This is a genomic window from Streptomyces sp. NPDC049970 (assembly GCF_040660235.1).
In the GTDB taxonomy this organism is placed as follows: Bacteria; Actinomycetota; Actinomycetes; order Streptomycetales; family Streptomycetaceae; genus Streptomyces.
This window is the reverse complement of record NZ_JBFALP010000027.1, coordinates 1-52,462: the sequence shown is the minus strand read 5'-3', so window position 1 is coordinate 52,462 and position 52,462 is coordinate 1. Positions and strand designations below refer to the sequence as shown.

Genomic DNA, 52,462 nt, shown 5'->3' with positions numbered 1-52,462 from the left:
CGCCGATGGTACTGCAGGGGGGACCCTGTGGGAGAGTAGGACGCCGCCGAACAATTATTCCGGGAAAGCCCCGTGCCCTTGTGGCACGGGGCTTTCCTGCGTTCCGGACCCATTTCTCGGAGTCCGCACCCACCCCAGCCCTACCCCCAGAGCTACGTACGAGCCGGACGCGTAGCTGCCGGCCCCTGGAAGGCCCGGAGGCCGCCGACCGGACCCCAGGCTCTCCTGACAGGCGGTGGATGCCTCGTCGGGATGGCTTTCAGCACCCCTCGGTACGGGGTATGCTTTATCTCGTTGCCGCAGGGCAACAGGCCCCAATAGCTCAGTCGGTAGAGCGTCTCCATGGTAAGGAGAAGGTCTGCGGTTCGATTCCGCATTGGGGCTCGGACACAGGAAAGGCCCCCGCCATCGGCGGGGGCCTTTCCTGCATCTGGAGGGGTCGCACCGGCCCCTCCAGAACGAAGCGCCTCAGAAGTTCTGCGGCTCCGGGACGCGCATGGCCAGGATCGCCATGTCGTCCGAGGCCGGCTCCGCGGCGAAGCGTTCGACCGCCCGCAGGATGCGGCCCGCCACCGCTCCGGCCGTCAGGCCCGTACACATGGCGAGGACCTCGGCCAGGCCGTCGTCGCCGAGCATGCGGGTTCCCTCCCGGCGTTCGGTGACACCGTCCGTCACGCACAGGAGCACGTCACCCGGTTCGAGGGTGACCTCCTGCTCGTACAGCTCGAGGTCCTCGATGACGCCCAGCAGCGGCTGCGGTTCCGCGGCGGACTCCACCGAGCCGTCCTGGCGCAGCCGAAGAGGCAGGGGATGGCCGGCGCAGACCACCTTCAGCAGCGCGCTGCCGTCCTCCTGGGGCCACAACTCCCCGTAGAGCAGGGTGAGGAAGCGGCTGCGCGCGCCCTCGTCCAGGATGGCGGCGTTGAGCCGTTCGAGCACGGCCGGACCGCCGAAGCCCTCGCGGGCCAGCAGGCGCAGGGCGTGCCGGGCGAGCCCCGTGACCGCCGCCGCCTCCGGGCCCGTACCGCAGACGTCGCCGATGGCGAAGCCGTAGGCGCCGTCGCGGATGGGGAACACGTCGTAGAAGTCGCCGCCCACCTCGTTGCCCTCGCCGGCCGCGCGGTAGATGACCTCGATCTCGACGTTCGGCACATCGGGCAGGCCGGGCGGCAGGAGGCTGCGCTGGAGGGACTGGCTGATGGCCATGCGCTCCGAGTACAGCCTGGAGTTGTCCAGAGCCAGAGCGGCCCTCCTGGACAGGTCCTCGGCCAGTTCCAGGATCTCCTGACGGAAATGCTCGTCGGAGGGCTTGCCGAGCGTGAGCATTCCGATCACTCGGTTGCGCGCCACCAACGGCAGGACCACGGTCTCGCCTCCCACCGCGGCGGCGGTGGCCAGCACGGTGCGGGTCGCCGCTCCCATGCTCAGCGGGGCGTCCCTGCCCAGGGTGCGCTTGGAGGTCCGCAGAGCGGCCTGGTGGCCGGCCTCCGTGGGAGCCGGCCAGATACGGGCGCCCGGGGCCGGAACCGGGTCCGGCGGGTCGATGGAGGACAACAGCGCTTTCAAGCCGTCGATGAGCTCCTCGTCCTCGTGCAGGACGTACGAGAGGAAGGGCTCCGACGACTGGTCCGCGATCGTGTACACGGCGCACCAGGTGGCCAGGGTGGGGACCGTCATCTGCGCCATCAGCGCGAGCGTCTGGTCCCTGTCCAGGGTGCCGGCCAGGAGGTCGGACGCCTCGACGAGGAACGACAGCGAACCGCGGCGCAGGCGTTCGAGCTCGCCGAGCCGCGCGGACTCGACGGCCAGCGCGATGCGGTCGGCGGCGAACTGCAGCCTCAGGGCCTCCTCGTTGGAGTACCGCCCGGCCGCTTCCGCGGCGACCCCCAGAGAGCCCGTGAGGCGGCCCTCGACCTTGAGCGGCACGGTGACGACCGAGCGCATCCCGGTGTCCCCGAGGAGCGGCACGGCGCCCGGTACGACGGTGAGGTCCTCGTGGACGGCCGGCATGCGCGCGGAGCCGTAGCGTCCGGTGCCCGCCTCGACGGGGACCCGGGCGAAGCGCTGGCGGGCCGAGGGCAGGCCGGTCGTCGCCCGGACCTCCAGCTCCGTCTCGTCGTCGGTGGCGAGCAGCAGGAAGGCGGCGTCGGCGTCCAGCATGTCGCGGGCCCGCTCGACGGTGCGCTGCAGCAGTCCGTCGAGGTCGTCCGGTGCGGGGGAGCCGATGAAGATCTCGAAGGGGTCCGTGCTCCGGTTCTCCGCCGAGGAGTCGGAGACGGGGGCGCGCACCGGGGTCTGGAGCACTGCGCGTTCGTAGTCGCGCACGAGGAGGCAGACGGTGGACGGCTCGCCCTCGGCGTCGCGCACCCTGAGGTGCGAGGCGTACACCGGGATGACACGGCCGTCGGCGCCGCGGAGGCCGTAGCTGCCCTCCCAGCGCGAGAGGCACAGCGCGTCGGCGATGCCGGTGTTCGTGCCCGGGGTGTGCGGCCATGCCACGAAGTCGGTGAACTGCTTGCCGTCGACCTGCTCCGCGGCGTGACCGAAGAGGAAGGTGGCGTCCTCGTTCCACGAGGCGACAGCGCCCGAACCGTCGATCTGCACGACGGCCACCCGGACCCGCTGGTCCGCGACGGGCAGGAGCGCGGTCGGCAGGACCGGGCTCGCCGAGCGGATGCCCACGGGGCGTTCGGGAAGATCGAGCTGGAACCAGACGTGCTTGTGCGTCGGTGTGTACTCGACACCCCAGCGGGAGGCCAGAGCGGCGCAGAGCAGCAGGCCGCGACCACCTTCCCGGTCGGGGCTGCCGAAGTCCGGTCCGGAGCTCTGGAGCGGTACCTCGCGCTCCGGGTAGTGGTCGGAGACCTCCACGCGTACGCCGTCCTCCGTGCGCAGGCAGAGCACGTCGGCGGCCGTCCCCGCGTGGACGACGGCATTGGTCACGAGTTCACTCGTGAGCACGACGGCGTCGTCGACGACGTCCGTGTATCCCCACCCCTGGAGGGTGTCGCGTACGAAGGCGCGGGCCGTCGCGACCGATCGTCCGACCGGATCGAAGGTGGCAGCCGCCCGCGCGGTGATCACAGCACTCCCCATATGGTGTCTCGTCGCTTCCCCGAGTCCTGTGCCCGTTTCTCGCCGCTTCGATTCGCCTGCCAGGCTAGACGCTCGCCCGGCGTCCCGTGTACACGAGGGCGGACTTGGGGGCGCGGGACGCTCGGTGGTTGTGCGCCGGGCCTACAACTATGGCCCTCCCGGTGAGGGAAATGGGATGAGCGTGGGACCTTCCTCATGGTGCGGTTCCGGCCTGGTACGTTTCAACGATTTGACGGCCGCATGGTCACCCGTCGACGGTGTTCGTGGCGGTGAGTCGAAGTGGAACTGGGCAAGCTTCCAAGAATGGCCCGAGCGATACGGTCAACCCCTGCGGGAGGGACACGGTGGAGTCTGGCGTGGCGGCGCGGGGTTCAGGAACGCGCACAAAAGGCGGGCAGCCCGTGAAAAAGCAGCGCAATGGGACCATCGACGTGGACGCGGCAGCTCTGAACAGACTGCTCGCGGGCCTCGTGGCGATGCGTGACGGCAACTTCCGCAGGCGGCTCACCGTCTCCGGCGACGGCGTGCTCACGGAGATCGCGGCGGTCTTCAACGAGGTGGCCGACCGCAATCTGCACCTGACGGGCGAGCTCGCCCGTGTGCGGCGCGTGGTCGGGCGCGAGGGCAAGCTCACAGAGCGGCTCGAGACCGGCGCCTGCGAGGGCTCCTGGGCGGCGGCCATCGACGCGTCCAACGAGCTCGTGGACGATCTGGCGCGACCCGTGTCCGAGGTCGGACGGGTGCTCTCCGCGGTCGCCGACGGTGATCTCGAGCAGCGGATGGAGCTGCGTACCCACGCGGCCGACGAGACGGTACGCCCGCTGCGCGGCGAGTTCCTGAAGGTCGCCCGCACGGTCAACAACCTGGTCGACCAGCTGTCCGCGTTCACCGAGCAGGTGACGCGGGTGGCGGTCGAGGTGGGTACCGAGGGCAAGCTCGGCGGGCAGGCGCAGGTGCGCGGGATGTCCGGGTCGTGGAAGGACCTCACCGACTCGGTGAACACCATGGCGTACCGGCTGACGGCGCAGGTGCGCGACATCGCCCTGGTGACGACGGCCGTGGCCAAGGGCGATCTCTCCCGCAAGGTCACCGTCCACGTGGCCGGCGAGATGCTCCAGCTCAAGAACACCGTCAACACGATGGTCGACCAGCTGTCGTCGTTCTCCTCCGAGGTGACCCGGGTCGCCCGTGAGGTGGGCACCGAGGGCGAGCTCGGCGGGCAGGCGACCGTGCCCGGGGTGGCCGGGGTCTGGAAGGACCTCACCGACTCCGTCAACACGATGGCCGGAAACCTCACCTCCCAGGTGCGCGGCATCGCGGAGGTGACGACGGCCGTCGCCAACGGCGATCTGTCGCAGAAGGTCACCGTGAGCGCCCGGGGCGAGGTCGCCCAGCTCGCCGAGACGATCAACCAGATGACCGAGACGCTGCGGACCTTCGCCGACGAGGTGACGCGCGTGGCGAGCGAGGTCGGTGGCGAGGGTCTGCTGGGCGGTCAGGCCCAGGTGCCGGGTGCGGCGGGGACGTGGAAGGACCTCACCGACTCGGTGAACACGGTCTTCCGGAACCTGACGACGCAGGTGCGCGACATCGCGCAGGTGACCACCGCCGTTGCCAGCGGTGACATGACGCAGAAGGTCACGGTCGACGTGGCCGGGGAGATGCTGGAGCTGAAGAACACCGTCAACACGATGGTGGACCAGCTCCAGGCCTTCGGTTCGGAGGTCACCCGGGTGGCCCGGGAGGTCGGTGTCGAGGGCCGCCTCGGCGGCCAGGCCGAGGTGCCCGGGGCAGCCGGGACGTGGAAGGACCTCACCGACTCGGTGAACACCGCCTTCCGCAACCTCACCGGCCAGGTGCGCGACATCGCGCAGGTGACCACGGCCGTCGCCAACGGGGACCTCTCGCAGAAGGTCACGGTCGACGTGGCCGGGGAGATGCTGGAGCTGAAGAACACCGTCAACACGATGGTGGCGCAGCTGTCCAACTTCGCCGACCAGGTGACCCGGATGGCGCGCGACGTGGGCACGGAGGGCCGGCTCGGCGGGCAGGCGCGTGTCGACGGTGTCTCCGGTACGTGGAAGGAGCTCACCGACTCCGTCAACTTCATGGCCGGGAACCTCACCTCCCAGGTGCGTCAGATCGCCCAGGTGACGACGGCCGTGGCGCGCGGTGACCTGTCGCAGAAGATCGACGTGGACGCCCGGGGCGAGATCCTGGAGCTGAAGAACACCATCAACACGATGGTCGACCAGCTCTCGGCGTTCGCGGACCAGGTGACCCGGGTCGCCCGTGAGGTGGGCACGGACGGCCGTCTCGGCGGCCAGGCGCAGGTACCCGGGGTGGCCGGCGTATGGCGTGACCTGACGGACTCGGTGAACGGCATGGCCGGCAACCTCACCGCCCAGGTCCGCAACATCGCTCAGGTCGCCACGGCCGTGGCGCGGGGTGACCTGTCGCAGAAGATCGACGTGGACGCCCGGGGCGAGATCCTGGAGCTGAAGAACACCCTCAACACGATGGTCGACCAGCTCTCGAACTTCGCGGAGCAGGTGACCCGCGTGGCCCGTGAGGTGGGTACGGAGGGCATCCTCGGCGGCCAGGCGGAGGTGCAGGGGGTCTCCGGTACGTGGAAGGACCTCACCCATTCCGTCAACGGCATGGCGAACAACCTGACCCTCCAGGTCCGCAACATCGCCGAGGTGACCACCGCTGTCGCCAAGGGCGATCTCTCCAAGAAGATCACCGTCGACGCCAAGGGCGAGATCCTCGAACTGGTGACGACGGTCAACACGATGGTCGACCAGCTGCTCAACTTCGCGGACGAGGTGACGAGGGTCGCCCGTGAGGTGGGCACCGAGGGCATCCTGGGCGGCCAGGCCCGGGTGCGGGGTGCGACGGGCATCTGGAAGGACCTCAGCGACAACGTCAACCTGATGGCCAACAACCTCACCAGCCAGGTGCGGAACATCTCCCGTGTCTCGTCGGCCGTCGCCAACGGCGACCTGACGAAGAAGGTGACCGTCGAGGCGCGCGGCGAGGTCGCGGAACTCGCCGACACCGTGAACACGATGGTGACTACCCTGTCCTCGTTCGCCGACGAGGTCACCAGGGTGGCGCGCGAGGTGGGTACCGAGGGCGAGCTGGGCGGCCAGGCGCGCGTCCCGGGCGTCTCGGGCACCTGGAAGGACCTCACCGAGTCGGTGAACTCGATGGCCTCCAACCTGACCGGGCAGGTGCGCCAGATCGCGACGGTCACCACGGCCATCGCGAAGGGCGATCTGACGAAGAAGATCGACATCGACGCCCGCGGCGAGATCCAGGAGCTGAAGAACACCATCAACACGATGGTCGACCAGCTCTCCTCCTTCGCCGACCAGGTGACCCGCGTGGCGCGCGAGGTGGGTACCGAGGGGCAGCTGGGCGGCCAGGCCCGGGTCCGGGACGTCGACGGCACATGGCGCGACCTCACCGAGTCGGTGAACGAGATGGCCGGGAACCTGACCCGTCAGGTGCGTGCCATCGCGGCCGTCGCCACCGCGGTGACCCGCGGCGATCTGAACCTCAAGATCGACGTCGACGCCGCCGGCGAGATCCAGGTGCTGCAGGACAACATCAACACGATGATCGCCAACCTGCGTGACACGACGCTGGCCAACAAGGAGCAGGACTGGCTCAAGGGCAACCTCGCCCGCATCTCCGGTCTGATGCAGGGCCGCCGCGACCTGGACGACGTCGCCTCGCTGATCATGAGCGAGCTGACCCCGGTGGTCTCCGCCCAGCACGGCGCGTTCTTCCTCGCCATGACCACCGGTGACGCGGTGGGCTCCGACAGCGCGAAGGACAGTTCGTACGAGCTGCGGATGCGCGGCAGCTACGGGTACTCGGCGGGCTCGATGCCGACCTCGTTCCGGCCCGGGGAGACCCTCATCGGCACGGCGGCCGAGGAGAAGCGGACGATCCAGGTGGACAACGTGCCGCCGGGGTACCTGAAGATCTCCTCCGGCCTCGGCGAGGCGCCCCCCGCGCACGTGATCGTGCTCCCGGTGCTCTTCGAGGGGCAGGTGCTCGGCGTCATCGAACTGGCCTCCTTCCAGCCGTTCACCCACATCCAGCGTGACTTCCTCAACCAGCTGGCCGAGATGATCGCCACCAGCGTCAACACCATCAGCGTCAACACGAAGACCGAGAAGCTCCTCGAACAGTCCCAGGAGCTCACCGAGCAGCTGCGGGACCGTTCCCAGGAGCTGGAGAACCGGCAGAAGGCACTCCAGGCGTCCAACGCCGAACTGGAGGAGAAGGCCGAACTGCTGGCACAGCAGAACCGCGACATCGAGGTGAAGAACACCGAGATCGAGGAGGCGCGGCAGGTCCTCGAGGAGCGCGCCGAGCAGCTCGCCGTGTCGATGCGCTACAAGTCCGAGTTCCTCGCGAACATGTCGCACGAGCTGCGCACGCCGCTCAACTCGCTCCTCATCCTGGCCAAGCTCCTCGCGGACAACGCGGAGGGCAATCTCTCCCCGAAGCAGGTGGAGTTCGCCGAGACGATCCACGGGGCGGGTTCCGACCTGCTCCAGCTGATCAACGACATCCTCGACCTCTCCAAGGTCGAGGCGGGCAAGATGGACGTGAGTCCGACCCGGATCGCGCTGGTGCAGCTGGTCGACTACGTCGAGGCGACGTTCCGGCCGCTCACCGCGGAGAAGGGACTCGACTTCTCCGTACGGGTGTCGCCCGAGCTGCCCGCCACGCTGCACACGGACGAGCAGCGGCTGCTCCAGGTCCTGCGCAACCTCCTCTCCAACGCGGTGAAGTTCACCGACGGCGGGGCCGTGGAGCTGGTGATCAGGCCTGCGGGCGCGGACGTGCCGGACGCCATCCGCGAGCACCTGCTGGAGGCCGGCTCGCTGCGTGACGCCGACGGTGACCTGATCGCGTTCTCGGTCACCGACACCGGAATCGGTATCGCCTCCAGCAAGATGCTGGTGATCTTCGAGGCGTTCAAGCAGGCGGACGGCACGACGAGCCGCAAGTACGGGGGCACGGGGCTCGGCCTCTCCATCAGCCGGGAGATCGCGCGGCTGCTGGGCGGTGAGATCCACGCGGCGAGCGAGCCGGGGCGCGGCTCGACGTTCACGCTCTACCTGCCGCTGCACCCCAGCGAGTTGCCTCCGCAGGGCTTTGCGCAGCCGGGACCCGGCCCCATCGAGATTCACGGGGGTTCCTCCGAGGGCGCCCTGCGCCTGGAGGCCGCGCGGCCCGCCGAGCAGCCCCTCGGCGACCCGGCGAACTCCGCCGGTGTGTTCCGCCGCCGGCGCAAGGCCCTGGGCGAAGCCGCTCAGCGCCCGGCTCTCGCGAACGGCAGGGCCGACGAGGACGCCACCACTCCGGAGGAGTGGGTGCAGAGCGCGCAGGAGAACCAGGAGCCCCGCAGGACGTTCCGGTTCCAGGGGGAGAAGGTGCTGATCGTCGACGACGACATCCGCAACGTCTTCGCCCTCACCAGCGTGCTGGAGCAGCACGGTCTGTCGGTGCTGTACGCCGAGAACGGGCGCGAGGGGATCGAAGTCCTGGAGCAGCACGACGATGTGACGATCGTTCTTATGGACATCATGATGCCCGAGATGGACGGCTACGCCACGACCACGGCGATCCGCAGGATGCCGCAGTTCGCCGGCCTGCCCATCGTTGCGCTGACCGCCAAGGCCATGAAGGGCGACCGGGAGAAGGCGATCGACTGCGGGGCCTCCGACTACGTGACCAAGCCGGTGGACTCGGATCACCTGCTGTCGGTGATGGAGAAGTGGATGCGGGGAGAGTGACCGCAGGGCCGTCGGCCCCCGGCGTCCGCCGACCGGCTGTGCCCGCAGGGGTGTAGCGATCGGATTCCGGGGAACCTTCTGGTCCTCGACCGCGTTTTCGCTGTGTGCACAGTGACATCGCGGTGACAGGGTGTGGTGACGGGCGGGGTGCAGCTACCATGACCGGCACAAGGACGGACGGCGTAAGGGAGTCGTCCCCTGGGGCGGCACCCGGTGCGATGCCGGGGCGAGGAGGGCGGGCCATGATGCAGAAGGCCAAGATCCTCCTGGTCGATGACCGGCCGGAGAATCTGCTGGCGCTGGAGGCCATCCTCTCCGCGCTCGATCAGACACTGGTGAGGGCATCGTCAGGGGAGGAAGCGCTCAAGGCGCTGCTCACGGACGATTTCGCGGTCATTCTGCTGGATGTGCAGATGCCCGGCATGGACGGATTCGAGACCGCCGCGCACATCAAGCGGCGGGAGCGGACCCGGGACATCCCGATCATTTTCCTGACGGCCATCAACCACGGTCCGCACCACACCTTCCGGGGTTACGCGGCGGGTGCGGTGGACTACATCTCGAAGCCCTTCGACCCTTGGGTGCTCCGCGCCAAGGTCTCGGTCTTCGTCGAGCTGTACATGAAGAACTGCCAGTTGCGTGAGCAGGCGGCGCTGCTGCGGCTCCAGCTCGAAGGCGGCGCGCACCACGGCGCCGACGAGAAGGAACCGACCGGTCTGCTCGCCGAGCTCTCGGCGCGGCTCGCTGCGGTCGAGGAGCAGGCTGAGGCGCTCTCCAAGCAGTTGGACGACGAATCGGCGGACGCCGCCGCCGTGGCCACGGCGGCACATCTGGAGCGCAAGCTCACCGGACTGCGCCGCGCGCTCGACGCACTGGAACCCGGCACGGGTGGCTCCACCGCCGCACTGCCCACCCAGACCTGACCTACGGTGGCTTGAGGGCGCGTCAGTTGGGCGCCTTCGTGAGGCGACACGGACGGGTGAAGCCGTAGGCACACGTGTCCACCGGCGTCGACACCGGTAACCTCAGTCACATGGCCTCACGTACGTCCGGCAAGGGTTCCCTGGGTACGGCGGGCACCGCGAAGCGCTCCGGCCGTACCCAGGGACCGGCGAAGAAAGCCGCGCCCGCCAAGAAGGCGGTGGCGAAGAAGAGCGTGCCCGCGAAGAAGTCTCCCGCCAGGAAGGCGGCGGCCAGGAAGCCCCCCGCCAAACCCGCGCCGTCCCCCACGGGGGGCCTGTACCGGCTGGTTCGCGGGCTCTGGCTCGGCACGGCGCACGGCGTCGGCGCGATCTTCCGCTCCATAGGGCGCGGCGCGAAGGGACTTGACCCCGCACACCGCAAGGACGGGCTGGCCCTCCTGCTCCTCGGAATCGCGCTGGTCGTGGCCGCGGGCACCTGGTCGCACCTTCAGGGGCCCGTCGGCGATCTCGTCGAGATGCTGGTCACGGGGGCGTTCGGCCGGCTCGACCTGCTGGTGCCGATACTGCTGGGCGCCGTCGCCGTACGGCTGATCCTGTATCCCGAGAAGCCCGAGGCCAACGGCCGCATCGTCATCGGGCTCTCCGCCCTCGTCGTCGGGGTGCTCGGTCAGGTCCACATCGCCTGCGGATCGCCCGGTCGCGAGGACGGTACGGGCGCCATGCAGGACGCGGGCGGGCTGATCGGCTGGGCCGCTTCGAAGCCGCTGGTCTTCACGATGGGTGAGGTCCTCGCGGTCCCGCTGCTCCTCCTCCTGACCGTGTTCGGCCTCCTGGTCGTCACCGCGACCCCGGTCAACGCCATCCCCCGGCGGCTGAGGCAGCTCGGTGTCCGACTCGGCGTCCTCGACCCGGTGTACGCCCCCGGCGAGGAGGACGGCGACGACGAGCGGTACGACGAGCAGTGGCGCGACGCGCTGCCCGAGCGCACGCGCAGGGCCCCCGCCCGTCGTCCGGACACCGGCGACGACTACGACCCGGACCACGCCGAGGGTGAGGCGATCGCGAAGCGGCGCAGGCCGCGCAGGCCTTCCGCCCAGCCCGCCATGAACCGCACCCTGGACGCCGTCGACGTGGCGGCCGCTGCCGCTGCCGCCCTGGACGGAGCGGTGCTCAACGGGATGCCCCCCTCACCGGTCGTCGCCGATCTGACGCAGGGCGTCTCCACCGACCGGGACCGCGAAACCGACCGTGACCGCGAACGGACCGGTACCCCGGTTCCCGGAGCCCGGTCCGCCAGGCCCGTGCCCTCCGACTCGGGGGGTGCCCGGGAGACGCGCTCGTCCACCGGGGGAGTGCCCGACCTGACCAAGCCCGCCCCCGAGCGTTCCGGGGCGCTGCCCGCGCGCGCCGAGCAGCTCCAGCTGGCGGGCGACATCACCTACGCACTGCCCTCGCTGGACCTGCTGGAGCGGGGTGGTCCCGGCAAGACGCGCAGCGCCGCCAACGACGTGGTGGTCGCCTCACTGACCAACGTCTTCATGGAGTTCAAGGTCGACGCGGCCGTCACCGGCTTCACCCGCGGCCCGACGGTCACCCGCTACGAGGTGGAACTCGGTCCCGCCGTCAAGGTCGAGCGGATCACCGCCCTCACCAAGAACATCGCCTACGCCGTCGCCAGCCCGGACGTCCGGATCATCTCGCCGATCCCCGGCAAGTCCGCCGTCGGTATCGAGATCCCCAACTCGGACCGGGAGATGGTCAACCTCGGAGACGTCCTGCGCCTCGCGGACGCGGCCGAGGACGACCACCCGATGCTGGTGGCGCTCGGCAAGAACGTCGAGGGCGGCTACGAGATGGCGAACCTGGCGAAGATGCCGCACGTCCTGGTGGCCGGTGCGACCGGTTCCGGTAAGTCCTCCTGCATCAACTGCCTGATCACCTCGGTCATGCTGCGGGCCACACCGGAGGACGTCCGGATGGTGCTCGTCGACCCCAAGCGGGTCGAGCTCACCGCGTACGAGGGCATTCCGCACCTGATCACGCCCATCATCACCAACCCGAAGAAGGCCGCCGAGGCGCTCCAGTGGGTCGTGCGGGAGATGGACCTCCGTTACGACGACCTCGCCGCGTACGGCTACCGGCACATCGACGACTTCAACCACGCCGTGCGCACGGGCAAGGCCAAGGCGCCCGAGGGCAGCGAGCGCGAGCTCTCGCCCTATCCGTACCTGCTGGTCATCGTCGACGAGCTGGCGGACCTGATGATGGTCGCGCCGCGTGACGTCGAGGACTCCATCGTCCGCATCACCCAGTTGGCGCGCGCCGCCGGTATCCATCTGGTGCTCGCGACACAGCGCCCCTCGGTCGACGTCGTCACGGGTCTGATCAAGGCGAACGTGCCCTCGCGGCTGGCCTTCGCCACCTCGTCGCTCGCCGACAGCCGGGTCATCCTCGACCAACCGGGTGCCGAGAAGCTCATCGGCAAGGGCGACGGGCTGTTCCTCCCCATGGGTGCGAACAAGCCGACCCGTATGCAGGGCGCCTTCGTCACCGAGGACGAGGTCGCGGCAGTCGTCAAGCACTGCAAGGATCAGATGGCACCGGTCTTCCGCGAAGACGTCACGGTCGGCCAGAAGCAGAAGAAGGAGATCGACGAGGACATCGGCGACGACCTCGATCTGCTCTGCCAGGCGGCCGAGCTGGTCGTCTCCACCCAGTTCGGCTCCACATCGATGCTTCAGCGCAAGCTCAGGGTCGGCTTCGCGAAAGCCGGCCGGCTCATGGACCTGATGGAGTCACGCAACATCGTGGGTCCGAGCGAGGGTTCCAAAGCGCGCGACGTGCTGGTGAAACCGGACGAGATCGACGGGGTACTGGCCGTCATTCGTGGGGAAACCGCTTCGTAAGAGTTTTGCGGGCAACCGTTTCGCCCGGCCGTACGTCAAGTTGAAGGGAGGAGCAGAGGGATGATCCGTTCTGTGCTCCGCCCCCTGCTCTGCCCAAGGGGCTGCCCGGCGAACCCGATGGCGTACAAAGTCGTCCCTCCCGGTTGCCCCACCCTTTCGTACCACCCCTAGACTGGTCATCCAGCAGGTGGCTCACGCTCGAAAGGCGCCCCCGTGTCCATCGGCAACTCCCCCGAAGACGACCGGCCTTCGATCGGTCGCGCGCTTCAGCAGGCTCGTATCGCCGCAGGTCTGACGGTCGAGGAAGTCAGTAGCTCCACCCGGGTGCGCATCCCCATCGTGCACGCGATCGAGGAGGACGACTTCTCCCGCTGCGGCGGCGACGTCTACGCACGCGGTCACATCCGTATGCTGGCCCGTGCCGTCGCGCTCGACCCCGACTCCATGATCGAACAGTTCGACGCCGAACACGGTGGCCGCCCCGCGCCCACCCCCGCGGCGCCGCTGTTCGAGGCCGAGCGGATCCGCTCCGAACCCCGTCGGCCCAACTGGACGGCGGCCATGGTGGCCGCGATCGTCGCAGTGGTCGGCTTCGTCGGCTTCACGCTCTTCAACGGCGAGGACGAGGGTTCGGGCTCGGCACAGGTCGCAGAAGGCTCCACTCCAAACAAGACCACCCCCAAGCCCACCCCGTCCAAGCCCTCCGACCCCAAGCCGGCTCCCTCCGAAAGCGCCATCGCCGCCGCTCCGCGCGACAAGGTGACGGTCAGGCTGAGCGCCACCGAGGGAAAGAGCTGGATCTCCGCAAAGGACCACAACGGACGACTGCTCTTCGACGGACTGCTGCTCCAGGGCGACTCCAAGACCTTCCAGGACAAGGAGCGGGTCGACCTCGTCCTCGGCGACGCGGGTGCGATCGAGCTCTTCGTCAACGGCAAGAAGGTCGACGACCAGTTCGAGCAGGGCCAGGTGGAACGGCTTTCGTACACCAAGGGTGACCCCGAGGTCGGCTGACCTCCCCGCCCCGCGTCCTCTCGACGGTGGGTGCCCGGCAGTCCTGCCGGGCACCCACCGTCGTCGTTCGCCCCCTGGTACCTCTCGGTTCATGGCCCCTTCCGGTCACTCCGCGTAGCCGGCAACCCTGCACGGCAGGGCGAGTGCGGGGACGAAGTAGTCTTGAGTCCATGCCCGAACGCCGTACCGTCGCCCTTGTCACTCTCGGATGCGCCCGTAACGAGGTGGACTCGGAGGAACTCGCAGGCCGCTTGGCAGCGGACGGCTGGGAGCTCGTCGAGAACGCCACGGACGCGGACGTCGCCGTCGTCAACACCTGTGGGTTCGTCGAAGCCGCCAAGAAGGACTCCGTCGACGCCCTGCTCGAAGCCAATGATCTGAAGGATCACGGCAGAACCCAGGCCGTCGTGGCCGTCGGCTGCATGGCCGAGCGCTACGGCAAGGATCTCGCCGAGGCGCTGCCGGAAGCGGACGGGGTCCTCGGCTTCGACGACTACGCCGACATCTCCGACCGCCTCCAGACCATCCTCAACGGCGGGATCCACGCGTCCCACACCCCGCGGGACCGGCGCAAGCTCCTGCCGATCAGCCCGGCCGAGCGCCAGGACGCCGGTGTCGCGCTGCCCGGTCACGCCCAGGAGATCGCGCCGGCCCCCGCCGACCTGCCGGAAGGTGTCGCCCCGGTCTCCGGACCGCGGGCCCCGCTGCGGCGCAGGCTGGGGACCAGCCCCGTCGCCTCCGTGAAGCTCGCATCGGGCTGCGACCGGCGGTGCTCCTTCTGCGCCATCCCCTCCTTCCGCGGCTCGTTCATCTCCCGTCGTCCCTCGGACGTCCTCGGGGAGACCCGCTGGCTCGCGGAGCAGGGTGTCAAGGAGGTCATGCTCGTCTCCGAGAACAACACCTCGTACGGCAAGGACCTCGGCGACATCCGGCTTCTGGAGACCCTGCTGCCCGAGCTCGCCGACGTCGAGGGGATCGAGCGGATCCGCGTCAGCTACCTGCAGCCCGCCGAGATGCGGCCGGGGCTCATCGACGTCCTGACCTCGACGCCCAAGGTCGCGCCCTACTTCGACCTCTCCTTCCAGCACTCCGCCCCGGGGGTGCTGCGCGCGATGCGGCGGTTCGGCGACACGGACCGCTTCCTCGGCCTCCTGGACACCATCCGGAGCAAGGCGCCCCAGGCGGGTGCCCGGTCCAACTTCATCGTGGGCTTCCCCGGTGAGACCGAGGCCGATCTCGCCGAGCTGGAACGCTTCCTCACCGGCGCCCGCCTGGACGCCATCGGCGTGTTCGGATACTCCGACGAGGAGGGCACCGAGGCGGTCGGCTACGACAACAAGCTGGACGCGGACACCATCGCTGAGCGCCTCGCGCACATCTCGCAGCTGGCCGAGGAGCTGACCTCGCAGCGTGCCGAGGAGCGGATCGGCGAGACCCTCCAGGTGCTCGTCGAGTCCGTGGAGTCCGACGAGGACGGACCGGTCGCGGTGGGCCGCGCGGCCCACCAGGCACCTGAAACGGACGGCCAGGTCGTCTTCACCGCACGCGAAGGGCTCGTGCCGGGCCGTATGGTCGAAGCGAAGGCAGTGGGCACCGAGGGAGTGGACCTCGTGGCCGAACACCACGAGCTTGTGGAGGCAGCCAGATGACGGGAGCCCCGGCATCCGCGGCAGGCGGCTCCGGCGCGACGCCGGTGCACCGCGGCGGCAAGCTGGGCGCGGCGGCCGTCAACCAGGCCGGCCTGTGGAACATCGCGAACATCCTCACCATGGTGCGGCTGGTGCTGGTGCCGGGGTTCGTCTTGCTGCTCCTGCACGACGGGGGCTACGACCCGGTCTGGCGTTCGTACGCCTGGGCCGCCTTCGCCGTCGCGATGATCACCGACGTCTTCGACGGGCACCTGGCCAGGACGTACAACCTGGTGACCGACTTCGGCAAGATCGCAGATCCGATCGCGGACAAGGCGATCATGGGCGCGGCGCTGATCACCCTGTCCTCGCTGGGGGACCTGCCCTGGTGGATCACCGGCGTCATCCTCGCCCGTGAGCTGGGCATCACGCTCATGCGCTTCTGGGTCATCCGGCACTCGGTGATCCCTGCCAGCCGCGGCGGGAAGGTCAAGACGCTGGCCCAGGGCATCGCCGTGGGCATGTACATCCTGGCGCTGACGGGCCCCCTGGCGACGCTGCGCTTCTGGGTGATGATGGCGGCCGTCGCACTGACGGTGCTCACCGGCCTCGACTACGTCCGCCAGGCCGTGGCACTGCGCAGGCAGGGGCTCGCCGCCGAGCGGGTGGCCACCCTGGAAGCGGTCGCGGCGGCGGCGGACGAACTCGACAGAGGGCGGCGCACCGCGGGCGGGAGTGCGGGCGGGGCGGACGCCTTCGTCGAGCCGGCTGCCGATCCCGAGGGGGAGGCGGTCGGTGAACCCGCTGTGGGCGGCCGTGGCGCCACGGAGGCGGAACGGTGACGTCCGGCGCGTCCCGGGTGCTGCGGCGCCTTCAGGAGCGGGGTGAGACGCTCGGCGTCGCCGAGTCCCTCACCGGGGGTCTGGTCGCCGCGGAGCTCACCTCCGTGCCCGGCGCCTCGCAGTCGTTCCGCGGGTCCGTCACGGCGTACGCCACCTCCCTCAAGCGGGACGTGCTCGGTGTGGACGGGGCGCTCCTCGCCGAGCGGGGCGCGGTGGACCCGGATGTCGCAGAGGCCATGGCGGCGGGCGCGCGCCGGGTCCTGGGTGCGGACTGGGGGATCTCCACGACAGGCGTCGCGGGCCCCGAACCGCAGGACGGCAAGGCGGTCGGAGTGGTGTTTCTGGCCGTTTCCGGGCCGTTCGGCGCCCGGAGAACGGCCGAACTGAGGTTGAACGGCGGGCGGGCGGAAATCCGTGAGGAGAGTGTGCGGAGCCTGCTCGAGCTGCTCTCCGGCGAACTCGGCGAAAATGCGGGGGCACAGGATACGGAACAGATCGGGGGGAATTGATGTTTGCAGCCCTTAGTGAACACGACATCGCTCCCCGCACGGCCGCAGCGCGAGGCGGTACGGTGGGGCGTGAAGGATGCGGCTACGCGGTCCGAGGAGGGAGCCACCGATGATTCTGCTCCGTCGCCTGCTTGGTGACGTGCTGCGTCGGCAGCGCCAGCGCCAAGGCCGTACTCTGCGCGAAGTCTCCTCGTCCGCCCGAGTCTCGCTCGGCTATCTCTCCGAGGTGGAGCGGGGGCAGAAGGAGGCATCCTCCGAACTGCTCTCCGCCATTTGCGACGCGCTGGACGTACGGATGTCCGAGCTCATGCGAGAAGTGAGCGATGAACTGTCGTTGGCCGAGCTGGCCGAGTCGGCAGCGGCCAGTGATGCGATGGCTGTGCCGGTGCGCCCGATGCTCAACTCCGTCTCCGTCGCGTCGGTCGCCGGCGTACCGCAGGGACGGGTGACGATCAAGGCACCGGCGGAAGCGGTGGATGTCGTCGCCGCCTGACCTGCCTGGTTCATGTGTACGAAGGCCCCGGCCGACCCTTTGCGGGTCGGCCGGGGCCTTTCGTGTATCGGTGTGTACGGGGCTTTTCGCGGGGCAGGCGACGTTTGAGGCCGGAAAGCGGCTTTCAGGAACGGCTGCCCGAATGACCGTTAAGTCCCAAATGTGGCATCGTGGACTTTCGGTACGTCGAACAGCTATCTGAACGGAGAAGTGCATGTCTGTCGTGAAGAGCGCCCTGTCCGAAGACGACCGCAAGGTCGTGGGAGACGCACTGCAAGGCGCGCTGGTCGACCTCGTCGACCTCTCCCTGGTGGCCAAGCAGGTCCACTGGAATGTGGTCGGCCCGCGCTTCCGCTCCGTGCACCTCCAGCTCGACGAGGTCGTGGACACGGCCCGACAGCACTCGGACACGGTCGCGGAGAGGGCTTCCGCGGTTGGCGTCAACCCGGACGGACGTTCGCGGACCCTCGCGAAGACCACAGCGATCGACGCCGTCCCCGACGGCTGGATCAAGGACGGGGACGCGGTACGCGTGCTCGTCGACGCCCTCCGGGTGGTCATCGATCGCATGCGGGAGCGGATCGAGGCGACCGACGAACCGGACCCCATCAGCCAGGACATCCTGATCACGCTCACCGCGGATCTCGAGAAGCACGCCTGGATGTTCCAGGCGGAGAGTGCCTGAGCCCGGAATCGAGGAAAGGACCGCCGTGACGGACAAGAAGGCTGTGGACAAGCTCAAGGGCAAGGCCAAGGAGACGGCCGGGAAGCTCACCGGAGACCGCCGCAAAGAGGCCGAAGGCAAGTCGGACCAGGCCAAGGCGAAGGCGGAGGGCGCCCTGGGTGAGGCCGGAGACCGCGCCAAGGGCGTGAAGGACTCGCTGACCGACGACAAGTAGGAAAGCCCGACCGGCCCGACCGGTGCCCCCGTGGATCCTGGCATCCCCGGGGGCACCGGTGTGTCCGGCGATCCCGCAGGAGGCAGTCCGAGCTGCCCGGGGGGAGGACCCGGCGGGATGCAGTCGGCGTGGCCTCGGGGGAAACTGCGGGGGAGGGGCCGTCGTCCACCTCTTCCGGGGAGGTCCGGGAGGTTCGGGCAGGTCGGGAGCGCGCGGAGCCGTTCCGGTTCGCGCCCGGCACGCCGGTGGTGCGCCGATGCGCCCTCCCGGAAGCACATCGTCCCGTACTAGCGTCGGCCGGAGGAGGCAGCCATGGTGCGGCGATGGGTGCCGGCGCTCGTCCTCGGCGGAGTGTGGTGGTGGGCGGTGCTCAGACTCCTCCTGGAACCGGACCACGCGGGACTCGTCGAGGGTGCGGTCGCGGCCGGCGGATGGGGGCTCAGCCTCCTGCCCGTGCACGTGACCGCCGCGATACGGCCGGAGAAGGCGACCGAAGAGCCACGAACCGGTATATCCGACCCGCCTCCGAGCCCTGACCCTCCCGGCGCCACGGCGGACAGCCCTCAGGCGGTGGGCCCGGACTGGCAGCGCGGGCACCAGTAGACCGGGCGCAGGTCCCGCTCCGCCTTCCGGACGGGGGTACGACAGCGCAGACACGGACGGCCGGCCCGGCCGTAGACGAAGAGACGCTCGCGCGCAGTGCCGCGCGGCAGTGCTGCGACGCCCCCCGTCGTGGTCCGCGTGGGACGTTCGCGGTTGGCCTCCAGGAGCTGTTTGGCGGTGCCGACCAGCCTGGTCGCCAGGGGCAGGGGGATCTCGCCGACGGGGAGCCACGGCGTCACACGGGCCAGGAAGCAGAGTTCGCACATGTAGACGTTGCCGACCCCGGCGAGATTGCGCTGGTCCAGTAGCGCCTCACCCACGGGACGGGCGGGGTCGGTGAGCAGATTGCGCAGCGCCGCACCCGGATCCCAGTCAGGACCCAGCAGATCGGGCCCCAGGTGCCCGACGGCCTGATCCTCGTCCCGGGTCCTCAGCAGTTCCAGCACGGGCAGCCGGTATCCGACCGCGGTGTGCCCAGCCGTCGCCAGTACGGCGCGGATCTGGTGGGCCGGGCCGCCCCGCCAGCGCTCACCGGGGTCGTAGACGCGCCAGGCACCGTCCATGCGCAGATGGCTGTGGAGGGTGAAGCCGTCCTCGAAGCGCGTGAGCAGGTGCTTGCCGCGTGAGACGACGCCCAGAACCGCGCGGCCCGTCAGGTCGGACGTGGCGAACCGTGGGACCCGCAGATCGAAACGGGTCAGCACCTGGCCCGCCAGCGCGGTGTCGAGGCGGCGGGCGGTCTGCAGGACGGTGTCACCTTCGGGCATGACTCCATGATGCGGGGGAGGGCACGGCCCCCGCCGACCGCGGCCGTGTCAGGCGCGCAGCCGCAGCCCTCGCGGGGTGGCCAGGAAGCCGGCGGCCTCCAGGGTGCGGCCCAGGGGCGATGTGAGGGAGGAGGCGCCGTTGGTGCGCTCCACCGTCACCGTGCCCAGCTTCCCCGCGCGGGCAGCAGACGCGAGTGCCTCCGCCGCCGCGAGCAGTGCAGGGTCGTCGGGATCGACGGGCCAGGCGAGGAGGGACTTGCCGCCACGCTCCATGTAGAGCGTCAGCTCGCCGTCGACGAGTACGACCAGCGCCCCGGCCTTGCGGCCCGGCTTGTGGCCGGCGCCGTCCGGCGACTCGGGCCAGGGCAGTGCGGCGCCGTACGCGTTGGACGGGTCGGCCGCCGCGAGGACCAGCGCGCGGCGGGCCGAGCCCGGGTCCGCACGGTCGCGCGCCGTCGACGCCGCCCTGAGCCGGTCCACGGCGCCGTCCATCGCGAACTGTGCCGCTCCCAGGCCCTCGACGACGTATCCGCGGCGTGCCTGCCCGCTGTCCTCGAACGCGGCGAGGATGCGGTAGACCGCCGAGAACCCGCCCTCGACGCCCTCCGCCTGCACGGCACCCCGGGTCACCACGCCGTGACGGTCCAGGAGCGTCCGGGCCAGCGCGTGCGCGCGGTGGGTGGGCTCGGGCTCGGCCGGTGGCAGCAGTGACCAGCGCCCCGACACGGTCGGTGGCCCGGTGCGTGACGCGGGACGGGCCGCCGCGGTCAGCGACCCGTAGCGCCCCCGCGGCACACTGCGTTTCGCACGGTGTGCGGTGGAACCCGCCGTACGACCGGAGCCGAGGAGCGAGCGCAGGGGCGCGAGGGTGTCGTTGGTGAGGCGTCCGGTCCAGACGAGGTCCCAGAGGGCGTCTGCCAGTTCGGGATCGGTGCAGTCGGGGTGGGTGGTGGCGCGGACCTGATCGGCGATCTGCCGGAAGAAGAGTCCGTATCCGCCGGACAGGACGGTGAGCACCGACTCGTGCAGCGCGGTCTGCTCCAACGGGTGCGGCGGCGGCAGGAGCAGGGGTGCGCTGTCGGCGAGGTAGAGCGAGAGCCAGCCGTCCTTGCCGGGGAGGGCGCCGGCGCCCGCCCAGACGACCTCGCCGGTCGTGGTGAGCTCGTCGAGCATGGCTGGGCCATACCCCGCGACGCGGCTCGGCAGGATCAGCTTCTCCAGGGCGGACGCCGGGACCGGAGCCCCCTGCAACTGTTCGATGGCACGGGCCAGTCCGTCGATCCCGCGCAGGCTGTTGTCGCCGATGTGCTGCCACTGCGGCAGGAAGCCCGCCAGGGCGGCGGGCGGCACCGGCTCCAGCTCCTGACGGAGCGCGGCGAGCGAACGGCGTCGCAGTCGCCGCAGGACCGTGGCGTCGCACCACTCCTGACCGATACCCGCCGGGTGGAACTCGCCCTGGACGACGCGGCCGGACGCGGCGAGCCGCTGCAGGGCGCCGTCCGTGACGGCGGTGCCGAGGCCGAAGCGCTGGGCCGCCTGTGCGGCGGTGAACGGGCCGTGCGTACGGGCGTAACGGGCGAGGAGGTCGCCGAGCGGGTCCTTCACCGGCTCGGTGAACGCCTCGGGTACGCCGACGGGCAGAGCGGTGCCCAGCGCGTCACGCAGCCGCCCCGCGTCCTCGACGGCCGCCCAGTGGGGGGATCCGCCGATGCGTACCCGGATGGCCCGCCGGGCTGTCTCCAGCTCCGGAGCCCACGCGGACTCCGCGCCGCGCTCGACGAGGTCGGCGTCCGTCAGCGGACCCAGGACGCGCAGCAGATCGGCGACGCCCTCCGCGTCCTTGATCTTCCTGTCGTCCGTCAGCCACTGCAGCTCCCGCTCCAGCTCGCCGAGGACATCGGCGTCGAGCAGTTCGCGAAGTTCGGCCTGGCCGAGCAGTTCGGCCAGGAGGTGGGAGTCGAGGGACAGGGCCGCTGCCCGCCGTTCGGCGAGGGGCGAGTCGCCCTCGTACAGGAACTGCGCGACGTAGCCGAAGAGGAGCGAGCGGGCGAACGGGGACGGCTCGGGCGTAGTCACCTCGACCAGACGGATACGCCTGGCCTCCAGGTCGCCCATCAACTCGGTGAGTCCGGGTACGTCGAAGACGTCCTGGAGGCACTCACGGACCGCCTCCAGGACGATCGGGAACGAGCCGAACTCCGATGCCACCTGCAGTAGTTGCGACGCGCGCTGGCGCTGCTGCCAGAGCGGGGTGCGCTTTCCGGGGCTCCGTCTGGGAAGCAGCAGGGCGCGCGCCGCGCACTCGCGGAACCGGGAGGCGAACAGGGCCGACCCGCCCACCTGGTCCGTCACGACCTGGCTGATCTCCCCCTTGTCGAAGACGACGTCGGTGGCGGCCACGGGGGGCTGCTCGCTGTCGAACCCGGTGGCGGGAAAGGCCGTTGCCGCCGCCTCGCCGCCGGCCGCGTCCGTCTGGGCGGGGTCGAAGTCGAGCAGGTCCAGGCCCATCAGATCGGCGTCGGGCAGCCGCAGCACGATGCCGTCGTCCGCGTGCATGACCTGCGCGTCCATGCCGTAGCGCTCGCCGAGCCGGGCCGACAGGGCGAGTGCCCAGGGGGCGTGGACCTGGGCACCGAACGGAGAGTGCACCACGATCCGCCAGTCGCCCAGCTCGTCCCGGAACCTCTCGACGAGGACGGTCCGGTCGTCGGGCACATGGCCGCAGGCCCTGCGCTGCTCGTCCAGGTACGACAGGACGTTGTCCGCCGCCCAGACGTCGAGGCCCGCGGCGAGCAGCCGGAGCCTGGCGTCCTCGGCGGACAGCCCGCCGATCTCGCGGAGGAACGCGCCCACCGCACGGCCCAGTTCGAGTGGCCGGCCCAGTTGGTCGCCCTTCCAGAAGGGCAGCCGTCCCGGAACGCCGGGAGCCGGCGAGACCAGGACCCGGTCCCTGGTGATGTCCTCGATGCGCCATGACGTGGTGCCCAGGGTGAACACGTCGCCCACCCGGGACTCGTAGACCATCTCCTCGTCGAGCTCGCCGACGCGTCCGCCGCCCTTCTTCGGATCGGCGCCGGCCAGGAAGACCCCGAAGAGTCCGCGGTCGGGAATGGTGCCGCCGGAGGTGACCGCGAGCCGCTGGGCGCCCGGGCGCCCGGTGACCGTCCCCGCGACGCGGTCCCACACCACCCGCGGGCGCAGCTCCGCGAAGGCGTCGGATGGGTAGCGTCCGGCGAGCATGTCGAGCACGGCGGTGAACGCGGACTCCGGGAGGGACGCGAACGGGGCGGCCCGGCGGGCGAGGGCGAGCAGGTCGTCTGCCTGCCAGCTGTCGAGCGCGACCATGGCGACGATCTGCTGGGCGAGCACGTCCAGCGGGTTGGTCGGGACGCGGAGTGCCTCGATGGCGCCCGTGCGCATCCGCTCGGTGACCACGGCGGCCTGCACCAGGTCGCCGCGGTACTTGGGGAAGACCACACCGGTGGACACGGCGCCGACCTGGTGTCCGGCTCGGCCCACCCGCTGCAGGCCAGAGGCGACGGACGGCGGCGACTCGACCTGGATCACCAGGTCGACCGCGCCCATGTCGATGCCCAGCTCGAGGCTCGACGTGGCGACCACCGCCGGCAGCCTGCCCGCCTTGAGGTCCTCCTCGACCTGGGAACGCTGTTCCTTCGACACCGACCCGTGGTGTGCGCGGGCGAGGACGGCGGGTGCCCCCTTGGCGGCCCCGGACTGAGCCATGATCTCGGCGGGGGAGTGGGCTTCGGGCAGCGGCACGGGACCCTCCGACCCCGCCTCCAGCGGCCCGGCGCCCTCCGCCCGCTCCTCGAAGGCGGTGCCGGTGGCCCGCTCGTAGGCGATCTCGTTCAGCCGGTTGCACAGGCGCTCGGCCAGCCGCCGGGAGTTGGCGAAGACGATCGTGGACCGGTGCGACTGGACGAGGTCGGCGATCCGCTCCTCGACGTGCGGCCAGATGGACGGCTTCTCCGCCTGACCGCCCTCGTCGCCCGTGGCGGGGGAGCCGCTCAGCTCGCCGAGATCCTCGACCGGGACCACGACGGACAGGTCGAACTCCTTCGCCGACGGCGGCTGGACGATCTCCACCTTCCGCTGCGGTGACAGGAACCGGGCCACCTCGTCGACCGGGCGGACCGTCGCCGACAGGCCGATCCGGCGCGCGGGCCGCGGCAGCAGCTCGTCCAGACGCTCCAGGGACACGGCCAGGTGCGCACCGCGCTTGGTGCCCGCGACGGCGTGCACCTCGTCCACGATCACCGTCTCGATGCCCGCCAGTGCCTCCCGCGCCGAGGACGTGAGCATCAGGAACAGCGATTCGGGTGTGGTGATCAGGATGTCCGGAGGTTTCGTGGCCATCGAGCGGCGCTCGGCCGGAGGGGTGTCGCCTGAGCGGATCCCCACCCGAACCTCTGGTTCGGGCAGGCCCAGACGCACCGACTCCTGGCGGATACCGGTCAGCGGCGAACGCAGATTTCGCTCCACGTCGACGGCGAGTGCCTTCATCGGGGACACGTACAGCACCCGGCACCGCTTCTTCGCCTCGGCCGGCGGCGGGACGGCCGCCAGCTGGTCCAGGGAGGCGAGGAAGGCGGCGAGCGTCTTGCCTGAGCCGGTCGGGGCGACCACCAGCACGTCCGAACCCTCACCGATGGCCCGCCACGCGCCCTCCTGGGCCGCGGTGGGCGCGTCGAAGGCACCCGCGAACCAGCCGCGGGTCGCGGGCGAGAACGAATCGAGTGCTGAACCGGCCATGCCCCCCATCGTGCACCCCGCCACCGACAACGGCCGCTGAACATGCCCGCCGCCCGGAGCCGGCCGGGGCCCGCCCGCCCCCGAGCCGGGTCGCCTGCCCGTGGGCGGGCGCCGGTCCGAGCGCCTGCCGGCGCCGGCGCGCAGAAACGTACAAGACCCGCACGGATCCCTCCCCGTAACGTTCCGCGGGTGGCAGAACAGACAGCACCCCCGCAGAACACCGGCGCCGACGGCCCACCGGGCGCCCGTGAGGACAAGCCGGACGCAGCGGTCGTCCGGGACGCCCTCGGTGTGGGCATAGCCGTGGGCCTCTCCGGATTCGCCTTCGGCGTGACCTCGGCAGGCTCGGGGCTGACCCTCCTGCAGACGTGTGCGCTCAGCCTTCTCGTCTTCACCGGCGCCTCGCAGTTCGCCCTCGTCGGCGCACTCGCGGCGGGTGGCAACCCCTACACCGCGGCTGCCGGAGCGTTCTTCCTGGGCGTCCGCAACGCCTTCTACGGGTTGCGCCTCTCCCAGCTGCTCGCCGTTCCCCGGATGCTGCGACCGTTCGCCGCCCAGTGGGTCATCGACGAGACGACGGCCGTCACCCTGGGGCAGCCCACCCGGCGTGCCGCACGCATCGGGTTCACCGTCACCGGGCTCACGCTCTACGCCCTGTGGAACCTCACCACGCTCGTCGGCGCGCTCGGCGCCGAGGCACTGGGCGACACCGACGTCTGGGGACTGGACGCGGCGAGCCCCGCCGTGTTCCTGGCCCTGCTCGCGCCGATGCTCAGGAGCACCACGGAGCGCGTCACGGCAGCTCTCGCGGTCCTGCTGGCCCTGGGCCTCCTTCCGGTGCTGCCCGCCGGTGTGCCGGTGCTGCTGGCCGCGCTGGCCGCACCCGTCGTCCTCTTCCTGAAGGGCCGCGGCCGGAGCTCCGCGGACGCCTCCGCCACCGCCGGCACGACGCCCGGGGAGGGCCGGTGAACGTCTGGATCGCCATCGGGCTCACCGCGGCCGGCTGCTACCTCGCGAAGCTCCTGGGGCTGCTGGTCCCCGCCGGAGTGCTGGAACGTCCCTTGGTCCAGAAGCTCGCAGCGCTCCTGCCGGCGGCGCTGCTCGCGGCTCTCACCGCCCAGCAGACCTTCGGCGACGGACAGCAGCTGGTCCTGGACGCCAGGGCCGCGGGGCTCGGAGCCGCCGCGCTCGCGCTCGTCCTGCGCGCTCCCTTCCTGGTCGTGGTCGGCGCGGCCGTCGCCGTCACCGCGCTGGGGCGCGCCCTGTTCTGAGACGCGGGCGGATCAGCGGAGGCCGCGACCGTACGCGTCGAGCGTCTGCAGGGCCCTGAGCGTCACCAGGGGGCGGCCTTCGAGGGCCGTCCCCGGTGCCCACCGGCGCCAGTTGACCGGCCAGCCGCCGTCCTCCCGCTGCTCGGCCGCCAGATGGTCCAGCGAGCTCTCCAGCTCGCCGTCACCGAACCAGCGCCGGGCCAGCGACCCGGGTGTGCGGGCGTAGTCGTAAGGGAAGTGGTGCTCCCCCGGGGCGTAGCCGGGGGAGACCGGGTACTCCGCGCGCCGCCCCGGATCCAGCACCACCAGCCTCTGTTCACGCACCAGCCTGCCCAGCCGTTCGGCGGCGGACTCCGCACGCGCCCGGTCCGGCACACCGTCCAGGAAGGCGACGGCGGCCTCGATCTCGTACGGATGCGACTGCTCCAGCGCCTCCACGGCGGCCCAGCAGAAGTCGGTGGCCCGGAACAGCCAGGCGTGCCAGACCTGATTTCGGTGCAGCAGCCCGACGACCGGACCCGTCGCGAGCAGTTCGGGGGGCGGGTCGTCGACGACCGGGATGAAGGGGGCGGCCGGGTAGCCCCGCTGCGAGGGGCGGAGCGCGGGAAGGGCGCCCTCCCTGGTCGACACATCCGTCAGATAGCGGCAGATCCGCTCAGCGCGCAGGCCACCGCAGCGGCCGATCGAGTCGAGCACGCTCAGTGCGTGGGCCGTGTGCAGCGGCTGGCTCACCGGCCCGCGGAGATCGGGTTCGAGCGCGTGGGCGTAGCCGCCGTCCTCGTTCCCGTAGGCGGCGAGCGCGGTCTCGACGGCGTCCGCGCTCCCGTCCAGGAAGAGGTGCGCGAACCGCCGCTGTTCGAGGACGCGTGCGGTGAGCCAGACGAACTGCTCGGCGCGGGCGAGGGGGCTTGCTCCGGTTCCAGCCATGGACCGACCGTAGGGGCGAGCGGCTGCCGGCAGGGCCCGCGCGGCCCGTCTGCACTCTCAGGAGCGGGATACTTGTGGCATGCGGTTGACGATTTTCTGGGAACGGATGGCGGACCACTTCGGCGCGGCGTACGCCGACTCCTTCGCGCGCGACCATGTCATGGCCGAGCTCGGCGGCCGCACGGTGCACGAGGCGCTGGCCGCGGGCTGGGAGACCAAGGACGTCTGGCGGGGAGTCTGCTCCGCGGTCGGTATCCCGCCGGACAAGCGTTGAATCCGTCCGCCGACCGGGGTGGGCGCGTCACCCGCTCCGTCGGCGGTGGGCCGCGCGGCCCACTGCCATCGGAGTGAGCGAGACTTGTGCCGTGGCACCGACAGACGAGACCGCCCAGACCCGACCGCCCGCCGTCCCGCCCGTCCCGCCGGCCGCACCACCGAATCCGCCGCCCGGCACCGGTCCCGCCCGTATGCCAGGCTGGCTGCCGCGTGCCATGGTCATGGCGCTCGCGCTCTACGGGTGCTTCCGACTGGGCAGCTGGGCCTTCGACCAGCTCATCGGGCTGCTCACCAACATCCTCATCGCCTTCTTCCTGGCGCTGGCCATCGAGCCCGCCGTCAGCCGCATGGCCGGACGTGGGATGCGCCGCGGGCTCGCCACCTTCCTGGTCTTCCTCGGTGTGCTGATCGCCGGGGTCGGCTTCGTCCTACTGCTCGGCTCCATGCTCGCCGGCCAGATCGTCGACATGGTCGAGGAGTTCCCCAAGTACCTGGACTCCGTGATCGCCTGGGTCAACCAGACCTTCCACACGGAGCTGTCCCGGGTCGAGGTGCAGGACAGCCTGCTGCACTCCGACTGGCTCCAGAAGTACGTGCAGAACAGCGCCACCGGAGTGCTCGACGTCTCCACGACCGTGCTCGGCGGGCTGTTCCGGCTGCTGATGATCTTCCTGTTCTCGTTCTACTTCGCCGCCGACGGCCCCCGTCTGAGGCGCGCGCTGTGCTCCGTGCTCCCGCCCTCGCGGCAGACCGAGGTCCTGCGCGCCTGGGAGATCGCGGTCGACAAGACCGGTGGCTACATCTACTCGCGCGGACTGATGGCGCTCATCTCCGGTGCGGCGCACTACGTCCTGCTGGTGATCCTCGGCGTCCCGTACGCGCCCGCCCTCGCGGTCTGGGTGGGCCTGGTCTCCCAGTTCATCCCGACGATCGGTACCTATCTCGCCGGGGCGCTGCCCATGCTGATCGCCTTCACCGTGGACCCCTGGTACGCGTTGTGGGTCCTCGGATTCGTCCTGGTCTACCAGCAGTTCGAGAACTACGTCCTCCAGCCGAAGCTCACCTCCAAGACGGTCGACATCCATCCCGCGGTGGCTTTCGGCTCGGTGGTCGCCGGCACGGCGCTGATGGGCGCGGTCGGGGCGCTGATCGCCATTCCGGCCGTCGCGACGCTCCAGGCGTTCCTCGCCGCCTACGTGAAGCGCTACGACGTGACCGACGACCCCAGGGTGCACGGTAGCCACCGTGCGAGCCGTGGCGAGCCGTTGCTGTCCAGGATCCGCCGGGCGGCGCGGGGCGGCGCTGCGGGATCCCGCTGAGGGCTGCCCCCGTGATCACCGGTGCGCCTCGGACGCGGTTCGCCGCGGTAGGCGAGGTGCCGTGCCGTCGAGATCTGTGAAGCCAGGTATCCGCGGATCCATGTATCCGGGTGGGCCCTTCGGTGGCATGGTGCACGCCCCTGTTCATTGACTTGCTCGTCGTCGACTGCTATAAGCCGCTACGCTCGGCGGTGGTGGCCCGGCGTGGTGCGCTTGACACTAAAATCGAACATCCATTCTCATGGGATTCCGGCCGGGTTTTCCCGGGCCCGACCGTGGAGTTGTCCACAGGCCGGGAGGACGTCGAGGCCCATTGTCAGTGGCAGGGGTTAGCGTCTGTGACGTGAAGCGATCGACTCAAGCAAATCGGGTGGAACCCATGGCAGGAACCGACCGCGAGAAGGCGCTGGACGCCGCACTCGCACAGATTGAACGGCAATTCGGCAAGGGCGCGGTGATGCGCCTCGGCGAGCGGCCGAACGAGCCGATCGAGGTGATCCCCACCGGGTCCACCGCGCTCGACGTGGCACTCGGCGTAGGCGGTCTGCCGCGTGGCCGTGTGGTGGAGGTGTACGGACCGGAGTCCTCCGGCAAGACGACGCTGACGCTGCACGCCGTGGCGAACGCGCAGAAGCTCGGCGGCTCGGTGGCGTTCATCGACGCCGAGCACGCTCTCGACCCGGAGTACGCGAAGAAGCTCGGCGTCGACATCGACAACCTCATCCTCTCGCAGCCGGACAACGGCGAGCAGGCGCTGGAGATCGTGGACATGCTGGTCCGCTCCGGTGCGCTGGACCTGATCGTCATCGACTCCGTCGCGGCCCTGGTGCCCCGTGCGGAGATCGAGGGCGAGATGGGCGACTCGCACGTGGGTCTGCAGGCCCGGCTGATGAGCCAGGCACTCCGGAAGATCACCAGCGCGCTCAACCAGTCCAAGACCACCGCGATCTTCATCAACCAGCTCCGCGAGAAGATCGGAGTGATGTTCGGCTCCCCGGAGACCACGACCGGTGGCCGCGCGCTGAAGTTCTACGCCTCGGTGCGGCTGGACATCCGCCGGATCGAGACCCTCAAGGACGGCACCGACGCCGTGGGTAACCGCACCCGCGTCAAGGTCGTCAAGAACAAGGTCGCGCCGCCGTTCAAGCAGGCCGAGTTCGACATCCTCTACGGCCAGGGCATCAGCCGCGAGGGCGGCCTGATCGACATGGGCGTGGACCACGGCTTCGTCCGCAAGGCCGGCGCCTGGTACACGTACGAGGGCGACCAGCTCGGTCAGGGCAAGGAGAACGCCCGTAACTTCCTCAAGGACAACCCCGATCTCGCCAACGAGATCGAGAGGAAGATCCTGGAGAAGCTCGGCATCGGTGTCCGTCCCGAGGAGACGTCGGCGGAGCCCGCAGCCGATGCCGCAGCCACCACGGGCGCTCCGGCGGACGCGGCGGCCAAGTCTGTACCGGCTCCCGCGACCAAGGCCAAGCCCGCCAAGGCCGTGGCGGCCAAGAGCTAGGCCGTGACACGTCGCACGGAGTGGCCGGGCGCAGGCGACGAAACCGCTCCCGGTCCTGAAACCGCCCCCGGTCCCGAGTACGCCGCAGAGGCGCCAGGGAGTTCTGGGAGTTCCGCGGAGCCCGGTCGGGGGGCCGGGTTCGGCGAGGGGACGGGACGTCGCTCGCGCTCACGCTCGAGAAGCAGCGGTTCCCCCTCCTCGTCGAGGGCCGGGAAGGGGGAGCCGCTGGACCCGGTCGAACAGGCGCGCAACATCTGTCTGAGGCTGCTGACCGGGACCCCGCGCACCCGTAAGCAACTCGCGGACGCGCTGCGCAAGAAGGAGATTCCCGACGAGGCGGCGGACGAGGTGCTGTCGCGGTTCGAGGACGTGGGCCTGATCAACGACGCGGCGTTCGCCGACGCGTGGGTCGAGTCCCGGCACCACGGCAGGGGGCTGGCACGTCGAGCCCTCGTGCGTGAGCTGCGCACGAAGGGTGTGGACCCCACCGTGATCGACGAGGCGGTCGGGCAGCTCGACTCCGATCAGGAGGAGGAGACCGCCCGGGAGCTCGTCGCGCGGAAGCTCCGCTCCACCCGGGGGCTGGAACGCGACAAGCGGCTGCGCAGGCTCGCGGGGATGCTCGCGCGCAAGGGTTACGGCGAGGGAATGGCCCTGCGCGTGGTGCGCCAGGCGATCGAGGCCGAGGGGGAGGACACGGAAGGGCTTGACGAGCCGTTCTGACCGGCGGCTGGCGACGGGGCCGCAGTACGCGGGACGGCGAGGGGTCGGGGGAGCTCGCGAACGGGACGGCGAGGGGCCGGGGGAGCTCGCGAACGGGACGGTCGGGAGCGCGAGGCTACGGGGGCCGCACACTCCACCCGGTCCGGGGTGAGGCTGCTACGGAGAGGGCGGAGGGGCTACCCACGAGGTCGAGGTGGGTGAGATCGTGCGCGCACTGTCCGACGGACGGGTCCGCGGCGAGGGCGGAGGGGGCTGTCGCCGCGGGCCCGTCCGGTGAGTGCGCTCACTGTCTCTCACCGGTCGCGTCGGGTCACTGTCCTGCGACTGATGCCCGGTGGATCGTGGCGTCGATGAGCGCCAGCGCGTCCTCGGCCGTGCGGCCGGGATGCCGGTTCCAGGGGCCGATCAGCTCGGTCCAGCCCTGTGAGCGCAGTTCGGTGATCATCCAGGCGCCGGCGCGGTCCACGGTGTGCAGGGAGCCGTAACCCAGCCGGTGCGCAGTCAGCATCGCCCCGCAGAGGCAGCGCGAGCCGCGGGCGTTGCGCAGGCGGTAGGGGGTGTTCTGCCAGCCCCACTCCGTCAGGATCTGCCGCGCGTAGGCGAGGTGGACCGAGGGCCGCACATCGGGCTGCCCGACGCGGCGCCAGGCGTGCAGGAAGTCGGGCAGTACGGCGCCGAGGCGCCCGGGGAGCGGGCGTTCGCGTGCCGGGGACGGGCGCGTGGGCCGTGTCCGCAGGGACTCTTCCACGAGCCGGTCGACGGGCAGGGAGAGCAGGTCCCGCCAGTCGGCGGCGCGTGCGGGCCGCACATCGCCGCCCGCTACGGCGGTCTCCTGGCGCAGCACCTCGGGTGCCGGAGGCCCGGGTGCCGGGTGGCGGGGCTCGCGCCCCGGCCACTCGGTCTCGGGCGTCGGGCACACCACATCCGGCGTCGGGTACTCGGGCGTGGGGGCGGTGGCCTCCCACCCGGTGACGATGCTCTGCCAGGCGTCGGTGGCATGGAGCCGGGAGGCTTGTGCGTCGAGCTGGTCCGGGGTGAGCTGAGAGGTTTCCATCGGCGCGACATCTCCGTACATTCCGGTCCTCAGTGATGAGGTGAATGTCCGTCGCGCGCGGTGATAGCTCCACCGGAGAGCAGCGTTCGGGTGTGTCGAGTGGGCGTTCGGGCCTGCCGGCAGTCGAGCGGCCGTTCGAGGCGCCACCCGGCCACCGGCACGCGTGGCCGACGAGATCGTGTCAGTGCGTGACCGGGAGACCTGCCGCGCGCCATGCCTGGAAGCCGCCGGTCAGGTCGGTGGCCCGGTGCAGACCCAACTGACGCAGGGAGGCGACCGCGAGGCTTGAGGCGTAGCCCTCGTTGCAGATCACCACGATGTGCAGGTCGTGGCTCACGGCCTCCGGGGCGCGGTGGCTGCCCAGGGGGTCGAGCCGCCATTCCAGCTCGTTGCGTTCGACGACCAGTGCGCCGGGGATCAGGCCGTCCCTCTCGCGCAGAGCCGCGTACCGGATGTCGACCAGCAGCGCGCCCTCCGATGCGGCGACCGCGGCCTCTTCGGGACCGATTCGGGCGTAGTCCGCCCGTATCCGGTCGAGCAGTTGGTCGATGCCGATCTGCTCCGACCGTCCCGGCCGGGCCTGGTCGTCGGCGCTCACTGCCAGTCCTCCGGGTGTTCGGTCTGCTCCAGGCGCAGCACCGATCCCGCGCGGCTGTAGCGGCGGATCCGCGGCAGCGGCGGGTAGTACGCGTGGACCGACACCGCGTGCTCGTGCTCCGACTCGTTCAGTACCTCGTGCACGTGATGCCGGCCGAAGGCCCTGCCCTGGCCGGTCGCGAGCTGCCGGGTACGGTCGACGTCCTCGCTCAGTTCGAGGGTCTTCCAGCCGTCCGTGGGCAGCCGGGCGGCCAGCGAATGCTCGCGGAGTCCGCCCGCCGCTACGGTAAAGGCTCCCTGTGACTCGGCGTGGTCGTGCCAGCCGGTGCCGGTTCCGGGAGGCCAGGCGATCAGCCAGGCCTCACTGCCGCCGGGTCCCTCCAGCCGGAGCCAGGTGCGGCCCTCGGGATCGAGCGGGAGCGAGGTGACGAGCGCCGTTTCCTCGGCGGTCCTGCGGACGAAGTCGAGCAGTTCCGCGGCGGTCGGGGCCTGCGAGTGGACGACAGCAGGGTGGGCGACAGCCGGGTGGGCGCCGTCCGAGAGGGCCGGATCGGAGGGTGCGGCGGTCGGATCCGTGCCGACGGCATGCGTGGATGCGGGGAGGGGGGCCGAGGGCGTGGACGCGGGGGAGCCCACGGCCACGGTGGATGCAGAGGAGCCCACGGCCACGGAAGATGCGGGTGCGGGGGATTCAGACACAGGGGACCGTCCTGAGGAGTTCGCGTGGAGGCACGCAGGCGCGCGGAGGACAGCGCGGTGGTGCCGGGGGATGCGATTCAGCAGGACGGACGACACACGCAGCCCGCATAGCGGACGAGGTCCATATGGACCCTCCGCCACAGGCGCACATCGGTGTCGGTCATGATCTGGAGTACACCATGTCGGCCTGCGACGGTCAATTGACGTCCGCAGTGCGGTCGGAGCTCGCCGTGGCGCGCGCTCCCGTGCCGTGCGCGGTGCCCGTGCCGCCCCCGCGCGCCGCGTCGGCCGCCGCGAAGAGTTCGGCCGGTCGTACCCCGCTGAAGCCGGCCACGAGATGCCCGTCCGGCCTGACCAGGAGCACCGTGTGGGCCGTGGCTCCCGGGTAGCTCTCGGCGACCAGCAGCTCGGCCCTCGCCGGGAGGGCGTTCACCGCGTCGACGAGCCGGGGCATCACCCCCGCGGTCAGCCAGTGCCGCCGGTCCCACACGCCGGTCCCCGGTGCGACCAGGACCACCAGGAGGTGCCCCTGGCCGAGCCGGTCGCGCAGCCGCACCGTCTTCCCGTCGGGCGCCGTCACCCGTACGTCGGTGACCGGCGCACCGGGAGCCGTACCCACCGAAGCGTGCGCCTCGCTGGGGTGAGGCGCGAGAGGGGAGTGCGTGTACGACGGGGGCGCGCCCAGGGGCCCGCACCCCAGATGACCGTCGGCCAGCAGTGTGTCGTGCCCGCGTGCGCCGCCCGGCACGAGCGTGCGGAGACCCGCGCCGCCCCGCAGTATCGGCAGCGACTGGTCAGCGGCGCGGAGCCGGGCGGCGACCGCTGCCCGGCGCTCGGCCTGATAGCTGTCGAGCAGCAGCTCGGAGGCGCCCTGGTGCCAGGCCTGCGCCAGTTTCCAGGCCAGGTTCTCGGCGTCCCGCAGGCCCTCGTCGAGCCCCTGGGTACCGAGCGCCCCCAGCAGATGTGCCGCGTCCCCCGCGAGGAAGGCGCGCCGGACCCGCCACCGCCTGGCCAGCCGGTGGTGCAGCGTGTACACGCCGGTGTCCAGGAGCTCGTAGGCCGGTGTCTCACCGCACCAGCCCGCCAGGGTGTCGCGGATGCGGGTGATCAGGGCGTCAGGGGTGACGAGTTCGCCGCGCGGCGGGAGGAGCCAGTCCAGCCGCCACACGCTGTCGGGCAGCGGCCGCGCGGTGACCTCCGCACCACCGGAACGCCAGGGCGGGGACCGGTGCAGTACGGCCTCGCCCGGCCAGGGAAGTTCCGAGCGGAGCGCCGCGACCGCGTGCCGTTCCACCGCCGTACGGCCCGGGAACCTGATGTCGAGGAGCTTGCGGACGGTGGACCGCGCGCCGTCGCAGCCCACCAGGTAGCTCCCGCGCCACCAGGTCGAACCGGGCCCGCGGGTGTGGACCGTGACGCCGTGCGCGTCCTGCTCCAGGGTGTCGATCCGGCTGAACGGCACCATCTCGACCAGCTCGTGCGCGGCGACCGAGGCCCGCAGCCCCGCGGTGAGCGCGTGCTGGGGAAGGTGCACGGGCGACGGCAGCGGGACGGTGCCCTCCTCCTCGCCCAGCGGCACGGCCCGTACCAGCTGTTTGCGCCGCACCGAGCGCCAGCCCGCCCAGCGCAGCCCCTCGTCCTTGAGCGCGGAGCAGCCGAGCCGCTCCATCAGGTCCGCGGTGTCCTCGCGCAGCACCACGGTGCGCGCGGGGCGGGGCTCGTCGCCGCCCTTCCCCTCGTCCAGCAGGACGGAGGGGACGCCCTGGGCCGCGAGAGCGAGGGACAGCGCCAGTCCGACCGGTCCGGCACCGACGACGATCACCGGGTCCACGGGGTGATTCCTCCGGCGCCAGTCATCGAGGTCGGGGGGAGGAAGGAGAGGGCGGCGGCGGGGGGCGTTCGGGGCGGGATCACAGAACGTATGCAACCCACTGGCGGTGCGTGCGTCAAGTGACCGGGGAACGTGGCGGGGGGCGCGGCGTAACGCGCCGACGCCCCCCGTGGATCAGTTATCGACGGACCGTCAGGCCCCGCGCCCGTCCTCGAGGACGAGCGGTGCTTCGCCGATGGCCTTGATGCCCCCGTCGGGGCCGGCGCCGATCACCGTGCCCGTGCTCTTCTTCCCGCGCCGCAGCCTGCCCTCGAGCCAGCTGGCGAACGAGGTGAGCGCGAAGTTCAGCGCGACGAAGATCAGCGCGATGATCGTGAAGCACGCGATCGTGTTCGCCCCGTAGTTCGCGCTCATCGGGCGGACCGACGCGAGCAGCTCGGGGTAGGTGAGCACCGCGCCACCGAGTGCGGTGTCCTTCACGATGACGACGATCTGACTGACGATCGCGGGCAGCATCGCGGTGACCGACTGCGGCAGCAGCACGAACCGCATCGTCTGGCCCTTGCGCATTCCGATCGCCTTCGCGGCGTCGGTCTGCCCCTGCGGGAGCGAGAGGATCCCGGCCCGCACGATCTCGGCGAGTACCGAGGCGTTGTACAGCACCAGACCCGTGACGACGGCGTACAGCGGACGTACGTCGCTCGCGATCGTCGTGAACTCCGAGAACGCGGCGTTCGCCGTGATCATCAGGATCAGTACCGGGATGGCGCGGAAGAACTCCACGACGACGCCGGACGGCATCCGCATCCAACGGTGGTCGGAGAGCCGGCCGATGCCGAACAGCGCTCCGAGGGGCAGTGCGATCAGCAGGGCGAAGAACGCGGCCTTGAGCGTGTTCTGGAGCCCGGGCCAGATGTACGTCTCCCACGGCAGGACGCTCGTGAAGAACGGCTCCCACTTGACCCAGTCGAGCTGGTGCTTCTCGTCGAGGCTGGTGTAGACCCACCAGACCACAGCCACGAGAGCCAGGGTGAAGACGACCGTGTAGAGGATGTTGCGCCGCTTGGCGCGGGGTCCCTGCGCGTCGAAGAGGACTGAGGTCGTCATCGCTTCACCGCCACCTTCCTGCTCACCCAGCCGAGGAGGAGACCGGTCGGGAGGGTGAGGCAGATGAATCCGAACGCGAAGATGGCGGAGATCAGCATCAGTTGCGCCTCTGCTTCGATCATGTCCTTCATCAGGTACGCGGCTTCGACCACACCGATCGCCGCGGCGACTGTGGTGTTCTTGGTCAGCGCGATCAGCACGTTGGCCAGCGGGTTCACGACCGAACGGAACGCCTGGGGGAGGATGATCAGCCGCAGGACCTGGGTGAAGCTCAGCCCGAGGGCCCGTGCCGCTTCGGCCTGGCCCGCCGGCACGGTGTTGATGCCGGACCGCAGCGCCTCGCACACGAAGGCGGCGGTGTAGAGGACCAGCGCGAGCACCGAGAGCCGGAAGTTGACGACGTCGAAGTCGTCTCCGCCCCCGAGGGTCACCTGCAGCGTCTGGAAGAGGCCCAGCGACGCGAAGACGATGGTGACGGTCAGCGGGATATTGCGGACGATGTTCACATAGGCGGTACTGAAACCGCGCATCAGGGGGACCGGGCCGACCCGCATACCGGCCAGCAGCGTTCCCCATATGAGGGAACCGAGGGCGGAGTAGACGGTGAGTTTCACCGTCACCCAGAAGGCCCCCAGTAGGTCGTAACCTTCAAGAAAGTCGAACACGATCTCCCGTGCTTCCACGTGTGGGGAGGGCTCGGTGCGCCGCCTCGGCGGCGGCGCACCTCGTCAGCCCGGCTTCGGACCGGTCGGCGACGGAGGTCCTACTTGACGACGTTGCCGATCTTCGGGGCTTCGTCGTTCTTGTAGTTGGCGGGACCGAAGTTGGTCTCGACCGCCTTGTCCCAGGCACCGTCCGAGACCATCTTGGTCAGCGCGGCGTCGATCTTCTTCTTGAGGGCGGCGTCGCCCTTCTTCAGGCCGATGCCGTAGTTCTCGTTGGTCATCTTCAGGCCGGCCAGCTTGAACTTGCCCTTGTGGGCCTCCTGCGCCGCGTATCCGGCGAGGATCGAGTCGTCCGTCGTGAGGGCGTCGATGGCATTGTTCTCCAGGCCGGTGAGGCACTCGGAGTAGCCGCCGTAGTTCTGCAGCTTGGCCTTCGGGGCCAGCTTGTCCTTGATGTTCTTCGCCGAGGTCGAACCGGTGACGGAACAGAGCTTCTTGTTGTTGAGGTCCTCGGGCGACTTGATGGAGTCGTCGTCGGCACGCACCAGGACGTCCTGGTGGGCGAGGAGGTACGGGCCCGCGAAGTCGACCTTCTGCAGACGCTCGTCGTTGATGGAGTACGTCGCGGCGATGAACTTCACGTCGCCGCGCTCGATCGCGGTCTCGCGGTCGGCGCTCTTCGTCTCGACGAAGTCGATGTCCTTGGCGTCGTAACCGAGTTCCTTGGCGACGTACGTGGCGACGTCGACGTCGAAGCCGGTGAACTTGCCCTCGGGCGTCTTCAGGCCGAGACCGGGCTGGTCGATCTTGATACCGATCGTGATCTTCCCGCCGGAGCCCGCGGCGTCGTCCTTGTCGCCCGAGCCGCAGGCGGTGGCGGTGAGGCCGAGGGCGAGCACGGCGGCCGAGGCGGCGGTGACCTTGCGAAGCTGCATGATGGAATTCCCTGTGTTGACGCGATGTGGGTGATCAGCTGGTGCGGGTCCAGCCGTGCTTGACCGGCCGTGCGGGATCAGTGGTGAAGGATCTTCGACAGGAAGTCCTTGGCCCGGTCACTGTGCGGGTTGTTGAAGAACTGGTCCGGCGTGGCCTCTTCGACGATCTTTCCGTCGGCCATGAAGACGACCCGGTTGGCCGCCGAGCGGGCGAAGCCCATCTCGTGGGTGACGACGACCATCGTCATACCCTCCCTGGCCAGCTGCTGCATGACCTCGAGTACCTCGTTGATCATCTCCGGGTCGAGAGCCGACGTGGGCTCGTCGAAGAGCATGACCTTGGGGCCCATGGCCAGTGCGCGTGCGATAGCGACGCGCTGCTGCTGACCGCCGGAGAGCTGTGCCGGGTACTTGTCGGCCTGTACACCGACCCCCACCCGGTCGAGCAGGCTCCGGGCCTTCTCCTCGGCGGCCTTCTTGTCCGTCCCGCGAACCTTGACCTGGCCCAGCATCACGTTCTCGAGCACCGTCTTGTGCGCGAAGAGATTGAACGACTGGAAGACCATGCCGACATCGGCACGCAGCCTGGCCAGCTCCTTGCCCTCCTGGGGCAGTGGCTTGCCGTCGATCGAGATCGCGCCCGAGTCGATCGTCTCCAAGCGGTTGATCGTGCGGCACAGCGTGGACTTCCCGGACCCTGAGGGTCCGATGACTACGACGACCTCGCCGCTGGCGATGGTCAGATCGATGTCCTGGAGCACATGCAGCGCGCCGAAGTGCTTGTTGACGTTGCTCAGTACGACAAGGTCGTCGCCCGCAGGCGCGGCATCCTCGGCGGCCTTGGTCACTGAAACTCCGCTCATCGGCTTCTTGCTCCGTCCTCCTCGGTTAGGGAAGGACCCTAGTGACGTGGTGCGATCATCGTCATTACATCTGAGCGAGAATTGAGGATAACGATCCGGCCTCACCGCGACACACACGGCGTGAACAGGACGACACGGCGCGCTCACCGGCGTACCGGGTGGGTAACGGAAACCCGGTGGTAAAGGGGAGGGCCTTGACTGGCGCACCTGTCATCGGCGTGGATGCCCTGATGCGGAACGGCGTGAATCGTCGCCGTACGCGAAGGTTCACCCGGCGGAACACCATCGGACGATCACGGATAGGTTCGGCCGTCCCACGAGACGCGAACGGAGAGGAGGGCTCTTGAGGCTGCTGCTCGTCGAGGACGACGACCACGTCGCGGCGGCCCTGTCCGCCGTTCTCGCGCGGCACGGCTTCCAGGTCGTGCACGCCCGCAGCGGCGAGGAGGCCCTGCAGGCGCTGCTGCCCGCAGAGAAGGAGCCCTTCGGTGTCGTGCTCCTCGACCTCGGGCTGCCCGACCAGGACGGCTACGAGGTGTGCGGGAAGATCCGCAAGCGCTCCGCGATCCCGGTGATCATGGTGACCGCGCGGTCCGACGTCCGCTCACGGATCCACGGCCTCAACCTCGGGGCCGACGACTACGTCGTGAAGCCGTACGACACCGGTGAGCTCCTCGCCCGGATCCACGCCGTGGCCCGGCGCAGGACGGCCGGGGAGGACACCGGACCCACCCCGCTCGCGGCGCTGCTGCTCGGCCCGGTCCGCATCGAGCTCCCCACCCGCAGGGTCAGCGTCGACGACCAGGAGGTCCAGCTCACCCGCAAGGAGTTCGACCTGCTCGCGCTGCTCGCGCAGCGGCCCGGCGTCGTCTTCCGCCGGGAGCAGATCATCAGCGAGGTGTGGCGGACCAGCTGGGAGGGGACGGGGCGCACGCTGGAGGTGCACGTCGCCTCACTCCGTTCCAAGCTGCGGCTGCCCGCCCTGATCGAGACGGTGCGGGGCGTCGGCTACCGGCTCGTCCCGCCGTCGGGCTGAGGACGTAACGCCCGGTGCGCACCCGCCTCCTTCCCCTGCTCATCGTCCTCATGGCCGCCGTGCTGCTGGCCCTGGGCGTCCCGCTCGCCGTGCGGGTGGCCGCGGCCGAACAGCAGCGGGTCGTCATCGACCGTATCGACGACACCGCCCGCTTCGCCGCACTCGCCCAGTTCGTCAGCGAACCCGTCGAGGGCTCGGACGAACGGCGGCGGATCCTGCAGACCGAACTCAAGGCCTACGACTCGGTGTACGGGATCAGGGCCGGTGTCTTCTACCGCGACGACAGGGCTCTGGCCAAGGCCCCGGCCGGCTGGAACGTGCCGGACGAGGGCGAGGGGCGTGACGCGTTCCGGGAGGCCCTGCTCGGCCGGCGGTCCCACGACCCGGCCCAGGTCTGGCCCTGGCAGCAGGGCAGGCTGGCCGTCGCCTCGCCGGTGGTGCGGGACGGCGACGTGGTCGCCGTCGTCGTGACCGATTCCCCCACCGGGGAGATGCGCTCCAGGACCCTGCGCGGCTGGCTGCTCATCGTCCTGGGCGAGGCCTTGGCCATGCTGGTCGCACTGGGGGCGGCCTTCCGCCTCACCGGCTGGGTGCTTCTTCCGGTACGGACCCTGGACGCGGCCACCCACGACATCGCCAGCGGCCGGATGCGCTCCCGGGTCGTGGAGTCCGGGGGGCCGCCGGAACTCAGGCGGCTGGCACGTTCGTTCAACGAGATGGCGGACAACGTCGAGGACGTGCTCGAGCAGCAGCGAGCCTTCGTAGCCGACGCGTCCCACCAGCTGCGCAACCCGCTGGCCGCGCTGCTGCTGCGGATCGAGCTCCTCGCGCTCGAACTCCCCGAGGGCAACGAGGAGATCGCCTCGGTGCGCACGGAGGGCAAGCGGCTGGCGCACGTCCTGGACGACCTGCTCGACCTGGCGCTGGCCGAGCACGCCGAGGCGGACATCCGGCTCACGGACATCGGCGCGCTCACCGGCGAACGTGTCGCGGCCTGGCGCCCGCTCGCGGAGGAGAGGGGCGTGACGCTGACCCTGGACGGCGCGGTCGCCGTGACCGGGTGGGCCGACCCGATCGCGCTCTCCAGCGCGCTCGACGCGGTCATCGACAACGCGCTGAAGTTCACCCCCGAGGGCGAGGAGGTTCGGGTCACGCCGGGGTCCGACGGGACCGGCACGACGGTCGTCGTCGCCGACCGGGGGCCAGGACTCACCGCGCAGGAGCTGGAGCGCGTCGGCGACCGCTTCTGGCGCAGCGGACGGCACCAGAACATCAAGGGGTCGGGCCTCGGACTCTCCATCTCGCGCGCGCTGCTCGCCGCGGGCGGCGGAACGATCCGCTACGGCACGCACCAGCCGCACGGACTGCTGGTCACGGTCACCGTGCCGCGCAACCCTCCGCACGCGTGAGCCGCGGCGGCCCGCGTGACGGTGTGATCCGTCCGCGCGGACGCGCTCAGGGCTTGGCCGAGCGGTAGTAGCGCCTGGCCCCTTCGTGCAGCGGCAGCGGATCGGTGTAGATCGCCGTACGCAGGTCCACCAGCTGCGCCGCGTGCACCTCCCGCCCGATCCGGTCCCGGCTGTCGATCACGGTGCGGGTGAACGCCTCCGTCATCAGCGGATCGGTGCGGTCCGTGGTGATCAGCAGATTGGCGACCGCCACCGTCGGCACGGCCTGCCCCTGCTGCGCGTGGTCGTAGGCGTCGGCCGGCATCACGGCGGACCTGTAGTGGCGGGTGGACCCGCCGGCCGCCTGGAGCTCGCTGATCAGGGGTGTCTCCAACGGCACCAGCCTGACGTCGTACCTCTCCGAGAGTTCCTCCACCGCACCGGTCGGCAGTCCGCCGGACCAGAAGAAGGCGTCGAGTCCTCCGTCGACCAGCCGCTGCGGCATCGTGTCGATGCCGGCCTGCACCGGAGTGATGTCCTCCGCCGGGTCGACGCCCGCCGCCGTCATCAGCCGGTCCGCGACGAGGAGCACACCCGAGCCCTTCTGGCCCACGCCGACCCGCTTGCCCCTCAGGTCGGAGACCTTCCGGATGTCCGAGACCCTGGGCACGACCAGCTGGACGTAGTCGTCGTACAGCCGTACACAGCCGCGCAGCCGCTCGCCGCCGGGCCGTCCGCTCTGCAGATACGTGGCGACCGCGTCGGCGGTGGCGATGGTGAAGTCGGCCTCACCTGTGGCGACCCGTTCGATGTTCTGCTGCGAGCCCTCGCTGTTCTGCAGCCGTATCGACACCTTGGGCATGTCCTTGGCCAGCGCACCCTCGAGCCGCTGCCCGTAGCGCTGGTAGACCCCGCTGCGTACGCCGGTGGAGAAGGTGAGCGAGCCGCTCGGCTCCTCGCCACCCAGCGGAAGCACCCACCACAGCAGCAGTCCGAGCACGACCGCGGCGGCGGCGCCCCCCTGGAGGGAGCGGCGCCGGCCGAGCCGGGTCAGTGCGTGCAGCATGGCGCGATCCTGCCAGGCGGTGCCCCGTCCTGGCCAGGCCGGACCCCGGCCCGGGCTCCGGCGGCGGGAGAGGCGCGGCCAGCACCTACCCTTGTTCCATGACCAGCGGCAACCGGAGCGAAGCAGTGGACGTCCAGAAGAGCTACGAGGTACGCACTTACGGGTGCCAGATGAACGTCCACGACTCCGAGCGCTTGTCGGGGCTTCTGGAGGGTGCCGGATACGTGCGCGCCCCCGAGGGCTCGGACGGCGACGCCGACGTCGTCGTCTTCAACACCTGCGCCGTGCGTGAGAACGCCGACAACAAGCTCTACGGCAACCTCGGCCGCCTCGCCCCGATGAAGACGAAGCGTCCAGGGATGCAGATCGCCGTCGGAGGCTGTCTGGCGCAGAAGGACCGCGACACCATCGTGCGGCGGGCCCCCTGGGTCGACGTCGTCTTCGGTACGCACAACATCGGCAAGCTGCCGGTGCTCCTGGAGCGCGCCCGGGTCCAGGAGGAGGCGCAGGTCGAGATCGCCGAGTCCCTGGAGGCGTTCCCCTCGACGCTGCCGACCCGCCGTGAGTCCGCCTACGCGGCGTGGGTGTCGATCTCCGTCGGCTGCAACAACACCTGCACCTTCTGCATCGTCCCGGCGTTGCGCGGCAAGGAGAAGGACCGCCGCACCGGCGACATCCTGGCCGAGATCGAGGCCCTCGTCGCCGAGGGCGTCAGCGAGATCACCCTGCTCGGCCAGAACGTCAACGCCTACGGCTCCGACATCGGCGACCGCGAGGCCTTCTCCAAACTGCTGAGGGCGTGCGGCGCGATCGAGGGCCTGGAGCGCGTCCGCTTCACCTCGCCCCACCCGCGTGACTTCACCGACGACGTGATCGCGGCGATGGCCGAGACCCCGAACGTGATGCCCCAGCTGCACATGCCGATGCAGTCCGGCTCGGACACGATCCTCAAGGCCATGCGCCGCTCGTACCGCCAGGAGCGCTTCCTCGGGATCATCGACAAGGTGCGTGCCGCGATGCCGGACGCCGCCATCTCCACCGACATCATCGTCGGCTTCCCGGGCGAGACCGAGGAGGACTTCGAGCAGACCATGCACGCCGTGCGCGAGGCCCGCTTCGCGAACGCCTTCACCTTCCAGTACTCCAAGCGACCCGGGACCCCCGCCGCCGACATGGACGACCAGATCCCCAAGGAGGTCGTCCAGGAGCGCTACATGCGCCTGTCCGCCCTCCAGGAGGAGATCTCCTGGGAGGAGAACAAGAAGCAGGTCGGCCGCACCCTGGACGTCATGGTCGCGGAAGGGGAGGGCCGCAAGGACGGGGCCACGCACCGGCTCTCCGGGCGCGCACCCGACAACCGCCTGGTCCACTTCACCAAGCCGGCCCAGGACGTGCGCCCCGGCGACGTGGTGACCGTGGAGATCACCTACGCCGCGCCGCACCACCTGCTCGCCGAGGGCGCACCGCTGGGCGTCCGGCACACCCGGTCGGGGGACGCCTGGGAGAAGCGCACGGCCGCTCCGGCCGCACAGCCCGCCGGGGTGATGCTGGGCCTGCCCGGCGTCGGCGCCCCCGCCCCGCTGCCCGCTGCCCCGGGCTGCGGACTCGGCTGAGTACGCTGACCGGCATGCTTGTCGCCGCAGCCGTCTGCCCCTGTCCGCCGCTGCTGGTTCCCGAGGTGGCCGCGGGAGCCGGGCCCGAACTCGACGCCGCCAGGGACGCGTGCACCCAGGCCCTGGGAGTGCTCGCCGCCGCGAAGCCCGATCTGCTCGTCGTGGCCGGGCCCGCCGGACCCGACGACCGCGGCACCTTTCCCACCGGTTCGACCGGCTCCTTCGCGGGGTTCGGCGTGGACCTCGCGGTGCGGCTGGGCGAGGCGCCTGCCGCGGCCACCGACCCGGGGCGCCGGCTCCCGGCGTCCCTCGCGGTCGGAGCCTGGCTGCTGGAGCACGCCCGGTGGGCGGGTGCGCCGGTCGAAGGACTCGGGGTCGAGGAGTCGCTGCCCGCCGACCGCTGCCTGCGTGCCGGAGCGGAGCTGGCGGACCGGGCCGAGCGGGTGGCCCTGCTGGTCCTGGGTGACGGCAGCGCCTGCCGCACGGTCAAGGCCCCCGGCTATCTGGACGAGCGGGCAGCGGACTTCGACGCGGTCGCCGCCGCGGCGCTGGGCTCCGTGGACCTGGCCGCGCTGAGCGTGCTGGACGAGTCGCTCGCGGCTGAGCTGAAGGCGTCGGGGCGGGCCCCGTGGCAGGTACTCGCGGGCGCGGCCGGCGGCGCGGCGCTGAACGGCCGTCTGCTGTACGAGGACGCGCCGTACGGCGTGGGTTACGTCGTGGCCGCCTGGTCGTGACCGGGGACGCGGCGGACCGGGGGCCGCGGAGCGACGCCGCTCCACGGCCCCGGTCCGCCGGCGCCGGGTCAGGCGGCGGGCGGCGCGGGCGGCGGCGTACCGCCCCCGTCCTTCTGTCCCAGGCGGTCGACCGCGTCCTTGGCCTTCTGCGTGCCGGAGACGATCTTGTCGCTGTACTTGCCCTTGGTCTTCTGGTCGACCGTGCGGGCCGCCTTGTCGAGGCCTTGGTCGATCTTGTCCCCGTGCTGCTGCGCGAGGTCGCCGACCTTCTCCTTGGCCGGGGCCAGCTTGGACTTGAGATTGTCCAGGAAACCCATGGGTCACCTTCCGTGCCGGGGAACTGTGGTGACATTTTACCCGTCCGTGGCCAAAGTCGCGTGACTCGCCGTATTCGTACGGACCTGTCCGTCCGAGGGGATCAGCGGGCCTCCCGGGGCGTTCGGGACGTCCTTTGAAGTTTGGGACACTGTCGCGGTGACAAGACCAGCTCCCACCCCCCGTGTCATCACCGTCGTCGGCCCCACCGCGGCCGGGAAGTCCGATCTGGGTGTCTTCCTGGCCCAGCAGCTCGGTGGCGAGGTGGTCAACGCCGACTCCATGCAGCTCTACCGCGGCATGGACATCGGCACCGCGAAGCTGACCCGGCCCGAGCGGGGCGGTGTCCCGCACCACCTGCTGGACATCTGGGACGTCACCGAGGCCGCGAGTGTGGCCGAATACCAGCGGAGGGCGCGGACCGAGATCGACCGGCTGCTCGCCGAGGGGCGCCCCCCGGTCCTGGTGGGCGGTTCCGGTCTCTACGTGAAGGGCGCCATCGACGCCCTGGAGTTCCCGGGCACCGATCCCGAGGTGCGTGCCCGGCTGGAGGAGGAGCTCGCGGAGCGCGGCTCCGGCTCCCTGCACCTCCGGCTGGCGGCGGCCGACCCCGAGGCCGCCCGCGCCATCCTGTCCAGCAACGGACGCAGAATCGTCCGTGCCCTGGAGGTCATCGAGATCACGGGCAAGCCCTTCACCGCCAACCTCCCGGGCGACGAGGCGGTCTACGACGCGATCCAGATCGGTGTGGACGTGGAGCGCCCCGAACTCGACGAGCGGATCGCCACCAGGGTCGACCGGATGTGGGAGGCCGGGCTCGTGGACGAGGTGCGGGCGCTGGAGGCCCTCGGGCTGCGCGAGGGGCGTACGGCCTCCCGCGCGCTCGGCTACCAGCAGGTGCTCGCGGCGCTCGCGGGGGAGTGCGACGAGGAAGAGGCGCGTACCGAGACCGTGCGCGCCACCAAACGCTTCGCGCGCCGTCAGGACTCGTGGTTCCGGCGCGACCCGCGCGTCAAGTGGCTGAATGGCGCCGAGGAACACCGCGGAGAACTCCCGCACCGGGCGCTGGCGTTGGTCGAACGAGCGGTCACAGCCTGATCACGTGATGGCATCGGGACGCTCCGCCCGTCATTTCGGCGGCCGGGGGCGTGCCATCATCGAGCATCGATCGACCAGTGGAGTCCGAGTTGGGAGGGCGTGTGGCGATGGAAGCCGGCCCTCGCGACACAGACCGAGACGCACCGGATACGCAGGACCGGGCCGGACGCCTCAGCCCTGACGGGCCCGACGAGCACGACGGGGTCCCCGAGGTCGAGGTCGAGCTCCGCCCCGCCCGCCGGATGCGGATCTGGCAGCTCGCCCCGATCGTGGCCCTGGCAGCGGTCGGTTCCCTGATGTTCGCCTTCCCGCTCGCGTTCGAGTTCGGTGGCGGCGGTGCCGTGGTGGCCATGCTCGGACTGCTGATCAGCTGCTGCGCGGCGGGCTGGGGCATGATGGCGGCGCGCCGCGTGGGCCACATCTGGCCAGGCCTGCCCTCCCGGGGATCGGACGAACGCCCCGACTGGCGGGTCATCGCCCTGTACGTCGCCGTCTGCGCGGTGCTGGTCGCGCTGGCCGTCTGGCGCGTGGCCCGCCTCCGCTGAGGTCGGCCGGGCCACCCGCCGCGCGTGCGCCCCGGCCGGTACGCCCGCGTAGGGCCGCCTCGTACAGTTGGTCCGTGAGCACTTCGCAGATCGCCTTCCTCAAGGGCCACGGCACCGAGAACGACTTCGTGATCGTTCCCGACCCCGACAACACCCTGGACCTGCCTGTTTCCGCCGTCGCCCGGCTGTGCGACCGCCGGGCGGGCATCGGCGGGGACGGGCTGCTGCACGTGGTGCGGTCCGCCGCGCACCCCGATGCCGAAGGCATGGCCGACCAGGCGGAGTGGTTCATGGACTACCGCAACGCCGACGGGTCGGTCGCGGAGATGTGCGGCAACGGTGTGCGCGTGTTCGCCCGCTACCTGCGGCGCGCCGGGCTCGCCACCGAAGGGGATCTGGCCGTCGCGACCCGGGGCGGGGTCAAGCGGGTGCACATCGCCGAGGACGGAGAGATCACGGTCTCCATGGGGCGCGCCGCGCTGTCCCAGGCCGGCGTCACGGTCACGGTGGGCGGCCGCAGCTGGGACGCCCGCAACGTGAACATGGGCAATCCGCACGCCGTCGCGTTCGTCGAGGACCTCGACCACGCCGGTGACCTGTTCTCCGTACCGCCGTTCAGCCCGCAGTCCGTCTACCCGGACGGGGTCAACATCGAGTTCGTCGCCGACCGCGGCCCGCGGCACGTCGCGATGCGCGTCCACGAGCGCGGCTCCGGCGAGACCCGTTCCTGTGGCACCGGCGCCTGCGCCGTTGCCGTCGCCGCCGCACGCAGGGACGGCGCCGACCCGGCGCTGACCGGAGCCCCGGCGACGTACACCGTGGACCTTCCCGGAGGCACCCTGGTGATCACCGAACACCCCGACGGCGGGATCGACATGGCGGGCCCCGCGGTCATCGTCGCCGAGGGCGTGATCGACTCGGCGTGGCTCGAAACGATGATCGGTTAGAGCTTCGCTCGAATGGGTGATCCGTTTCACGCTGGACGAGAGCTGGACTGCGCCACGTGGTGGGGTCGATAGCATCAAGCACCGGCCCGGGGGTGTATCCGCATCCCCTCCTCGCCGGTCGACGTCGCCGGAGGTGCCCCATGAGCGCAGAGGCCGCCAATCCAGGTGCTCCCCTTCGCAAGCGCGGTCGCGCACGGATCGACCTGCGCAGGCTGGGCCGTGTCGCCCTGCTGGGGCCGGTCTCCCGCGACCGGCTTCCCGCTGCCATCGGGCACGTCGCGGAGGCGCACCGCGCGCACTACCCGGACGCCGACCTGGCCGTTCTGCACAAGGCCTACGTCCTGGCCGAGTCCTCCCACCGCGGTCAGATGCGCAAGAGCGGTGAGCCCTACATCACCCATCCGCTCGCGGTCACCCTGATCCTCGCCGAACTCGGCGCCGAGACGACGACCCTGACGGCCTCCCTGCTCCACGACACGGTCGAGGACACCGAGGTGACGCTGGACCAGGTGCGTCAGGAGTTCGGCGACGAGGTCTGCTATCTGGTCGACGGTGTCACCAAGCTCGAGAAGGTCGACTACGGCGCCGCCGCCGAGCCCGAGACCTTCCGCAAGATGCTCGTCGCCACCGGCAACGACGTCCGGGTCATGTCGATCAAACTCGCCGACCGGCTGCACAACATGCGAACCCTCGGTGTCATGCGTCCCGAGAAGCAGGCCAGGATCGCCAAGGTCACCCGTGACGTACTCATCCCGCTCGCCGAACGCCTGGGCGTCCAGGCGCTCAAGACGGAGCTGGAGGATCTCGTCTTCGCGATCCTCCGCCCCTCGGAGTACGAGAGCACCCACGCCCTGGTCGCCGCGTGGGAGGGCACCCAGGACCCGCTGACGGACATCGCCGACAGCGTCCGGGCGACCCTGCGGGATGCGGGCATCAGCGCCGAAGTCCTCATCAGGCCGCGGCACTTCGTGTCGGTCCACCGGGTCAGGATGAAACGGGGCGAGATGCGCGGCACCGACTTCGGCCGACTCCTCGTGCTGGTCGGTGAGGACGCCGACTGCTACGCGGTCCTGGGCGAACTGCACACCTGTTTCACTCCGGTGATCTCCGAGTTCAAGGACTTCATCGCGGCTCCCAAGTACAACCTCTACCAGTCGCTCCACACCGCCGTCGTCGGTCCCGAGGGCGCGGTCGCCGAGGTCCTCATCCGCACGCACCGCATGCACAAGGTCGCCGAGGCCGGGGTCGTCGCGCTCGGCAACCCCTACACCCAGGACGGCACCAACGCCGTGCACCAGGCCGAGCCCGCCGACGGGGAACGTGCCGACCCGACCAGGCCCGGCTGGCTCTCCCGCCTCCTGGACTGGCAGGAATCCGCCACCGACAGCGACACGTTCTGGACCACGCTGCGCGCCGACCTCGCGCAGGACCGGGAGATCACCGTCTTCCGCACCGACGGCGGGACGCTCGGGCTGCCCGCCGGTGCCAGTTGCGTCGACGCCGCCTACGCGCAGTACGGCGAGGAGGCGCACGGCTGTATCGGGGCCCGTGTCAACGGTCGTCTGGCCACGCTCAGCACCGTACTGAACGACGGTGACACCGTGCAGCTCCTGCTCGCCCACGACGGTTCGTCCGGCCCCTCGCCCGAGTGGCTCGACCACGTCCGCACCCCCACCGCGCGGATCGCGATCACGGCATGGCTGGACGCCCATCCGGACGGCGTGCAGGGGCTCCACGGCGGCGCCGCCGCGCCGCGACCGCCGGCGCAGCCCACCGACGAGGCGGCCGACAGCCGCGGCCGGCCGGCCGGCGGGGACCCGGGTGTGGCCGTCGACCGGGCGGGCGCACCGGTGCGGCTCGCCGGCTGCTGCACGCCCGTCCCACCGGACGGCATCGTCGGATTCACCGTGCGCGGCGGCGCCGTCACCGTGCACCGCGACGAGTGCCCGGCAGTGGCCCGGATGAGGGCGCTCGGACGGGCCGCCGTAGGAGCCCGCTGGAACGACCCGGGGGAGTGGAGCGACGCCGCGGACTACCGGGTCACGCTCGTCGCCGAGTCCTTCGGCCGGCCCCGGCTGCTCGCCGACCTCACCGAAGCCATCGCCGCCGCGGACGCGGCCATCGTCGCCGCGACCGTCGAACCGCCCAGCGAACAGCGCGTCCGGCACACCTACACGCTCCAGCTGCCGGACGCGGCGGGGCTGCCGGGCCTCATGCGGGCGATGCGCGACGTACCCGGCGTGTACGACGTGAGCCGCGCCCAGCAGCCCGCCGCCACCGGCTGAGCTCGCTTCTCCCTGCCGGGTCCCGCCGACCCCGTTCGGGTGGTGCGGCGCGCGCCACCCCCGCGCGGACGGTGCGCGCTGGTAGCCGTAGTCCATGCCGCTCCCCTCGCGCCGACTGCGCGCCGCCCTGCTGGCCACCGCGTCGTTCACCCTCGTCGCCGCCACCCTGCCCGCACCCGAACCGCTCGGCATCGGCGACCGCCTGTTCCCACACCTCGGCAACCCTGGTTACGACGTCCTCTCGTACGACATCTCGCTCGTCTACAAGGGCGACAACACCAAGCCGCTCGAAGCCGTCACGACGATCGACGCACGGACCACCGCAGCGCTCGACCGCATCAACCTCGACTTCGCGCGTGGCACCGTGCGCTCCGTGGAAGTCGACGGACTGAAAGCCGAGTTCGCCACCGCACAGGAGGACCTGGTCGTCCGGACACCCGTCCGCCTGTCCTCGGGAACGCCCGTGCGGATCACCGTCCGGCACACCAGCGACCCCTCGGGGGAGAAGGCGAACGGCGGCTGGGTCCCGACCTCGGACGGGCTCGCCATGGCCAACCAGGCCGACGCCGCGCACCGGGTCTTCCCCGGCAACGACCACCCCGCCGACAAGGCGTACTTCACCTTCCGGGTCACCGCGCCCGACGACCTCACGGTCGTGGCGGGCGGCCTGCCGGCCGGGAAGCGGCACCACGCGGGTGCCACCACATGGACCTACCGCACCCGCCACCCCATGGCCACCGAACTGGCCCAGGTGTCCATCGGCCGCTCCGCCGTGCTCCGGCGCACCGGACCGAACGGGCTGCCCGTGCGAGACGTGGTACCCGCGGCCGACCGCGAGAAGCTGGAGCCCTGGCTGCGCAAGACCCCGGGACAGCTGGCCTGGATGGAGGAGCAGGTCGGCCCGTACCCCTTCGAGGCGTACGGGCTCCTTGTCGCGGACACCGAGACGGGCTTCGAGCTGGAGACCCAGACGCTCTCGCTGTTCGAGCGCTCCCTCTTCACCGGCACCGGCTACCCCGAGTGGTACGTCGACTCCGTCATGGTCCACGAGCTCGCCCACCAGTGGTTCGGCGACAGCGTCTCGCCGCACTCCTGGTCCGACCTGTGGCTCAACGAGGGACACGCCACCTGGTACGAGGCCCGATACGCGGAGGAGCACGCCGACAAGCCGCTGGAGCGGCGGATGCGGGCGGCCTACGCCCGCTCCGACGCCTGGCGCGCCGCGGGCGGCCCGCCGGCCCACCCCGACGTCCCCACCCCCGACCACAAGATCAGCCTGTTCAGGCCGGTCGTCTACGACGGCAGCGCGCTCATCCTGTACGCGCTGCGGGAGGAGATCGGCGAAGCCGCGTTCGACCGCCTGGAGCGGACCTGGGTACGGGAGCACCGGGACGCGTCGGCGACCACCCGCCAGTTCACCGACCTGGCGTCGGGGATCGCCGGCCGGGACCTGACGGCGTTCTTCGACGGCTGGCTGTACGGGAAGAAGACCCCGCCGATGCCGGGGCACCCCGACTGGCGCAGCGACACGCCCCGCAGCGCGGCGGCTGACGGGCGGAGCCCCGCGAAAGCACCGAAATCCCGATGACGGGCCGTGCGGGGACATGCCAGTATCGACGGGTCGGCACGGCGGCCGGCCGGTGCGACCCACCCGTGGGAATCTTCCGGCTGTGTCACGCGTTGTGACTGGCGTAACGGACTTCTATCGACGTAAGGATCCAATGACCTCCTCTTCCTCTGTTCCCCAGGACGCGCAGGACGCGCAGAGCGCCACGGAATCCGTATCCGAGAGCCTCACCGAGGGCCTTCGGGCCGACGCCCTGATGGAAGAGGACGTCGCCTGGAGCCACCAGATCGACGGAGAGCGGGACGGCGACCAGCTCGACCGATCCGAGCGCGCCGCCCTTCGCCGTGTAGCGGGACTCTCGACCGAGCTCGAGGACGTCACCGAGGTCGAGTACCGGCAGCTGCGCCTGGAGCGTGTCGTGCTCGTCGGTGTCTGGACGTCCGGGACGGTCCACGACGCGGAGATCTCCCTGGCGGAGCTCGCGGCACTCGCCGAGACGGCGGGTGCCCAGGTGCTCGACGCCGTGTTCCAGCGTCGCGACAAGCCCGATCCGGCGACCTACATCGGCTCGGGCAAGGCGCTCGAGCTGCGCGACATCGTTCTCGAGTCCGGGGCCGACACCGTCGTCTGCGACGGTGAGCTCAGCCCCGGCCAGCTGATCCACCTGGAAGACGTCGTCAAGGTCAAGGTGGTCGACAGGACCGCCCTGATCCTCGACATCTTCGCCCAGCACGCCAAGTCCCGTGAGGGCAAGGCGCAGGTCTCGCTGGCACAGATGCAGTACATGCTGCCGCGCCTGCGCGGCTGGGGTCAGTCGCTGTCCCGGCAGATGGGCGGTGGCGGTTCCAGCGGCGGTGGCGGCATGGCCACGCGTGGTCCCGGTGAGACCAAGATCGAGACGGACCGGCGCCGCATCCGCGAGAAGATGGCGAAGATGCGCCGGGAGATCGCGGAGATGAAGACCGGCCGCGAGATCAAGCGCCAGGAACGCAGGCGCAACAAGGTGCCCTCGGTCGCCATCGCCGGATACACCAACGCGGGGAAGTCCTCACTGCTCAACCGCCTCACCGGTGCGGGTGTCCTCGTGGAGAACTCCCTGTTCGCCACCCTGGACCCGACCGTGCGCCGGGCGGAGACACCCAGCGGGCGGCTCTACACCCTGGCCGACACAGTCGGGTTCGTACGCCACCTGCCCCACCACCTCGTGGAGGCCTTCCGCTCCACCATGGAGGAGGTCGGTGAATCCGACCTGATCCTCCATGTGGTGGACGGCTCCCATCCGGTGCCCGAGGAGCAGCTCGCCGCCGTGCGCGAGGTGATCCGGGAGGTCGGCGCGGTCGACGTCCCCGAGGTCGTCGTCATCAACAAGGCGGACGCCGCCGACCCGCTGGTGCTCCAGCGGCTGCTGCGCACCGAGAAGCACGCGATCGCCGTATCGGCACGGACCGGTGCCGGCATCGACGAGCTCCTCGCGCTGATCGACGCCGAGCTGCCGAGGCCGTCCGTCGAGATCGAGGCGCTCGTGCCGTACACCCAGGGTGCGCTCGTCTCCCGGGTGCACGCCGAGGGCGAGGTCGTCTCCGAGGAGCACACCCCGGAGGGCACCCTGCTCAAGGCCCTGGTCCACGAGGAACTCGCCGCGGATCTGGGGATGTTCGCGGTGGTCGCACACTGACGCGGTAACAACCGGCGAAGGCGCCGCATCGCATGAGGGCCGGGCCACCCCCCCGGGGGGGGGCCGGCCCACCAGGGACAACCGCGCGTGAACTCCAAACCCCCCCCGGACTTCTTGCTGACGGAGTCGTAGACGCCCATG

The 52,462-nt window shown here is 70.7% G+C and carries 42 protein-coding genes and 1 tRNA gene; 28 read left to right on the top strand and 15 right to left on the bottom strand.

The genetic code is table 11. The features are described from left to right. Nucleotides 1–311 precede the first annotated feature (311 nt). Nucleotides 312–384 (top strand) — tRNA-Thr (locus AB0I83_RS29815). Nucleotides 385–468: 84 nt separating this feature from the next. On the opposite strand, the gene AB0I83_RS29810 is transcribed toward AB0I83_RS29815, so the two are convergent. Next, entirely contained in the window at nucleotides 469–3,096 is a 2,628-nt protein-coding gene (locus AB0I83_RS29810; protein ID WP_356536999.1) for a SpoIIE family protein phosphatase, read from the bottom strand. A gap of 401 nt (nucleotides 3,097–3,497) precedes the next feature. Here AB0I83_RS29810 and AB0I83_RS29805 point away from each other — a divergent pair, with 401 nt between their 5' ends. The 11 genes from AB0I83_RS29805 (at nucleotide 3,498) to AB0I83_RS29755 (ending at nucleotide 18,735) form a co-directional block, all read left to right on the top strand. Beyond that, a complete protein-coding gene (locus AB0I83_RS29805) occupies nucleotides 3,498–8,918 on the top strand; it encodes a HAMP domain-containing protein (RefSeq protein WP_363306849.1) in 5,421 nt (1,806 codons plus the stop codon). A gap of 242 nt (nucleotides 8,919–9,160) precedes the next feature. Further along, a complete protein-coding gene (locus AB0I83_RS29800) occupies nucleotides 9,161–9,841 on the top strand; it encodes a response regulator (protein WP_363306848.1) in 681 nt (226 codons plus the stop codon). Between the two features lie 110 nt (nucleotides 9,842–9,951). Then, nucleotides 9,952–12,747, top strand: a complete 2,796-nt coding sequence (locus AB0I83_RS29795) for a DNA translocase FtsK (RefSeq protein ID WP_363306847.1) — start codon at nucleotides 9,952–9,954, stop codon at nucleotides 12,745–12,747. 213 nt (nucleotides 12,748–12,960) lie between these two features. Continuing rightward, entirely contained in the window at nucleotides 12,961–13,761 is an 801-nt protein-coding gene (locus AB0I83_RS29790; RefSeq protein WP_363306846.1) for a RodZ domain-containing protein, read from the top strand. 170 nt (nucleotides 13,762–13,931) lie between these two features. Then, complete coding sequence (rimO, locus tag AB0I83_RS29785; RefSeq protein WP_356844058.1) at nucleotides 13,932–15,410, top strand: 30S ribosomal protein S12 methylthiotransferase RimO; 1,479 nt, start codon at nucleotides 13,932–13,934, stop codon at nucleotides 15,408–15,410. Further along, the gene (gene pgsA, locus AB0I83_RS29780; RefSeq protein ID WP_363306845.1) at nucleotides 15,407–16,231 is read left to right on the top strand and encodes a CDP-diacylglycerol--glycerol-3-phosphate 3-phosphatidyltransferase; all 825 of its coding nucleotides are present in this window, start codon (nucleotides 15,407–15,409) and stop codon (nucleotides 16,229–16,231) included. The genes rimO and pgsA overlap by 4 nt, the downstream gene beginning before the upstream one ends. Beyond that, nucleotides 16,228–16,740 carry a CinA family protein gene (locus tag AB0I83_RS29775; RefSeq protein WP_363306844.1) on the top strand — a complete coding sequence of 171 codons (513 nt, stop codon included), beginning with the start codon at nucleotides 16,228–16,230 and terminating at the stop codon, nucleotides 16,738–16,740. Before pgsA ends, AB0I83_RS29775 begins: the two co-directional genes overlap by 4 nt. Nucleotides 16,741–16,849: 109 nt before the next feature. Beyond that, a complete protein-coding gene (locus tag AB0I83_RS29770) occupies nucleotides 16,850–17,233 on the top strand; it encodes a helix-turn-helix transcriptional regulator (protein ID WP_356537013.1) in 384 nt (127 codons plus the stop codon). A gap of 214 nt (nucleotides 17,234–17,447) precedes the next feature. After that, nucleotides 17,448–17,918: a DNA starvation/stationary phase protection protein gene (locus AB0I83_RS29765; protein ID WP_356537015.1), complete on the top strand. Its 471-nt coding sequence runs from the start codon at nucleotides 17,448–17,450 to the stop codon at nucleotides 17,916–17,918. Nucleotides 17,919–17,943: 25 nt separating this feature from the next. Continuing rightward, nucleotides 17,944–18,132 carry a CsbD family protein gene (locus AB0I83_RS29760; protein ID WP_356537017.1) on the top strand — a complete coding sequence of 63 codons (189 nt, stop codon included), beginning with the start codon at nucleotides 17,944–17,946 and terminating at the stop codon, nucleotides 18,130–18,132. A gap of 312 nt (nucleotides 18,133–18,444) precedes the next feature. Next, entirely contained in the window at nucleotides 18,445–18,735 is a 291-nt protein-coding gene (locus AB0I83_RS29755; protein ID WP_356537018.1) for a hypothetical protein, read from the top strand. On the opposite strand, the gene AB0I83_RS29750 is transcribed toward AB0I83_RS29755, so the two are convergent. Together AB0I83_RS29750 and AB0I83_RS29745 are read right to left on the bottom strand one after the other, a co-directional pair. Next, complete coding sequence (locus AB0I83_RS29750) at nucleotides 18,696–19,502, bottom strand: DNA-formamidopyrimidine glycosylase family protein (RefSeq protein ID WP_363306842.1); 807 nt, start codon at nucleotides 19,500–19,502, stop codon at nucleotides 18,696–18,698. The genes AB0I83_RS29755 and AB0I83_RS29750 overlap by 40 nt on opposite strands. Nucleotides 19,503–19,550: 48 nt before the next feature. Then, the gene (locus tag AB0I83_RS29745; protein ID WP_363306841.1) at nucleotides 19,551–24,275 is read right to left on the bottom strand and encodes a DEAD/DEAH box helicase; all 4,725 of its coding nucleotides are present in this window, start codon (nucleotides 24,273–24,275) and stop codon (nucleotides 19,551–19,553) included. A gap of 189 nt (nucleotides 24,276–24,464) precedes the next feature. Here AB0I83_RS29745 and AB0I83_RS29740 point away from each other — a divergent pair, with 189 nt between their 5' ends. Together AB0I83_RS29740 and AB0I83_RS29735 are read left to right on the top strand one after the other, a co-directional pair. Beyond that, complete coding sequence (locus AB0I83_RS29740; RefSeq protein WP_363306840.1) at nucleotides 24,465–25,244, top strand: AzlC family ABC transporter permease; 780 nt, start codon at nucleotides 24,465–24,467, stop codon at nucleotides 25,242–25,244. Continuing rightward, nucleotides 25,241–25,546, top strand: a complete 306-nt coding sequence (locus AB0I83_RS29735; protein WP_356844047.1) for an AzlD domain-containing protein — start codon at nucleotides 25,241–25,243, stop codon at nucleotides 25,544–25,546. Before AB0I83_RS29740 ends, AB0I83_RS29735 begins: the two co-directional genes overlap by 4 nt. 12 nt (nucleotides 25,547–25,558) lie before the next feature. Here the strand turns inward: AB0I83_RS29735 and AB0I83_RS29730 are convergent, their stop codons facing one another. Beyond that, nucleotides 25,559–26,473: a hypothetical protein gene (locus AB0I83_RS29730; RefSeq protein WP_356537027.1), complete on the bottom strand. Its 915-nt coding sequence runs from the start codon at nucleotides 26,471–26,473 to the stop codon at nucleotides 25,559–25,561. Between the two features lie 79 nt (nucleotides 26,474–26,552). On the opposite strand from AB0I83_RS29730, the gene AB0I83_RS29725 reads away from it, so the two are divergent. The 4 genes from AB0I83_RS29725 (at nucleotide 26,553) to recX (ending at nucleotide 30,301) form a co-directional block, all read left to right on the top strand. Next, nucleotides 26,553–26,747: a DUF3046 domain-containing protein gene (locus AB0I83_RS29725; RefSeq protein WP_356537029.1), complete on the top strand. Its 195-nt coding sequence runs from the start codon at nucleotides 26,553–26,555 to the stop codon at nucleotides 26,745–26,747. A gap of 193 nt (nucleotides 26,748–26,940) precedes the next feature. Beyond that, nucleotides 26,941–28,068 (top strand): AI-2E family transporter, encoded by a 1,128-nt coding sequence (locus AB0I83_RS29720; RefSeq protein WP_363306850.1) that lies wholly within the window; start codon nucleotides 26,941–26,943, stop codon nucleotides 28,066–28,068. Between the two features lie 379 nt (nucleotides 28,069–28,447). Next, nucleotides 28,448–29,578 carry a recombinase RecA gene (gene recA, locus AB0I83_RS29715; protein ID WP_356537031.1) on the top strand — a complete coding sequence of 377 codons (1,131 nt, stop codon included), beginning with the start codon at nucleotides 28,448–28,450 and terminating at the stop codon, nucleotides 29,576–29,578. A 3-nt stretch (nucleotides 29,579–29,581) separates the two neighbouring features. Then, on the top strand, nucleotides 29,582–30,301 hold the full coding sequence (gene recX / locus AB0I83_RS29710; RefSeq protein WP_363306839.1) for a recombination regulator RecX: 720 nt from the start codon (nucleotides 29,582–29,584) through the stop codon (nucleotides 30,299–30,301). Between the two features lie 310 nt (nucleotides 30,302–30,611). On the opposite strand, the gene AB0I83_RS29705 is transcribed toward recX, so the two are convergent. The 9 genes from AB0I83_RS29705 to AB0I83_RS29665 all read right to left on the bottom strand — a co-directional run bounded on the left by AB0I83_RS29705 (nucleotide 30,612) and on the right by AB0I83_RS29665 (nucleotide 38,052). Further along, complete coding sequence (locus AB0I83_RS29705; protein WP_363306838.1) at nucleotides 30,612–31,355, bottom strand: hypothetical protein; 744 nt, start codon at nucleotides 31,353–31,355, stop codon at nucleotides 30,612–30,614. Nucleotides 31,356–31,536: 181 nt separating this feature from the next. Beyond that, entirely contained in the window at nucleotides 31,537–31,953 is a 417-nt protein-coding gene (locus tag AB0I83_RS29700) for a rhodanese-like domain-containing protein (protein ID WP_363306837.1), read from the bottom strand. Then, nucleotides 31,950–32,615 carry a cysteine dioxygenase gene (locus AB0I83_RS29695; RefSeq protein WP_363306836.1) on the bottom strand — a complete coding sequence of 222 codons (666 nt, stop codon included), beginning with the start codon at nucleotides 32,613–32,615 and terminating at the stop codon, nucleotides 31,950–31,952. The genes AB0I83_RS29700 and AB0I83_RS29695 overlap by 4 nt, the downstream gene beginning before the upstream one ends. Before the next feature lie 113 nt (nucleotides 32,616–32,728). Beyond that, nucleotides 32,729–32,815, bottom strand: a complete 87-nt coding sequence (locus AB0I83_RS29690) for a putative leader peptide (RefSeq protein ID WP_311605579.1) — start codon at nucleotides 32,813–32,815, stop codon at nucleotides 32,729–32,731. Between the two features lie 32 nt (nucleotides 32,816–32,847). After that, complete coding sequence (locus AB0I83_RS29685) at nucleotides 32,848–34,482, bottom strand: FAD-dependent monooxygenase (RefSeq protein WP_363306835.1); 1,635 nt, start codon at nucleotides 34,480–34,482, stop codon at nucleotides 32,848–32,850. Between the two features lie 192 nt (nucleotides 34,483–34,674). Further along, a complete protein-coding gene (locus AB0I83_RS29680) occupies nucleotides 34,675–35,589 on the bottom strand; it encodes an amino acid ABC transporter permease (RefSeq protein WP_363306834.1) in 915 nt (304 codons plus the stop codon). Further along, nucleotides 35,586–36,254, bottom strand: coding sequence for an amino acid ABC transporter permease (locus tag AB0I83_RS29675; protein ID WP_363306833.1), 669 nt, complete (start codon nucleotides 36,252–36,254; stop codon nucleotides 35,586–35,588). The genes AB0I83_RS29680 and AB0I83_RS29675 overlap by 4 nt, the downstream gene beginning before the upstream one ends. Nucleotides 36,255–36,352: 98 nt before the next feature. Continuing rightward, entirely contained in the window at nucleotides 36,353–37,189 is an 837-nt protein-coding gene (locus AB0I83_RS29670; protein ID WP_363306832.1) for a glutamate ABC transporter substrate-binding protein, read from the bottom strand. A 77-nt stretch (nucleotides 37,190–37,266) separates the two neighbouring features. Then, on the bottom strand, nucleotides 37,267–38,052 hold the full coding sequence (locus AB0I83_RS29665; protein ID WP_363306831.1) for an amino acid ABC transporter ATP-binding protein: 786 nt from the start codon (nucleotides 38,050–38,052) through the stop codon (nucleotides 37,267–37,269). 343 nt (nucleotides 38,053–38,395) lie between these two features. On the opposite strand from AB0I83_RS29665, the gene AB0I83_RS29660 reads away from it, so the two are divergent. Together AB0I83_RS29660 and AB0I83_RS29655 are read left to right on the top strand one after the other, a co-directional pair. Then, complete coding sequence (locus AB0I83_RS29660) at nucleotides 38,396–39,088, top strand: response regulator transcription factor (protein WP_363306830.1); 693 nt, start codon at nucleotides 38,396–38,398, stop codon at nucleotides 39,086–39,088. Between the two features lie 14 nt (nucleotides 39,089–39,102). Beyond that, the gene (locus AB0I83_RS29655) at nucleotides 39,103–40,497 is read left to right on the top strand and encodes a HAMP domain-containing sensor histidine kinase (RefSeq protein WP_356537048.1); all 1,395 of its coding nucleotides are present in this window, start codon (nucleotides 39,103–39,105) and stop codon (nucleotides 40,495–40,497) included. A 46-nt stretch (nucleotides 40,498–40,543) separates the two neighbouring features. Here the strand turns inward: AB0I83_RS29655 and AB0I83_RS29650 are convergent, their stop codons facing one another. Then, the gene (locus AB0I83_RS29650; RefSeq protein WP_363306829.1) at nucleotides 40,544–41,542 is read right to left on the bottom strand and encodes a TAXI family TRAP transporter solute-binding subunit; all 999 of its coding nucleotides are present in this window, start codon (nucleotides 41,540–41,542) and stop codon (nucleotides 40,544–40,546) included. Between the two features lie 98 nt (nucleotides 41,543–41,640). On the opposite strand from AB0I83_RS29650, the gene miaB reads away from it, so the two are divergent. After that, nucleotides 41,641–43,155 (top strand): tRNA (N6-isopentenyl adenosine(37)-C2)-methylthiotransferase MiaB, encoded by a 1,515-nt coding sequence (gene miaB, locus AB0I83_RS29645; protein ID WP_356537052.1) that lies wholly within the window; start codon nucleotides 41,641–41,643, stop codon nucleotides 43,153–43,155. Nucleotides 43,156–43,169: 14 nt separating this feature from the next. After that, nucleotides 43,170–43,889 carry a class III extradiol dioxygenase subunit B-like domain-containing protein gene (locus AB0I83_RS29640; RefSeq protein ID WP_363306828.1) on the top strand — a complete coding sequence of 240 codons (720 nt, stop codon included), beginning with the start codon at nucleotides 43,170–43,172 and terminating at the stop codon, nucleotides 43,887–43,889. A 68-nt stretch (nucleotides 43,890–43,957) separates the two neighbouring features. On the opposite strand, the gene AB0I83_RS29635 is transcribed toward AB0I83_RS29640, so the two are convergent. Then, a complete protein-coding gene (locus AB0I83_RS29635; RefSeq protein ID WP_356538198.1) occupies nucleotides 43,958–44,206 on the bottom strand; it encodes an antitoxin in 249 nt (82 codons plus the stop codon). Between the two features lie 157 nt (nucleotides 44,207–44,363). Between AB0I83_RS29635 and miaA the strand changes: the two genes are divergently transcribed. The 6 genes from miaA (at nucleotide 44,364) to hflX (ending at nucleotide 52,321) form a co-directional block, all read left to right on the top strand. After that, on the top strand, nucleotides 44,364–45,302 hold the full coding sequence (gene miaA, locus AB0I83_RS29630; RefSeq protein ID WP_363306827.1) for a tRNA (adenosine(37)-N6)-dimethylallyltransferase MiaA: 939 nt from the start codon (nucleotides 44,364–44,366) through the stop codon (nucleotides 45,300–45,302). Nucleotides 45,303–45,409: 107 nt separating this feature from the next. After that, a complete protein-coding gene (locus AB0I83_RS29625; protein WP_356538200.1) occupies nucleotides 45,410–45,847 on the top strand; it encodes a hypothetical protein in 438 nt (145 codons plus the stop codon). A gap of 74 nt (nucleotides 45,848–45,921) precedes the next feature. Beyond that, entirely contained in the window at nucleotides 45,922–46,794 is an 873-nt protein-coding gene (gene dapF, locus AB0I83_RS29620) for a diaminopimelate epimerase (protein ID WP_363306826.1), read from the top strand. Nucleotides 46,795–46,934: 140 nt separating this feature from the next. Further along, nucleotides 46,935–49,079 (top strand): HD domain-containing protein, encoded by a 2,145-nt coding sequence (locus AB0I83_RS29615; protein ID WP_363306825.1) that lies wholly within the window; start codon nucleotides 46,935–46,937, stop codon nucleotides 49,077–49,079. 94 nt (nucleotides 49,080–49,173) lie between these two features. Next, entirely contained in the window at nucleotides 49,174–50,667 is a 1,494-nt protein-coding gene (locus AB0I83_RS29610) for a M1 family metallopeptidase (RefSeq protein ID WP_363306824.1), read from the top strand. Nucleotides 50,668–50,800: 133 nt separating this feature from the next. Continuing rightward, the gene (hflX, locus tag AB0I83_RS29605) at nucleotides 50,801–52,321 is read left to right on the top strand and encodes a GTPase HflX (protein WP_356538188.1); all 1,521 of its coding nucleotides are present in this window, start codon (nucleotides 50,801–50,803) and stop codon (nucleotides 52,319–52,321) included. Nucleotides 52,322–52,462: the final 141 nt, after the last annotated feature.

Excerpts from the sequence above, each read along its gene's own strand:
- AB0I83_RS29800 (WP_363306848.1), top strand. The coding sequence starts at position 9,161 with ATGATGCAGAAGGCCAAGATCCTCCTGGTCGATGACCGGCCGGAGAAT.
- rimO (WP_356844058.1), top strand. The coding sequence starts at position 13,932 with ATGCCCGAACGCCGTACCGTCGCCCTTGTCACTCTCGGATGCGCCCGT.
- AB0I83_RS29670 (WP_363306832.1), bottom strand. The coding sequence starts at position 37,189 with ATGCAGCTTCGCAAGGTCACCGCCGCCTCGGCCGCCGTGCTCGCCCTC.
- AB0I83_RS29705 (WP_363306838.1), bottom strand. The coding sequence starts at position 31,355 with ATGGAAACCTCTCAGCTCACCCCGGACCAGCTCGACGCACAAGCCTCC.
- recA (WP_356537031.1), top strand. The coding sequence starts at position 28,448 with ATGGCAGGAACCGACCGCGAGAAGGCGCTGGACGCCGCACTCGCACAG.
- AB0I83_RS29765 (WP_356537015.1), top strand. The coding sequence starts at position 17,448 with ATGTCTGTCGTGAAGAGCGCCCTGTCCGAAGACGACCGCAAGGTCGTG.
- AB0I83_RS29770 (WP_356537013.1), top strand. The coding sequence starts at position 16,850 with ATGATTCTGCTCCGTCGCCTGCTTGGTGACGTGCTGCGTCGGCAGCGC.
- AB0I83_RS29665 (WP_363306831.1), bottom strand. The coding sequence starts at position 38,052 with ATGAGCGGAGTTTCAGTGACCAAGGCCGCCGAGGATGCCGCGCCTGCG.
- AB0I83_RS29615 (WP_363306825.1), top strand. The coding sequence starts at position 46,935 with ATGAGCGCAGAGGCCGCCAATCCAGGTGCTCCCCTTCGCAAGCGCGGT.
- AB0I83_RS29720 (WP_363306850.1), top strand. The coding sequence starts at position 26,941 with ATGCCAGGCTGGCTGCCGCGTGCCATGGTCATGGCGCTCGCGCTCTAC.
- AB0I83_RS29640 (WP_363306828.1), top strand. The coding sequence starts at position 43,170 with ATGCTTGTCGCCGCAGCCGTCTGCCCCTGTCCGCCGCTGCTGGTTCCC.
- AB0I83_RS29755 (WP_356537018.1), top strand. The coding sequence starts at position 18,445 with ATGGTGCGGCGATGGGTGCCGGCGCTCGTCCTCGGCGGAGTGTGGTGG.
- AB0I83_RS29795 (WP_363306847.1), top strand. The coding sequence starts at position 9,952 with ATGGCCTCACGTACGTCCGGCAAGGGTTCCCTGGGTACGGCGGGCACC.
- AB0I83_RS29810 (WP_356536999.1), bottom strand. The coding sequence starts at position 3,096 with ATGGGGAGTGCTGTGATCACCGCGCGGGCGGCTGCCACCTTCGATCCG.
- AB0I83_RS29650 (WP_363306829.1), bottom strand. The coding sequence starts at position 41,542 with ATGCTGCACGCACTGACCCGGCTCGGCCGGCGCCGCTCCCTCCAGGGG.
- AB0I83_RS29680 (WP_363306834.1), bottom strand. The coding sequence starts at position 35,589 with ATGACGACCTCAGTCCTCTTCGACGCGCAGGGACCCCGCGCCAAGCGG.
- AB0I83_RS29725 (WP_356537029.1), top strand. The coding sequence starts at position 26,553 with ATGCGGTTGACGATTTTCTGGGAACGGATGGCGGACCACTTCGGCGCG.
- hflX (WP_356538188.1), top strand. The coding sequence starts at position 50,801 with ATGACCTCCTCTTCCTCTGTTCCCCAGGACGCGCAGGACGCGCAGAGC.
- pgsA (WP_363306845.1), top strand. The coding sequence starts at position 15,407 with ATGACGGGAGCCCCGGCATCCGCGGCAGGCGGCTCCGGCGCGACGCCG.
- AB0I83_RS29745 (WP_363306841.1), bottom strand. The coding sequence starts at position 24,275 with ATGGCCGGTTCAGCACTCGATTCGTTCTCGCCCGCGACCCGCGGCTGG.
- AB0I83_RS29690 (WP_311605579.1), bottom strand. The coding sequence starts at position 32,815 with ATGACCGACACCGATGTGCGCCTGTGGCGGAGGGTCCATATGGACCTC.
- AB0I83_RS29625 (WP_356538200.1), top strand. The coding sequence starts at position 45,410 with ATGGAAGCCGGCCCTCGCGACACAGACCGAGACGCACCGGATACGCAG.
- AB0I83_RS29750 (WP_363306842.1), bottom strand. The coding sequence starts at position 19,502 with ATGCCCGAAGGTGACACCGTCCTGCAGACCGCCCGCCGCCTCGACACC.
- miaB (WP_356537052.1), top strand. The coding sequence starts at position 41,641 with ATGACCAGCGGCAACCGGAGCGAAGCAGTGGACGTCCAGAAGAGCTAC.
- AB0I83_RS29635 (WP_356538198.1), bottom strand. The coding sequence starts at position 44,206 with ATGGGTTTCCTGGACAATCTCAAGTCCAAGCTGGCCCCGGCCAAGGAG.
- AB0I83_RS29730 (WP_356537027.1), bottom strand. The coding sequence starts at position 26,473 with ATGGCTGGAACCGGAGCAAGCCCCCTCGCCCGCGCCGAGCAGTTCGTC.
- AB0I83_RS29610 (WP_363306824.1), top strand. The coding sequence starts at position 49,174 with ATGCCGCTCCCCTCGCGCCGACTGCGCGCCGCCCTGCTGGCCACCGCG.